A 54,358-nucleotide genomic window follows, 5' to 3' on the forward strand; every position below is an offset into this window, starting at 1 on the left:
TGGGCGCAGAGGCCGTCCAGGCGGTGGCCCTGCCGGACGGCCGCGCCCTCGCCTTCAAGGTCGAGGACGGCGCGACGCGTGCCCTGGGCCCGGTCCTGGCCCGCACGCTGACGCTGCTCGGCGTGGAGGGGGACGTGGTCGACCGCATCGGCCGCACGCCGCTGCTCGGCGGCGGGCGCGAGGTGGGGGAGATCCGGGCGGCCTTCTGAGGGCCCTCCCCGGCCCCGTCACCGTCTGCCCGCACCGGCCGCAAATCCGCGCGACGCCGGTGCGCCGGCCGACCTACGGTGAGCCCATGACCAGCCGCACCGACATAGACGTACGTCCCATCACCGAGGCCGACTTCCCCGACTGGAACCGCGCCCTGAACACCGGTTTCCTCATGCCGCCCGCGGTGGCGGCGGCGCAGTTGGAGGCCCGTCGCGAGCAGTTCGTGCCGGGCCGGTCGCTCGGCGCCTTCGACGGGGAGCGCTGTGTGGCGACCTACCGGTCCTTCGGCCAGGAGGTGACCGCCGTCGGGGGCGCCCTCGTCCGGGCCGACGCGGTCTCCAACGTCACGGTCACCGCGACCCACCGGCGTCGCGGCCTGCTGACCCGGATGATGGCGCAGGACCTGGCGGCGGCGAAGGAGCGCGGGGACGTCGTCGCCACGCTGATCGCGGCCGAGTACCCGATCTACGGCCGGTACGGCTTCGGACCCGCCACCACCATGACCGAGTGGGCGGTCGACGTGCCGCGGGCCGGTCTCGACCCGCGCTGGGCGGGCCCCGCGGACGGCGGGCGGATCGACCTGGTCGACGGCGAGGATGTGCGGGGGCTCGGTCCCGGGCTGCACGAGCGGGTGCGCCGGTCCCAGCCGGGCGCGGTCAGCCGCCCCGAGCTGTGGTGGCGGGCGCGGACCGGCGTCGTCAACACCAACGGCACTCCGTGGACCGAGCCCTTCTACGCCGTGTACCGCGCGGCGGACGGTGAGGTCGAGGGCATGGTCTCGTACCGGGCGGACGACCACTGGGGCGACGCCAAGCAGCCGATGGAGACGGCGACCGTGGACTGGCTGCTGGCCGCGACGCCCGCCGCCGAGCGCGCGCTGTGGCACTACCTGTGCTCGATCGACTGGATCACGACGGTGAAGAGCGGCTGGCGGTCCCCCGACGACCTGCTCCCGCACCTCCTGCCGGACCCGCGCGCGGCGAGGATCGTCACGCAGGCGGACTGGCTGTGGGTGCGGATCCTGGACGTCGTGCGGGCGCTGGAGGCGCGGACGTACGAGGGGCGCGGGGCGGTGGTGCTGGAGACCGTGGACCGGGGAGGACTGGCCGGCGGGCGGTGGCGGCTGGAGGCCGGGCCGGACGGGGCGTCCTGCGCGCCGACCACCGAGAGCGCCCATCTCGTGCTCGACGTGGGCGAGCTGGGGGCGCTGTGGCTGGGCGACGAGTCGGCGGTGCGGCTGGCGGCGCTCGGCCGGGTGCGGGAAGAACGAGCGGGCGCCGCCCGTGTGGTCGACGCCCTGCTGCGTACGTCCAGGCGGCCTTGGTGCCCGGACATGTTCTGAAGCCGCTCCCTTCTGCCGGTGACGGTGGACGTGCGCATCCGTAGCGCGTGCTCTTCGGTTGTGGTTGTCGTGCCGTTGTTCGGTTGTGGTTGTTGTGCCGTGGTGCCTTCCTGCGGTGGTGCTGACTGACTGTCCGGGCTCCCGGCTCCCCTCCGGAAGGGGGCCCGGACAGCAGTACGTCGGTATCAGCCGGACTGGGCGAGCAGCATCACGAGGATCACCGCGCCCACACCGCCGATCATGGTGTTCTTAGCCTTGATGCCGATGGACAGCGCGACGAACGCGATGATGCCCATCGGCCCGTACTTCCATTGCACGAGCTGCTCGAAGCCGATGGCCAGAGCGGCGACGACGATGGCGATGAGCGGCATGGTGGACCCCCTGTTCACCGTGGTGGCCAACCCCCGAAAGGTTCGACCACGTTGCTCAAGTTGGCTGCCAACTTCACTGTACTTATCTCCGCTTGGATGCGTCTCATAACCACCTTTCCGCGAACTGCCCAAAGATGGCGCGAAGTTGTAGTGTTTGGTCGTGGAGCGGGAACATGCCTCCGTCAATGGGCGGAAGAGACCGCAGCGGCCACCGGCGACACACCGCGAGGTGGCCGACGAACTGCGCGCCCGGATCAGGTCCGGTCGGCTGCGGCCGGGCCAGCGCATGCCCACCCAGGCCCAGTTGGCTCTCGAGTTCGGCGTGGAGCGCGGTGTCGTACGCCAGGCCCTGCGCGTCCTCCAGTCGGAACGTCTGCTCACCAATGTGTCCAAGGGGAGCCCCGCGACCGTCGCGCCCGACCTCCACGGTGCCCCGACCGGCCCTCCGCCGCCGCCGATGCCCACCACCGTCGCCCTCGCGCCCCGGATCGCGGAGGCCTTCGCCGCCCCGCACGTGGAGATCGACGCCCTGTGCCTGACCTCCGTCTCCCTGACCCTCGCCCTCGGTGAATCGCTGCGCCAGATCCACGCGGGGCGACTGAAACCGGCCAAGGTCGACGTCCGCGTCCTGCTGCCGAGCCGCGACATCGACCTGGCCTTCCCGGTGCCGGTGGGCGGCGGCAGGGCCGGCGACCCGGTGCACGAGCGGTGGCTGGCCATGCGCAACGCCCAGGGCCAGGTGCTCCGGCACAACCTGCTGAGCCTCAGGGCCACGCACGGCATCGACGTGCGGGTCTCCTTCCGTGCGCTGCCCTTCACCCCGCCGGTGAAGCTCTACCTGCTCAACGGCGAGGAGGCGCTCTTCGCGTACTACACGCTCAGCCGGCGCGAGCAGGAGATCGGTCACGAGCAGCTGGAGATGTACGACGCGGAGGGCGTCCGCTCGACGCTGTTCGCCTTCGGCCAGCGCGGTGGCCTGCGCGACGGCGTGTTCGTGAAGCAGTCCCGGCTGTGGTTCGACGCGCTGTGGGGGACGATCAGCTCGGAGCTGACGCTCACGGGCTGACCGCCCCCGGTCACAGCGCGGGGCCCGCGACCAGGAGGGCCAGCAGGACCGCGCCGGCGGAGCTGACGGACGGGCGCTTGGCCTTGATGCCTATGGTGAGCATGAGCAGTCCGATGATCCCGGTGGCGCCGTACTTCCACTGGACGAACTGCTCGAAGGCGATGACGAAGACCGTGGAGACCAGGGCGAGGACGGGCATGGTGTTTCTCCCCCCTTCGGGAAGTCCGGCACGTTCTGGAAGGTAAACTTCCGCCAACTGGACTAAGTTGGCAACCAACTCTGTCTATGTTGTCCCCACTTGGCGACTACCTATAAACAAGTTTCAAACAACTCCCCGTAGGTAGGTCGAAGTTGTAGCGTTTGGTCGTGACTCAGGAGAACGTGTCCGTGAACGGCAGCAGAAGACTCTCGGCCCAGGAGATCGCCGACGTCCTGCGGGAGCGGATCCGCGGCGGAGACCTCAAGGCCGGCGACCGCCTGCCCACCCAGGCCGAGCTGGCCGACGAGTTCGGTGTGGAGCGCGGCACGGTGCGCCAGGCCCTGCGTGCCCTCCAGGAGGACGGTCTCCTCACCAACGTCAGCAAGGGCAGCCCGCCGCGCATCGCCGAGCCCGCCACCTCCCGGGGTGAGCCGCAGCCGACGATGGTCTCGCTCGGGCCGCGGCTGGCGGCGGCGTTCGCGGCACCGCGCGTGCGGGTCGACGTCGTGTGCCACACCTCCGAGACCCTGATGCTGGCCCTCAGCGAGCCCCTCCGCCTGATCCACGAGGGCCGCATCCGCCCCGAGGCCATCGACTTCCGCGTCCTGATGCCCTCGCGCGACATCGAGCTGGCCTTCCCCGTCCTGGTGGAGGACGAGGAGGACGACCCCGTCCACCAGCGCTGGCTCCAGATGCGCAACGCCCAGGCCCGGGTGCTCCAGCACAACCTGCACGCCGTGCGCTCCACCCACCGCGTCGACGTGCGCATCGCCTTCCGCGCCCTGCCGTTCACCCCGCCGATGAAGCTCTACCTGCTCAACGGCGAGGAGGCGCTCCTCGGCTACTACATGCTGACCCGGCGCGAGGAGGAGTACGAGAGCCGGACGCTGGAGATGTACGACGCCCTCGGCTCCCAGTCGCTGCTCTTCTCCTTCCTGAAGCGGGCGGGTCATCGGGACGCCGTGTTCGTGGAGGAATCACAGAAGTGGTTCGACGCCCTCTGGGAAACCATCACCACTGACATGACACTCTCCTAGTGACTCCTGATGCGGATCAGACGGAACCGGTGACCGAGCGGGCCGGCGGCCTGGGGGACCTGGTCGGGGGTGCCCGCGTCGTCCTGTGGGACTTCGACGGCCCCATCTGCAGACTGTTCGCGGGCTACTCCGCCGACCGGGTGGCGGGCGAACTGGTGGACTGGCTGGAACGGCTGGGCCTCAAGGGGATGCTGACCGAGGAGGAGCAGGTCCACCCCGACCCGCACGTCCTGCTGGGCGCGGTCAACCGCCGGCGCCACGACAGCGACCTGGTCGCCGACTTCGAGGAGCGGCTGACCCGGGAGGAGCTGCGCGCCGTACCCACCGCGTGGCCGACCGCGTACGCGGACCCGCTGATCCGCACCTGGGCGGCGCTCGGGGTTGGGCTGGCGGTGACGACCAACAACTCGCCCCGCGTGGTGGGCGAGTACCTCACCACCCGCGGTCTGCTGGACTGCTTCGCGCCGCACATCTACGGCCGCACCCAGGACCTGCACCTGCTCAAACCCGACCCCTACTGCCTCAACCGCGCCCTCAGCGCCATGGGGGTGGCCCCCGCGCAGGCGCTGATGGTCGGCGACACCACGTCCGACCTCACCGCCGCCCGGCGGGCCGGCGTGCCGTTCCTGGGCTACGCGCGCAACGAGGAGAAGGCGAAGGCGCTCAGGGAAGCGGGCGCGGAGGCGGTCGTCGACTCCCTGCAGCCGGTCCTGCGGCTGCTGTGGGAGGACGCGACGGGGCGGGTGCACGTGTGAGCCGCGGGCGCTGCGATCGCCGGCCACGGACACCTCCTGCGTCAACTGGACTGCTTGCCTGCTGAATTGGACGGCTTCTCTTCCAGGGTTGTCCCCTTGTTGGCTGATCGACTAACGGGAACCGGCAATCAATCAGTCCAACTGGCCGGAGGTTGACTGCCTGTTGTCTCCATCGCGGGCTGATGTGACGGAAAGCGGTTTGCGTGTCGGTGCCCGGCGGTACGGTCGCTGCATGAGCGCGGAACGCGGTGAGGGAGGCGGCAAGGAGTTCGAGCGCGTCCTGGAGGCGCTGCGCGAGCAACTGGCCGACGGCACCTACGGACTGCACGCGACCCTCCCTGCCCAGCGCGAGCTGGCCGGCGAGTTCGGCGTCTCCCGCGACACCGTGCAGCGGGTGCTCGGCGAGCTGAAGTCGGAGGGCTGGGTCGAGTCCCGGCAGGGCAGCGGGACCCGGGTGATCAAGCTCCCCATCCACGCGGCGGTCCGCCCGAAGACGGAGCCGGCACCGGTACGGGTCTCGCTCGGCCCCTTCGTCGCACGCGCCTTCGACCGGCCGGACGTGCGGCTGGACGTCTTCACCCTGACCTCGGAGAGCCTGGACGCGCACATCCGGCTCCAGGCGGAACGGATCCGGGCGGGGGAGATCGAGCCCGCCGGCATCACCCTGCGCATGCTGCTGCCCTCGGAGGGACTGGAGCTGCCGTACCCGCGCCCGAAGGAGGCCGTGGACGCCGCGGACCGCCAGGAGGAGGCGGCGAGGCTGCGGGCGCGGTTGCAGCGCCGGCTCCGCAACATCACGGACCGGCACACCACCTCGCTGCGGGCCGCCCTGAACGATCTGCGGACCGAGGGGCTGGTGCCGTCCGTGGACGTGGAGGTCCGGCACGTGCCGTTGGTGCCCGCCTTCAAGCTCTACCTGCGGCCCGAGGCCGAGGCCCTCTACGGCCCCTACGAGGTGGTCGAGCGCACCCTCCTGCTGGACGACGGCACCGAGGTCGAGGCACTGGACGTCCTGGGCCTGGGCTCGGTGCTGACCCGGCACGTGCACGACGAGGGGGACGCGGGCTCGGCGGGCTCGCTGTTCGTGCAGAGCATGCAGGCCTGGTTCGACTCGTGCTGGAAGCTGCTGGCCGACCCGGTCCGACCGGCGAACGTCCATCGGGAGTAGTGGTTCGCCCGTTCCGGTCACCCGAGTTGCCCCTGGGCGTCCCGAATACTGGAGTACTCACAGCGGACCGTGGGACGTGGCTGTACTGTGTGGCCACTTTCTTCGTCGCGGCGAAGATCTGGCGCGTGGCACGTCCCTCCTGGAGCACTCTGTGAGTCGTCCCTCCCCGCTTGGCAATCCGGCGCTGGAGCGGGCGGCGGACGACGCGTTCGACCGGTTCCTCGCCTCGGCGACGGCGCTCGGGAAGTTCGGCCGGGGGCACCACAACCTGAACTACATGGTGCGGCCGCTGACCGAGGGGGACTCCAGGCTGGTCGCCGCCGAGCGCGGCGCGCGGGTCACCGTACGCAAGCGCATCCCCTCGGCGCTGCCGGTGGTGATCCGCACCTGGCAGGACGAGGCCGACCTGCTCAACCGGATCTGGGGGGTGCTGCACAACGTCCCGCGCTGCCTGGCCAAACACCGCGACGTCGTCGTCCTCAGCTATGTCGAGGGCGTGCCCCTGTCGAGCATCTGCCCCAACGACACGCCGGTCGACTACGACCTGATCGTCGCCCTGGCCGGGCTGCTGGCGGACATGACACAGGTACGCCGGCAGCACCTGCCGCCGCTGCCCGCGTACTGGCCGCGGTCGAGTCGGGACGGCGGGGCCTTCCTCAGGGCGCTGGCATTCGCGGCGGACGAGCAGATCAGGCGGCGCAACCGGGCCGACTTCGGGGGCCTGTTCGCCATGCTGGGCATTCCGGAGGACGCCCTGGTCCGGTTCGCCGAGCGGGTGCCCACGCTGGTCAGCCGTCCGTTCAGCCTGGTCCACACGGACCTGCACCGCGACAACGTGATCGTCTCCTACGCCGGGGACCCGCCGCTGATCTGCGTCGACTGGGAGCTGGCCAGCTACGGCGACCCCCTGCACGACCTCGCCACGCACCTGGTGCGGATGCGCTACCCCGACCACCAGTGGCCGGAGGTCGTCGAGGCCTGGCGCAAGGTGATGGGGGAGCGTCGCGGCAAGGCGGTCAACGGCCTGGACCGGGATCTGAGGCACTACGTGGCCTTCGAGCGGGCCCAGTCGGTCTATCCGGACGTCATGCGGGCGGCGAAGTCACTGGGGGACTCCTTCGACCAGCGCGACCTGGACGCCGCGACCCGGGCGGTGCGCAGGGCGCTGCTGGCGGCCGAAGAACCGTTGCGCCTCAAGAGCGTGCCGGACGAGCCGGCCATCGAGCGCATCCTCTTCCGGTGGCACGAGTCCCGGGGGGTGCGGTCCAGCCGCGAACGGAAGCTGTCCCAGATCGTGTGGCAGCGCGACTCCCGGCTCCCGGTCCGCAGCGACTTCCCGCTGTGGGCCGTCAACCGTGCGCTGCTGGAGGAGGGCGCCGCCTCCGCCGACCGGGTGTTCAAGGGCACGGCCCATCTGAACACCGCCGTGGACGTCGAGGGCATCGACTTCCCGGTCGTGGTGCGCCGCAAGGTGGGCGCCGCGGACTCCCGGGAGCGCAGGTTCCTCAGCGAACACGCCGTCCTGAGGGAGATCGAGAACTCCGGGGCCCGCGTCAAGGCTCCGCGCGTGCTGGCCCTGGGCAGGAGCGGCTTGCGCGAACCGTTCGCCATCCACTCCTACGAGGGGCCGGCGAACGGCTTCGCCCCGCCGGAACACCCCGCGCACGGGCTGCGGCCGTACGAGGCGGACGATCTCGTGGACCAGCTGGGCGAGCTGACCCGGGTGGGATGCGGGGGGCTGGACCCGCTGAAGGGGGCGGCCTTCTACCCGTGGCTGCGCAGCGAGCTGGTCCGCCTGGTGAGTGAGCTGCCCAAGGCCACGATGGAACTCGCCCGCGAACTGGGTCTGCCGGGCAACGTGCGACTCGCCGAGATCCTCGCCCGCCACACCCTGAGCCGACGGCGTCCCGTACTGCTGCACGGCGATCTCAACCCGTGGAACCTGGTGCGTCGCCCGGACGGCGGCGGACTGACGCTCATCGACTGGGAGATGGCGATGGTGGGCGACCCCCTGTACGACCTGGTCCGCCACATGCATCTCACGCCCACCCGGCCGGAGATCCGCGACCGGATGTTCCGCCGCTGGGAGCGCCTGCTCCCGCCCGACTGCACCCATCACTGGCGGGACGACTGGCGGGTGTACCGGTGGATCGAGACCGTCCGTTCGGCCTACGTCGACCTCGACCGTCTGGTGACCGGCGTGAGTCTGGGCGCCCCGAACGTCAAACGCGCCGTCCAGACCTACGCCATGACCCTCGCCGAGGCCACCGCGGCCCTGGGCCTGCCGGACAAGTCCATGGCCAATCCCTACCTTGCCCGCGCGTTGCCCCACGGCGACCATGGGGGGTCACGAGCGGCCAGGTTCCCGGCGGACGTCTGAGCCGCTCCCGACGCGACGGCGGGGGGCCGCGTATGTCCGGCAGGGCGGGCAGGACGGATTCCGAGGGAATGGCGCAGCGTTTCCGGCGGCTGCAGGCCCGTTACGAGCCGACGGTGACCCGGACCCTGCTCCTCGGCCTCTTCGTCGTCGGTGTCAGCGCACAGCTGGTCAAGCCGATCGGCGACGCCCTGGAGGACAAGGCCTTCCTGGGAGGCGCGCTGCTCAGCCTGGTGGGCTACGTGCTGTACGAGTCGGTGAAGGACCTGGCGTCGTCGCTGCGGCTGCCCGCGCGTGCGCAGGTCGAGTCCCGGGAGCTGGGCACGTTCGTGAGCGAGGCCTTCCGGGCCCGCACCGTGGAGATCGGCTTTCTCGGATACACCGGGGAGACCCTGTACAACGAGCTCTACCACCGCCTGGAAGGGCTGTTGGAGGACCCCGGACCGATCCGGCACGTGAACGTGCGGTTCCTCATCCCCGACTTCGGGCGGCCCATGACCGTTCCGTCGAGGGTCGGCGAGGGCGGCAGGCCGGTGGACGACCCGGACTTCCGCAAGCGGCTCGAGGAGAAGTGCCGGGAGTACGACGAGACGCTCTCGGTGCTGGCGGAGCGACTGTCCCGGCTCGGCAGGGTGACGGCTCACTGCGAGTACCGCCTGCACCCCGGCATACCCACGGACAAGGTCTGCGTCTTCAACCGGGAGCTGGTCCTGCACGGGCTCTACGACGTGACCGCGCGGACCGTCCTGCGCAGCACCGATCCGGAGTACTACGACCCCAAGGGCTACCGCACCGACCTCACGGTCTGGTCCCAGGAGGGCGGCGACGACGCCAAGGCCGTCCTGGCCACCTGGAACCGGCACTTCGACAGCTTGTGGGGCCTGGCGGCGACACCTCCCTGGCGTGCGGCGGCCGCCGCGTGAGCGGGTCGGCGGGACCCCCGGCGTAGGGTCGTCGCATGGTGGAGAGCGGGCTGCGGGAGCGGAAGAGGCAGCGGACGTTGCAGGTGCTGTCGGACGTCGCCGTCGGGCTCTTCCTGGAGAAGGGGTTCGACGCGGTGTCCGTCGCGGAGGTGGCCGCCGCGGCCGAGGTGTCCAAGCCGACGCTCTTCCGGTACTTCCCGGCGAAGGAGGACCTCGTCCTGCACCGCATCGCCGACCACGAGGACGAGGCGGCGCGGGTCGCGGGGCAGGGGCCGGATCCGCTCGACGCGCTGCGGCTCCACTTCCTGGCGGGTCTGGAGCAGGGCGACCCGGTGACCGGGCTCAACGACCATCCCGCCGTACTCGACTTCCACCGGCTGCTCTACGGCACGCCCGCCCTCGTCGCCCGGATGCACACGCAGCTCGAGCGGTCCGAGGCCGCCCTCGCGCGGGTGCTCGGCGGTGATCTGGAGGCCCGGCTGGCCGCCGGTCAGATCATCGCCGTACAGCGGATCCTGGCGCTGGAGAACTGGCGGCGGATCGCGGCCGGGGCACGGGTGGCGGACGTGCGGCCGGACGCGGTGGCGGCGGCGGAGCGGGCGTTCGGAGCGCTGGCGGCCGGGCTGCCGGGGCTTACTGTTACTCGGTAAGGAATGTAACTCGGTTACGTTATCCAGTACGGTTGCTGGAATGACGTCGACCGAACCCGCCCGCCAGCACGCCCTCGCCCTCGAACGCGCCCACCACGAGCACTGCCGGGACGTCCTCGCCGCCATGATCGACGGGGCCCGGGAGCACGTCGTCACCGGAGAGGACGTCTCCGCCTCCGGCGCCGACGCCGAGGTGCTGGGGTACCGGCTGCGCAGCCGGGCCAAGGAACTGCGCGAGCTGCCCGAGGGCCCGCTGTTCTTCGGGCGGCTGGACTTCGCGGAGGCGGAGGCGGACGCAGAGGCGTCGGAGGCCGAGGCGCGGGTGCTGCATCTCGGGCGGCTGCGGATCAGCGAGCATCCCGCCTCCCCGCCCCTTGTCGTCGACTGGCGCGCCCCCGTCTCCCGCGCCTTCTACCAGGCCACCGCCGGCGACCCCCGGGGCGTCGCCGTCCGCCGCCGTTTCGGGTGGGCGCCCGGCAGCCGCGGGGACTCGGCCGACCTCACCGGGCTGGAGGACGAGCACCTCGGGCGGGGCGAGTCCCGGGCCAGTGCCCTCGTCGCCCGGGAGATCGAGCGGCCCCGCGTCGGGCCCATGCGGGACATCGCCGCCACCATCCAGCCCGAGCAGGACGACCTCGTCCGGGCCGGCCTCACCACCACCGTCTGCGTCCAGGGCGCCCCGGGCACCGGCAAGACCGCCGTCGGCCTGCACCGGGCCGCGTACCTGCTCTACACCCACCCGCAGCGCATCCGGCGCGGCGGCATGCTGATCCTCGGCCCCAACCCCACCTTCCTCTCCTACATCGCCGAGGTGCTCCCCGCCCTCGGTGAGACCGGCGTACGGCAGTCCACCCTCCCGGCGGAGATCGCCCGGCACCCGGTCACCGGCACCGACGGCGAGCGGACCGCCGCCGTCAAGCACGACGCCCGGACGGCCGAGGTGCTGCGCCGCGCCCTGTACGCGCGCGTGGCGCCCGAGGCGGCCGGCGACCTCGTCGTGCCGGACGGGTCCTACCGCTGGCGCGTCCCGGCCGAGGCGCTGACCCGGATCGTCGCGGACGTGCGCGAGGAGGAGCCGCCGTACACCGTGGGGCGCGAGCGGGTGCGCGCCCGGATCGTGCGGTACGTCCAGGACCAGGCCGAACGGCGCGCCGGACCCCGCCCGCACGCCTGGGTGCGCCGCGTCGAACGGGCCCGGCCGGTCGGCGCCCACCTCGACGCGGTGTGGCCCCGGGTGCGTCCGGAGGAGGTCGTCGCGCGGCTGCTCGGCGACCCCGGCGCGCTGGCGCGGGCCGCCGACGGGCTGCTGGACGACGACGAGCAGCGGGCGCTGCTGTGGCCCACGGGGGCGCCGCGGTCGTGGAAGTCGGCGCGCTGGTCCGCAGCCGACCTGGTCCTGCTCGACGAGGTGGCCGGGCTCCTCGAGCACCCCGAGGGCTACGGCCACATCGTCGTCGACGAGGCGCAGGACCTCTCCCCGATGGAGTGCCGGGCGATTGCCCGCCGCTGCGCCTTCGGCTCGCTCACCGTCCTCGGCGACCTCGCCCAGGGCACCACGCCCTGGACCGCGCGGTCCTGGGCCGGGACCCTCGCCCACCTCGGCCGGCCGGACGCCGCCGTGGTGCCGCTGACCACCGGGTTCCGGGTGCCCCGTGAGGTCGTGGGCCTCGCCAACCGGCTGCTGGCCCGGCTGGACGTGGACGTACCGCCGGCCCGTTCACTGCGCGGGGACGGCGAGCTGACCCTGCGCGAGGTGGCGCCCGGCGCGGTGCCGGGGGCGGTCGTGGACGCCGTACGGCACGCGCTCACCCGGGAGGGCTCGGTGGGTGTCGTCGCCGCCGACGCGGACGTGCCCCGCCTGCGGGAGGCCCTCGACGCGGCCGGGATCGGAACGGCCGGCCCGGAGGTGCCCGGCGCCCGGGCGGCCCTGCTGCCCGCGAGCGTCGTCAAGGGCCTTGAGTACGACCACGTCGTCGCCGTCGAACCGGCGGCGATCGCGGAGGCGGAGGGCCCCTCGGGACGTGGCCTGCACCGCCTCTACGTGGTGCTCACCCGCGCGGTGTCCCGGCTTGACGTGGTGCACGGGCGGCCCCTCCCCTTCTGAACGCCGGTACGGGAGTCAGCGCCGGGTGATCACGTCCGCGACCCGGGTGTACCCGTCCGTGCCGTGCCCGAGCGCGATGACCCGCCGGGCCTGCCCCTCGATCACGCGCATCACGCTCGCGTCGATGCCGTGCGCCTCGGAGGCGTGCACGATGTGCGCCATCGTCGACACGGCCGAGGTGATCGGGTTCAGGTCGCCCGAGTACGTACCGGCGTCGGTGTCGGCGGCGAACTCGGTGAACAGCGGCGGCAGGATCGCGGCGATGCCCTGCGCGAAGGGGGCGAGCTCGGCGCCCGTGACACCCTCCGCCCGGGCCACCGCGAGCGCGTGCGCGTAGCCCGCCATCGCCGTCCAGAAGATGTCGAGCAGGGCGACGTCGTAGGCCGCGGCCCGCCCGGCGTCCTCGCCCAGGTGGGTGTGGCCGCCGCCGAGCGCCGCCAGCACGGGCAGGTGCTCCCGGTACAGCTCCTCGGCACCGCTGTACAGGAACACCGCGTCGTCCGTGCCGATGGTCGGCGTCGGGGTCATGATCGCGCCGTCCAGGTAGCGGACGCCGTGCCGACCGGCCCACCCGGCCGTGTCCCGGGCGCGCTCGGGGGTGTCGGCGCTCAGGTTCACCACCGTACGGCCCTTGAGCGCGGCGGCGACGGGCTCCTGGCGCAGTACGGCGTCCGAGGCGTCGTAGTTCACCACGCAGACGACGGTCAGCGGCGAGGCGGCGACCGCCTCCTCGGCCGACGCCGCCACGGCCGCGCCGCGGGCGGCGAGGTCGCCGTCCCGGCCCGGGGTGCGGTTCCAGACGGTGGTGTGCAGTCCGGCGTCCAGGAACGCGGCGGCCAGTGCCCGGCCCATGGGGCCGAGCCCGAGAACGGTGACGGCGGCGGCGGACTGGCCGGTGTGCGTGGTCATTGGCTGAACTCCCGTAATGTAATGAGAAATTGGTGTACGTGAAGGGTCGTGTCGCACGTGCCGCCGCGGCGGTTGACGGCCGAGGGCCGACGGAAGGGGTACGGCATGGCGCACCGACGTCAGGACGCGAACGTCTGCGGAGTGGCCGCCGCGATCGCCGTGATCGAGGGCAGGTGGAAGACCACGCTGCTGTGGCTGCTGGAGTCCGGCCCGCGCCGCCCGGCCGAACTGCGGCGGCTGGTGCCCGGCCTCAGCGAGAAGGTGCTGACCCAGGCGCTGCGCGAGATGGAGGCGGACGGGCTCGTGGACCGGCGGGTGTACGACGTGCTTCCGCTGAAGACCGAGTACTCCCTCACCGGGTTCGGCCGTGATCTCGCCGAGGCTCTCTCTCCTCTCTCCGACTGGGGCTACCGGCGCATGGCCAGGCAGGCCGGGCCGGACGCCGCCGCCCGCGCGACCTCCTGACGTCCCCCCGCCTCATCAGCTTCGGCGCGGTGGGCGCCGCTGCCAAGTACGCACAAAAAAGTGGGTGCGTGGGCCGGACGGCTCACTATTGCAAGCAGTGTGCTTGCAATAGTTAGCAGGGTCGTGCATGGTGGAGGCATGGCCTCGCTCAACGTCGGCAATCTCGGTGAGTACCTGCGCGAGCAGCGGCGCAACGCGCAGCTGTCGTTGCGGCAGCTCGCCGATGCCGCGGGCGTGTCCAACCCGTACCTGAGCCAGATCGAGCGCGGGCTGCGCAAGCCGAGCGCGGAGGTGCTCCAGCAGGTCGCCAAGGCGCTGCGCATCTCCGCCGAGACGCTGTACGTCCGCGCGGGGATCCTCGACGCCGAGCGGGACCGGGACGACGTGGAGACGCGCGCGGTCATCCTCGCCGACCCCTCGTTGAACGAGGGACAGAAGCAAGTCCTGCTCCAGGTCTACGAGTCGTTCCGCAGGGAGAACGGGTTCGGGACCGAGGCGGACGGCGAGGGCTCCGTCATACCGGGCCCGCCGACCGCCGAAGCACCAAAAAACCCTCAGTAATACGTCATTCCGGAGGACCAGCACCATGGCCATCACCGACGACCTGCGCAAGACCCTCAGCGACCCCACCCCGCTCTACTTCGCGGCGGGCACCGCCGACCTGGCCTTCCAGCAAGCCAAGAAGGTGCCGGTGCTGGTGGAGCAGCTGCGCACCGAGGCGCCGGCGCGTATCGACGCCGTGCGCAACACCGACCCGAAGGCCGTCCAGGAGAAGGCGACCGCCCGCGTCAAGGAGACCCAGGGCACCCTCCAGGCCAAGGCCAACGAGCTGTTCGGCAACCTCGACGCCGACTTCAAGAAGCTCGGCGAGAGCGCCCAGGACCTCGCGCTGCGCTCGGTCGGCGTGGCCGCCGAGTACGCCGTCAAGGCCCGCGAGACCTACGAGAAGGTCGCCGAGCGCGGCGAGCACGCGGTGCGCACCTGGCGCGGCCAGGCCGCCGACGGCATCGAGGACATCGCCGAGGAGGTGGAGGAGCTGGCCGTCGCCGTCGAGCCGGCGAAGCCCAAGCCCGCCCCGGCCGAGCCCGTCCGGGTCACGGACGACAAGGCCGCCGCCGCGAAGAAGACCCCGGCTCCGCGCAAGGCCCCGGCCAAGAAGGCCCCCGCCGCCAAGAAGACGACCCCGCCGGCCAAGTAGGCGGGGACGCGGTCATCCGGAGCGGGCCGGGCACCCTTGGGGTGTCCGGCCCGTTCTACGGGTACGGTGACCGCCTGCGGGTACGGTGACCGCGTAATGACGACCCGAGTCTGGTGGTGGACGTTGTGCTGATGCAGGGTTTCGCAGGCTTCATGTGGCTGCTGAGCATCGCCCTGATCCTTTTCAGCGGCTTCGCTTTGATCGACGCCGCCACGCGCCGCGAGGACGCCTACCGCGCGGCCGACAAGAAGACCAAGCCCTTCTGGCTGATCATCCTCGGGCTCGCCTTCGTGGTGAACCTGATCTTCAACATCCTGTCGTTCCTGCCGATCATCGGCCTCATCGCGACCATCGTGTACATGGTCGACGTGCGGCCGGCGCTGCGCGGACTGCCGGGCGGCGGCCGCAGCAGCCGCCGCGGCTCCAGCAGCGACGGCCCCTACGGCCCGTACAACGGCGGCCGCTGACGGGCCTGACCGGGCTCCACCCCCGCGCGGCGCGCGGTCACCGGGACCGGGCGGCTCAGGCCGTCCGGTCCAGCAGGACCACCGCCAGGTCGTCCGCCAGCTCGCCGCCGTTCAGCTCGCGCACCTCGTTGACGGTCGCCCGCAGCAACTGCTCGCCCTGCAGCCCCTCGGCGAACTGGCGGCGGACCATCTCCACCATGCCGTCCTGGCCCAGCCGCTCCCGGCCCTCGCCGATGTGGCCCTCGATCAGGCCGTCGGTGTAGAGCATCAGGCTCCACTCGGCACCCAGCTCCACCTGCATCCGCGGCCAGCGGGCACCCGGCAGCAGACCCAGCGCCGGGCCGTTGTTGTCGTACGGCAGCAGCCGTGCGGGCCTGCCCGGGGCGGCGACCAGCGGGGACGGGTGCCCGGCCAGGCACAGACCGGCCCGGCGGCCGTCCGGGGAGATGTCCACCGCGCACAGCGTCGCGAAGATCTCGTCGTCGGCGCGCTCGTGCTCCAGCACCTGCTGGAGGGTGCCGAGCAGCTCGTCGCCGCAGAGCCCCGCCAGCGTCAGCGCACGCCACGCGATCCGCAGCTCCACGCCGAGCGCCGCCTCGTCCGGGCCGTGCCCGCAGACGTCGCCGATCATGGCGTGCACGGTGCCGTCGGGAGTGCGCACGACGTCGTAGAAGTCACCGCCGAGCAGCGCCCGGGAACGGCCCGGGCGGTAGCGGGCGGCGAAACGCAGCGAGGAGCCCGCGAGCAGCGGGGTCGGCAGCAGGCCGCGCTCGAGACGGCGGTTCTCCTGCGCCCGCAGCCGTCCCTCGGCCAGACGCCGCTCCGCCGAGTCGGACCGCTTGCGCTCCACGGCGTACCGGATCGCCCGGCTCAGCAGACGGCCGTCCAGCTCGTCGCGGAACAGGTAGTCCTGGGCGCCGACCGCCACGGCCTCCGCGCCGCGCTCGGCGTCGCTGGAGGAGGTGAGCGCGAGCACGGCGTGCCGGGGCGCCAGCTCCAGTACGTGCCTGAGCACCGCCAGCTCGTCGTGGCCCTCCCCGCTCCCGTCGCCGTCGGTGTCCGCGCCGGCGCGGGCCGGGGCGGGAGCCGACAGGGCGAGGTCCAGCAGGATGCAGTGGACGTCGTCGGTCAGCAGCCGCTCGGCCTCGGTGAGGTTGCGGGCGGTGCGGACGCGGATCGGCTTGCCGGTCTGGTCGATCAGGTCGGGCACGAGCGGCGAGCCGGCCGGATCGTCCTCGATCAGCAGCAGCGTCAGGTTCGTGGGGATGGTGCTCCCACGGCGGCTGGTGGGGTTCTCGCTCTTCTCCGTCGTGTTCTCTCGCTGACTGGTGGGGTTGTCGGCCGGGTTCGTCCCGGGCGGGGCCTGTTCCTTGGAAGGGCCGCTGTCCGGGGACGCGGCGGGCGCCTGACCACACTCCACGGCCGGGATCGCCCTCTGCCGCGGTACGGGTACGGGCATTGTCTTGGTTTCCTTCCCTCCCCCCGAGGGCATGGCGGGGCGAGGGACCTCGACCCACCGACGGGGACCATAACGGGTGACGGCGCCGCTGCGGAATGGTCCAGCACACGCCGGTCCGCCATCGGCCACTGTCATATGCCGCGTTATCGGCCGCAGTTGGACAGGTCGCCCCCCGACCGGGGATGACGAACGTCACGCGGGGGGTGCGCCGGGCGTGCGGTGGGTCACGTGGCCCGCTTCACGTCCCCGGCGCGTGGCACGTGGCCCGCGTCACTGATCCGGTGTCGCCGGGTCCGGCCGGACCACCCCGAGGATCGGCATCGTGCCCGCTCCGGCGATCGTGATCGAGCGCCCCGGGCGCGGGGCGTGCACGACGGAGCCGTCGCCGACGTACATGCCGACGTGGCTGGCGTCGTCGAAGTAGATGATCAGGTCGCCGGGGCGCATGTCCTCGACGTCGACGCGCGTCAGCTGCTTCCACTGCTCCTGCGAGGTGCGCGGGATCGTCTGCCCGGCCGCGATCCAGGCCTGGGAGGTCAGACCGGAGCAGTCGTAGGACCTGGGGCCCTCGGCGCCCCACTGGTACGGCTTGCCGATCTGGGCGGTGGCGTATTCGACCGCCTTCCGGCCCCGCTCGGTCGCCTCGCGGTCGAGGTCCTTGAGGATGCCGGAGTCGAGCCACGCGGTCTGGGCCTTGGCCTGGGCCTCCCGCTCCAGCTTGGCGAGGCGCTCCTTCTCCTCCTTGGCCAGCTCGGACTCCAGCTTCTCGGCCGCCGCGATCTGCTTCTCGATCTTCTTCTGGGCGGTGGCCTTGGTCTTGCGGTTCGCCTCGAGCTTCTTGAAGCGGGCGGAGGCGTCCGCCGCGTAGGTCTTCAGGTCCTCCTGCGCGCGGGACAACTCGCCGAGCAGGCCCTTGGTCGCCCGCTGCCCCTGGAGCACGCGGCCGCTGCCGTCCAGGAAGTCGCCCGGGTCGTCGCTGAGCATCAGCTTGGCCTCGTCGGGCAGGCCGCCGGTGCGGTACTGGGCGCGGGCCGCGGCGCCGGCGCGGTCCTTGAGCCGGTCCAGCTTCTCCTGGCCCTTGACGATCTTCTTGGCCAGCTCGACGATCTCGGCGTTCTGCTTCTCGGCCTTCTCCTCGGCGGCGTTGTACTCGTCCGTGGCCAGGGCGGCCGCGCGGTAGAGCGAGTCGAGCTTCTTGCGCACGGCCTCCAGGTCCTTGGCGCGCCCGGGGTCCGGGGCGGGGGAGGCGCTGGGCGTGCCGCGTGACGGTGTGGGGCCGGGGTCCGCGAACGCGGTGCCCGGTGCCGCGAGCACGGTGACCGCGCAGACCACGGTCACGGCTGCGGTCATCAAGCCATGCTTCCCCGTACGCATACGTCGCCCCCAAACTGGTTAACCGTCAGTAACATAGCGCTCGGGGGATCGTGCCATGCCGGCGCGGAAAGCGACAGAGGCCGCGCTTCCCTCCTGCTTCCCCTCTTCTGCCGCGCCGTACGACGATTCCCCCCGGTGTGTGACGAACGCCGCACGGAGATCGTTCCCGCCGGGCCCGTGTCCCCGGCCCACCGGCCCTCGCCGCCCGGCGGGTTCAGCCGTGCGGCGCCAACGCCTCCCAGCGCACCGTCACTTCGCCCTGGCGCCAGCGCGCCGGTCCGTCCGTCACCGGCCAGTCGGCCGTCAGGTCCCGCACCGCGCGCATCCAGCGCTGGCGGGCGCCGTAGGAGGCGTAGGGCGCGGCGGCGGCCCAGGCGCGGTCGAAGTCGCGCAGGAAGGCGTGCACGGGCTCGCCGGGGACGTTGCGGTGGATGAGCGCCTTCGGCAGCCGCTCGGCCAGGTCGGAGGGGCGGTCCAGGGAGCCGAGGCGGGTCGCGAGGGTGACCGTGCGGGGCCCCTCGGGACCCAGTGCCACCCACACGTGCCGGCGCCCGATCTCGTCGCAGGTGCCCTCCACCAGGAGCCCTCCGCGCGAGTGCTCGGAGGCCGGCGCGAGCCGCGCGCACAGCCGCCGCCAGACGGCGGCGACCTCGTCCTCGTCGTACTGGCGGAGCACGTTCGCCGCGCGGATCAGCGTCGGGGCCGGGGAGACGGGCACCTCGAAGCCGCCGTGCCGGAAGACGAGCCCCGCGCGTGCGTACGGTTCGGCGGCCGCCACCCGGGCCGGGTCGATCTCGAGGCCCACCACGCGCGCGTGCGGGGCGACGGTGCGCAGGCGGTGCAGCAGCTCGACGGCCGTCCAGGGGGCGGCGCCGTAGCCGAGGTCGACGGCGACGGGGTCGGTGGCGCGGCGCAGTTCGGCGCCGTGCGTGGCCGTGATCCAACGGTCCATGCGGCGCAGGCGGTTCGGGTTCGTGGTCCCGCGCGTGACCGTGCCCAGGGGGCGGGGGGCGCGGGCAGATGGCATGCGTACGAGGGTATGCGGCGGGGTGGGGGCGTGGTTCCGGGCGGCCGGCGCCTTGACGGGCTAACGGCGTTAGCCTTACTGTTCAGGCAGGGCTAACGCCGTTAGCTCACTCGCTCCCCGGGAGGCACCCATGAGCACGGTCGCACCAGCACGCGCCGCCCGCGCGGTCACCGCTCGCACCGTCGTCGGCCGCACCGCGTGGCTGCTGAGCGCCCTCTTCTGGTCGGCCTTCGCCGTCCTGGAGGCCGTCGATCACGGCTGGGTCGCGGGCCTGCTCGCCTTCGCCTTCTTCCTGGCGCCCGACCTGACGTTCCTCGGCGGCCTGTCCGACGCGCCCCGCATGGAGAAGGGGCGGCTGACGCCCCGCGCGGTGCCGTACTACAACGCCGCCCACCGTGCCCTGGTCCCGCTCGCGCTCGTGGTGCTCCACACCGTGACGCCGGTGACCTGGGCGCCCGCGTTCGCGGCGCTGTGCGGGTGGCTCGCGCACATCTCGTACGATCGCGCCTTCGGTTACGGACTGCGCACCAAGGAGGGTTACCAGCGTGGCTGACCGCCTGTCCCCCCGGGCCCGGGAGATCGCCGCTGCCGCCCGCACGCTCCTGGAGGAGTCCGGGCCCGCCGCGCTCACCCTGCGGGCCGTCGCCGACCGCCTCGGCATCAAGGCCCCCTCCCTGTACAAGCACTTCCCCGACAAGGAGGCGGTCGAGGCCGAGCTGATCGTCCAGGCGCTCGGCGAGGCGGGCGATGCCATGGAGGCCGCGGAGGCGAAGGAGCCCGGCTCGCTGTCGGCGCTGGCGGAGGCGTACCGGGCCTACGCGCTGGCCCACCCCCACCTGTACTGCCTGATGACCGAACGCCCGCTGCCCCGCGCGTCCCTCCCGGCCGGCCTGGAAGACCGGGCCGCGGCGCCGCTGATGCGGGTCTGCGGTGGGGACCAGGACCTGGCCCGCTCGTTCTGGGCGTTCGCCCACGGGATGGTGGTGCTCGAGATCCACGGCAGGTTTCCCGCCGACGCGGACCTGGGGGCGGCCTGGGCGCGGGGGGTCGGGGCACTGCGCCGGTAGAGCGCCGGCGGTCCCACGGTGTGGGACGCGCCCGCTGCTCGAACGGTTGAGCGACAGCCGGTAATGATTCGGCAAAGGTCGGGAAACCGGAAATGGAGCACGGCCGTCCGGTGTTCCACCCCCTTGGAGGGCGGCGCGTGTCCTCCGACCGGCATGCCCGCAGCGAGGAGGAATGGCTCGTGAGCCAGTACGTCAGCATGCTCGGGCGTCGCTCACCGGCGGCCTCCCCACGGCTCCGGCTGCTGCGCAGGCCCCGCCGCGTCGCCATGCTCTCCGTGCACACCTCACCGCTCCACCAGCCCGGCACCGGCGACGCCGGCGGCATGAACGTGTACATCGTGGAGCTGGCGCAGCGCCTCGCCGCGATCAACATCGAGGTCGAGATCTTCACGCGCGCCACGGCCGGGGGACTCCCGCCGTCCGTCCAGCTCGCCCCCGGCGTCCTCGTCCGGCACGTCGACGCGGGCCCCTACGAGGGACTGGCCAAGGAGGAGCTGCCCGCCCAGCTCTGCGCCTTCACCCACGGCGTCATGCAGGCGTGGGCCGGACACCGCCCCGGCCACTACGACCTGGTCCACTCCCACTACTGGCTCTCCGGCCACGTCGGGTGGCTCGCCGCCCAGCGCTGGGGCGCCCCGCTCGTGCACGCCATGCACACCATGGCCAAGGTCAAGAACGCCAACCTGGCCGACGGCGACACCCCCGAGCCGGCCGCCCGCGTCATCGGCGAGACCCAGATCGTCTCCGCCTCCGACCGCCTCATCGCCAACACCGCGGAGGAGGCCGACGAACTCGTCCGCCACTACGCCGCGGACCCCTCCAAGGTCGCCGTCGTCCACCCCGGCGTGAACCTCGACCGCTTCCGCCCCTTCCCCAAGGGCGCCGTCCCCGGCCCGGACCGCAGCGGCAACGCCCGCGCCGCCGCCCGCGCCCGCCTCGGCCTGCCCCAGGACGCGCTGATCCCGCTCTTCGCGGGCCGCATACAGCCCCTCAAGGCACCGGACGTGCTGCTGCGCGCCGTCGCCGTACTCCTCGACGAACGCCCCGAGCTGCGCTCCCGCATCGTCGTCCCCGTCGTCGGCGGCCCCAGCGGCAGCGGCCTCGCCAAGCCGGAGGGCCTGCAGAAGCTCGCCGCGCGGCTCGGCATCGCCGACGTGGTGCGGTTCCGCCCGCCCGTCGGGCAGGAGCAGCTCGCCGACTGGTTCCGGGCCGCGTCCGTGCTGGTCATGCCGTCGTACAGCGAGTCCTTCGGCCTGGTCGCCATAGAGGCCCAGGCGGCCGGCACGCCGGTGCTCGCCGCAGCGGTCGGCGGCCTCCCGGTCGCCGTGCGGGACGGGCTCACCGGCCGCCTCGTCCAGGGCCACGACCCCGCCGCGTACGCGCGCGTGCTGCGCGACTTCGCCGACAACCCGGAGCTGACGCCGAGGATGGGCGACGCCGCCGCCCGGCACGCCCAGTCCTTCGGCTGGGGCAGTGCCGCCGCCGCCACGGCCGACGTCTACACGGCCGCGATCCAGGCCCACCGCCGTCGCGTACGCTCGCATCATGGCTGACGCGCGCGGGACGACGGCAGAGGTGCTCGAGGCGGCGCTCAAGGACGCCGACGTCGAATGGGAGAGCCCGGAACCCGGCAACTACGTCGTCAAACTCCCCGGCACCCGCAAGCTGTCGACGACCGTCTCCCTCCTCCTGGGCCGGCACTCGCTCTCCCTCAACGCGTTCGTCATCCGCCACCCCGACGAGAACGAACCGGCCGTCCACCGCTGGCTGCTGGAGCGCAACCTCAAGCTCTACGGCGTCGGTTACGCCGTCGACCGCCTCGGCGACGTCTACGTCACCGCGAAACTCCCCCTGGCCGCCGTCACCCCCGACGAGGTCGACCGGCTCCTCGGACAGGTCCTGGAGGCCGCCGACGGTGCCTTCAACACCCTGCTGGAACTGGGCTTCGCGTCCGCCATCCGCAAGGAGCACGAGTGGCGCACCGCGCGCGGGGAGTCGACGCGGAACCTGGAGGCGTTCCAGCACCTGATCGAGCGCGGCGGGAAGTGACGCCCGCTCAGCGTGCGCCGCTGCCGCGGTAGCGGCCCGGGGTGACCCCCACCAGACGCTTGAAGTGCCGGGTCAGATGGGCCTGGTCGCAGAAGCCGGTGACGCCGGCGACGTCCGCCGGGGCGTGTCCCGCGAGCAGCAGCCGCCGGGCCCGGTCGACCCGCCGGGACATCAGGTACTGGTGCGGCGCGATGCCGTAGGCGCCGCTGAACGCCCGTACCAGGTGCGCCGGATGGGCCGGCACCAGCGCCGCCGCCTCCGCCAGGCCGATGCCCTCCACGACCCGTTCGTCCAGCAGCTCCCGCAGCCGCCGGGCGAGGTCGGGGTCCCTGCGCTCCGCGCCCGCCTCGTGCCGGGGCACCAGGTGGGACCGCAGCCGCTCGCCGACGAACGTCAGCCGGCTCTCCGCCTCCAGCTCGTCGCCGGGCAGGGCGAGCGCGGTGTGCAACTGCCCGACCCTGCGGCGCAGCAGCGGATCACGCAGGTCCGGGGCGTCGACGGCCGGCCCGATGAGCTCGTCGCCCAGCCGGGACGCGTCCAGGTACAGGACCCGCTTGCGGAAGCCGTCCGGCGTCGCGGGGGAGCCGTTGTGCGGCACGTGCGGCGGCAGCAGCGACACCGTGTCGTGCGGGGTGCCGTGCTCGTGCCGGTCCAGGTCGTACCGTACGGCGCCGTCGTCGACGATCAGCAGCGTCCAGGCGTCGTGGACGTGCATCGGGTAGGCGTACTCGGTGTAGTGGGCGTGGAACACCTCCACGACGCCCGGGACGCGGGGTCGCCAGGCGGACACGCTCCGCTGGTCGTTCCGCCGGCCTTCCATGCAAAAAACGTACAAGACCGGGCGGGGTGCGGGTCGGCAGTCTCACCGTATGAGCACGCACGATGCAGCCCCTGGGGCTCCCAAGGCTCCTGAGGCCGAGACCCCCGTCCGCTTCGACACCAAGATCGCCGTCCTGCTCCGCGAGGACCTGGAGACGTGGCAGCGCCTGAACGTCACGGCCTTCCTGGTCAGCGGCCTGGGCAAGGAGTTCCCCGAGGTGATCGGGGAGCCGTACGAGGACGCGGACGCCGTCGGCCACCTGCCGATGTTCCGCCAGCCGGTGCTGGTCTTCGAGGGCACGAAGGAGACGCTGACGAACGCCCACGCGCGCGTGCTGTCGCGCGCCCTGCCCCGCGCCCTCTTCACGTCCGACCTCTTCGCCACGGGCAACGACCGCGACAACCGCGCGGCGGTGCGGGCCGTGCCCACGGCGGAGCTGGACCTGGTGGGACTCGCGGTGTACGGGCCGAAGAACGCGGTGGACAAGGTGCTGAGGGGGGCGCGGATGCACCCGTGAGGGCGGGGCGGGTGCCGGTGCCGGTCAGGCGGCGCTGACCTCGGGCTCGGGTTTCGCGGGCGAGGGCGTTCCGGGTGCGGCCGCGGCCACCTGCGCCCCATCCGCCCCGTCCGCATCCTCCGTCGGCAACCCTCGCATCAGCGCCCAGTACCCGCCCGCCGCCACCGTGCCGACGACGGCGCAGATGCCCCACAGCCACTCGGCGCCCCAGCGGTCGATGACGAAACCGGACATCAGCGGGGCGACGAGCGAGGCGACGGCCCAGGACATGGTGTACATACCCTGGTAGCGGCCGCGCCCGTGCACCGGGGAGAGGCGGACGACGAGCCCGGTCTGCGTCGGCGCGTTGACGATCTCGGCGAGCGTCCACACGCACACGGTGAGCGCGAAGACGCCGACCGACCCGGCGAAGGCGGTGAGCCCGAAGCCGTACCCGGCCAGCAGGGACGAGGCGACGAGCAGCAACCGCGGATCACGGTGCTCGATGAACCGGGTGACGGGAATCTGGAGTACGACGATCAGCACGCCGTTGACGGCGATCGCCATGCCGAAGTCCGCGGGCGTGAACCCGGCCTCGCCCATGGCGACCGGCAGCCCCAGATACCCCTGCTGGAAGATCACGGCGACGAGGAACGACAGCCCGACGACGCTCATGTACCGCCCGTCGCGCAGCACGGTCCCGAGCGAGACGGCGGTCTCCTTGCCGGCGGTGTCGGTGCCGTCCTGCGGCTGCGGCCGTGACTCGGGCAGCTTCACGAAGACGAGGACGGCGCAGACGAGGGTCATCCCCGCCTCGATCATGAAGCCGGCGAGATAGCTGACCTCGGCGATGAACCCGGCCGCCATCGAGGAGATCGCGAAGCCGAGGTTGATCGCCCAGTAGTTGAGCGAGAAGGCGCGGATACGGTCCTCGGGCCGCACGATGTCCGCCATCATCGCCTGCACCGCCGGCCGGGAGGCGTTGCTGGCCATGCCGACCACGAACGCGACGGCGGCGATGGCGACGGGGTGGTGCACGAAGCCGAGCGCGGCCACGGACAGGGCGGTCGAGGTCTGCGCGACCAGCAGCGTGGGCCGCCGCCCGAGCCGGTCGGTCATCACCCCGGCGCCCACCGAGGACACGACCCCGCCGAGCCCGTGCAGGGCGGCGACCAGACCGGCGTACGAGGCGGAGTAGCCGCGGTCGATGGTCAGGTACAGCGCCATGAAGGTGGCGACGAAGGCGCCGAGCCGGTTGACCAGGGTGCTGGTCCACAGCCACCAGAACTCGCGGGGGAGCCCGGAGACGGTCTCCCGTGCGGCACGTCTGAGACCGGCGACGGACATGGGACCCCCCCGTGGAATGGTGCAAGCGTGTAGGCATGTAAGCGGCTGAAGTGGCACGCACAACTTACGAATCCGGGGCCGCCGGAGGCCACCGGATTAACACTTCCCGTCAACCGTCCGCCCACCGGGCGCCCCGCGCGGGTGGCCGGAGGGTTCGATTACGCTCGGAGCCATGGCCGACGCACCGTACAAGCTGATCCTCCTCCGCCACGGCGAGAGCGAGTGGAACGAGAAGAACCTGTTCACCGGCTGGGTGGACGTCAACCTCACCCCCAAGGGCGAGAAGGAGGCGACGCGCGGCGGCGAGCTGCTCAAGGACGCCGGCCTGCTGCCCGACGTGCTGCACACGTCCGTCCAGAAGCGCGCGATCCGCACGGCCCAGCTCGCGCTGGAGGCCGCCGACCGCCACTGGATCCCGGTCCACCGCCACTGGCGCCTGAACGAGCGCCACTACGGCGCCCTCCAGGGCAAGGACAAGGCGCAGACCCTCGCGGAGTTCGGCGAGGAGCAGTTCATGCTGTGGCGCCGCTCCTACGACACCCCGCCGCCCCCGCTGGACCGCGACGCCGAGTACTCCCAGTTCGACGACGCCCGCTACGCGACCCTCCCGCCGGAGCTGCGGCCGCAGACGGAGTGCCTGAAGGACGTCGTCGTCCGCATGCTCCCGTACTGGTTCGACGCGATCGTCCCCGACCTCCTCACCGGCCGCACGGTCCTGGTCGCCGCCCACGGCAACTCGCTGCGCGCCCTCGTCAAGCACCTCGACGGCATCTCGGACGCCGACATCGCGGGCCTGAACATCCCGACCGGCATCCCGCTGTCCTACGAACTCGACGCCGAGTTCAAGCCGCTGAACCCGGGCGGGACGTACCTGGACCCGGACGCGGCGGCGGCTGCGATCGAGGCGGTCAAGAACCAGGGCAAGAAGAAGTAGACCGACGCCGGCAAACAAGCCTCCTCACCGCGAGTTCTCCTCTGGTAGGGGGCTTGTTGCTGTGTCTGGGCCCGTCGGCCGCCGGCGTCGAGATCGATCGTCAAGACCTGTGGATCGCGTGTTCTAGGATCCCGGGATGAGCGCCGAGCTTCTTCAGCTGACGGTTCTGGGCAGCGCGACGCCCTGTCCGAGCGTGGACAATCCGTGCTCCGGGTACCTGGTCTCGAGCGGGGACACCCGTATCTGGGTGGATGCGGGCAGCGGGACGCTCGGCCCGCTGCAGCGTCATGTGCGCCTGGATGAGCTCGATGCGATCTGGATCTCGCATCTGCACGCCGACCACAGTGCGGACCTGCTCACCGCGTACTACGGCGCCCTGTACGCGGACATCCACCTCGCAGCGCCGATCCCTCTCTACGGCCCGCCTGGAATCGCCGAGCGGCTGGCCGGATTTCTCACCAACACCCCGGCTCGCAGCCCGATCGAAGCGGCCTTCGCGGTAACCGAGTTGTACGACGGGCATCAGGCGGCCGTCGGTTCGCTCCGACTGACCAGCCGGGCGGTGTCGCATGGCATGTCGGCCTTTGCCGTGCGCATCGAGGCGGCGGGCAAGTCGCTGGTGTACTCCGGAGACACGGCACCGTGCCCGAGTCTCACGGAGCTGGCCGAGGGATGCGACGTACTGTTGTGCGAGGCCGACAGCGCGCAGGCACCAGTCGAGGGCGAACAGGTGCACCACACGCCCGAGGACACCGGCGACACGGCCCGCTCGGCCCGGGCGGGCCGACTGATCGTCACACACGTCGGCCGCTTCCTCACGCCGCAGCAAGCGGTGGCGCGTGCCTCGGCGCGGTTCGACGGCCCCGTCGACTACGCCGTCCCCGGTGCCACCTTCTCCATCGGCTAGACCGCGGCTGCCACACGGCGTCCGACAGGTCGGGCGCGTTCGTCCCAGTCGGCGATCTCCCCGGGTACTCCGGTCATCCTTGTTCTGCCGCACCGCGTTTGCCGTGGTGCTCTCTGGAAATTGCATGACTCGGTAATCGGCGGGACGCTGGAAACGTCAGCCTTACGGCGGCCGGATGGGCAATCGGCGGCCGGTGCTGCGACCGGAGAGGCGGAGGCCGGGTGGGACGGCGGGATGCCCTCGCCTCCTCCAAGGAGAACGTCATGCAGAGTGCAACCCTGGAAGCGATGCAGACCGAGCTGCGCGGCCCCGTCATCGGTCCGAAGGACGCCGAGTACTCCCAGGCCCGCAAGGTCTACAACGCGATGATCGACAGGCATCCCGCCGCCATCGTGCCGTGCAGCGATGCCGCTGATGTCATGTCCGCCCTCACCTTCGTCCGCGACGCCGGACTGGAAGTCGCCGTAAGGGGTGGCGGACACAGCGGCCCCGGCCTCTGTCTGGTGGACGGCGGCGTCACCATCGACCTCTCGCCGATGCGCGGAGTACGTGTCGACCCCGTCGCCAGGACCGCCCAGGTCGGCGGCGGAAGCCGGCTCAGCGACCTCGACCACGCCACCCACGCCTTCGGGCTCGCCACCCCCACCGGCATCATCTCGATGACCGGCGTCGGAGGGCTGACGCTCGGCGGCGGTCACGGCTACCTCACCCGCAAGTACGGCCTGACCGTGGACAACCTGCTGGCCGCCGACGTCGTGCTGGCCGACGGCAGCTTCGTCACCGCGAGCGAGACCGAACATCCGGACCTGTTCTGGGCCCTGCGCGGTGGCGGCGGCAACTTCGGCATCGTGACCTCCTTCACCTACCGGCTCCACCCGGTGGACACCGTCGGAGGCGCGATCACCGTGTGGCCGGTCGAGCGCACCCGCGAGGTGCTGGCCTGGTACCGCGACTTCCTCCCGCAGGCTTCCGAGGACGTGTACGGATTCTTCTCGCTCTTCGTCATCCCGCCCGGCCCACCGTTCCCCGAGGAGATCCACGGGCGGAAGATGTGCGGCGTCGTCTGGTGCTACACCGGTGATCCGAGCCGCTTCGAAGAGTCCCTCACGGCCGTTCGGGAGCCCGGGCCGCCGGCGTTCCACTTCACCGCACCGATGCCCTACCCCGCGTTGCAGGGCATGCTCGACGACGTGATCCCCTCCGGGTACCAGTGGTACTGGCGCGGCGATTTCTTCGACCGCATCCCGGACGCCGCCATGGACGTACACCTCAAGTACGGCGAGAACCTCCCCACCCCGCTCTCGCTGATGCACCTCTACCCGGTCGACGGGGCCGCCCACCGGGTGGGCCCGGACGACACCGCGTGGAGCTACCGTGACGCCGTCTGGTCCGGCGTCCTGGCCGGCGTCGACCCCGACCCGGCCAACGCCGAGGCCATCAGGCAATGGTGCGTCGACTTCTGGGAGGCGCTGCACCCGTACTCCATGGGCGGCTCGTACGTGAACTTCATGGGTACGGGCGAGGGCCAGGAGCGGGTACGGGCGACCTATCGTGACCATTACGACCGGCTCGCACAGGTCAAGCGGACCTACGACCCGGACAACGTCCTGCACGCCAACCAGAACATCAGGCCGGCCCAGCGGCAGTGACCACCGGGCCGTGCCGTACGCGCGCGGTGGTCGAAGCGATGCGCAGGAGGCATGACCATGCCCAAGTACCTCATCCAGGCCAGCTACACGCACGAGGGCACGAAGGGGCTGCTCAAGGAAGGCGCGCGCGGTCGTCGCGCCGCCGTCGAGCAGGTCGTCACCGGCCTCGGCGGGCAGGTCGAGGCCATGTACTTCGCCTTCGGGGAGAGCGACGTCGTGATCATCGTCGACTTTCCCGACCCGATCTCCATGGCCGCCGTCAGCCTCACCGTGAAGGCCAGCGGTGCCCTCCACACCCGGGCTACCCCCCTCCTCACCCTCGACGAGATCGACGAGGCCGCCCGCCGCCAGGTCGCCTTCCGCCCTCCCGGCGCCTGAACGCCGGCTTCCGCGCGGGTCTAGGCACCCACCCGCTCCACCAACCGCACCGTCACCACATCCCCCTCCCCCTTCCCGATCGCCTTCCGCACCTCCGCCTTCACCGGCAGTTTGTGGGTGCCGTCGCCCAGGGCCATGAAGGAGCTCTGGAAGGGGTGGCCGTCGATCGTGCCGCGGACCTTTACCAGGCCGTGGGTGCCGAAGAAGGCGGCGGACTCGGGCCAGACCACGTAGGTCCAGCCGCCTTTGGCCGGGCTCTTCTGCAGGGTCGCGGTGAATTGCGCGTCCATCGTCCGTACCGCCTGTTCGGGAGTTCTTCGAGGGTCCGTCGTCAGGGGTAGGACCGGTGCCGGCCGCCGAAGTCATCGGTGGCCGGGTGGATCGTGATTACGCCGGTTCCACCGGCAGCCACAGCTCGCACGTCGCCGACGTGAAGTCCTCCGCGCGGTCCAGGACCGCCACGATCGACGGGCCGGGACGCAGGCGCCACGGGTTGGAGGGGAACCACTCGGTCGCCGTCGCCGCCCAGGCGGTCTGGAGGGTTTCCGGGTGCGGGCCCGAGGTGCGGAAGACCGCCCACATGCCCGCCGGGACCTCGATGGCGTCGAGGTCGTCGGGGGCCGGGGTGTCCCCGGTGACCGCGACGCCGTGCAGGTAGGTCAGGTCGGTGCCCTCCGCGCTGTCGGGGGCGAGGTCGTCGCAGACCTGGAGGAGGCCGGCCGGGTCGGTGTCGCTCAGGGACTTCAGACGGGCGTGCTCCTGCGGGGGGAGGGCCGCGATGTGCTCCTGGATGTGCGGGTTGACGCCCTCGTGGATGAGGGGGACGCGCGCCGCGTGTCCGATCAGGCGGAACGCGGGGCGGTCGGCGAAACGGGTGTCCATGGGAGTGCTCCCTTCGACGGTCAGGCGGAACCTGAGCTGCGGTTGTGACTGAAGGGGGCCTCCGGCCCGGCGTACCTCGCGCGGCGCGGCGCGGTGCACGGCCCGGAACGCGCGTCCGAACGCCTCCGTCGAGCCGTATCCGTGGCGGACGGCGATGCTCAGCAGGTCGTCCTCGCCCCGTACGACATCGGCGGCGGCGACCGTCATGCGGCGCCGGCGGACGTACTCCGACAGCGGCATGCCCGCCAGCGACGAGAACATCCGGCGCAGGTGGTACTCGGTCGTGCCGAGCGTTCCGGCCAGCGCGGGTACGTCGAGCTCCTCGGTGAGGTGCTCCTCGACGAGGTCGATGAGCCTGTTCAGTGCCGAGATCACGGGGCCTCCCTTCCTGCGTCAACCGTGGCAGGGGGCGGCCCCGCGGCGCCCGATCGTTGTGGTCCGGTTCGATCGGGGGCTCCGGCTCACGCGGGTACGGCGGGCTGGTCGGGCCACGTGAAGGCGTAGCGCGGGTCGCCGCCGCGGGTCAGGCGTACGAAGCGCAGGAGTTCGCGGACGATGCCCGCGTTGCCCGCGGCCCAGCCGACGTGCGGTTCGAGCGCGCTCGGGGTGGCGCGGTGCTCGACGTTGGACCAGCGGGCGCCGTCCTCGTCCCGGGTCGCGCGTGCGGCCAGGTCCGTCGCCAGGAGGTGGGCGAAGCCGTCCGGGGCGTACAGGTCGAGCCGCTCGGCGATGCGGTCGCAGGCCAGGGCGAGGACGCCCGCGGTGCCGCAGCAGCGGCCGTTGTTGTCCCAGAAGCCGGGGCGCAGCCGCCGGGGCACGCCGGAGTGGGTGACCGTGTGCCAGCAGCGGTCGGCGAGGGCGGACCAGGCGGGGTCGGCGGTGACGTCCCGCAGCTGGCGGAAGGCCTGCGCGTCGCCGGCCGGGCCGTGGCACCAGCCGTAGCTGAAGGGCTCGATCACGTCGGGGCGGAACTGGGGGGTGGAGTGGCGGACCAGGAAGTCCGGACCCGGACCTGCCTCGCCGGCCTCCCCGCCGCCGGCCGGTTGCGGCTCGGCCCGCGCCACGAAGTCCGCCGCGCCCGCCAGCGCCAGCTCCGTCAGGTCCGCCCGGCCGGTGTCCGCGCCGACCCGGGCCAGCGCCAGGGCGATGCCGAGCGACCCGTGCGAGACGTGGTGCAGCCGGGCCTCGGTGTCCGGGCGGTGGGCCCACTGGACGCCGTCGGGCGTGGGCTCCGCGGTGCGCAGGTACGGCTCCATGGCCAGGACGGCCAGGTCGGCGTCACCGGCCAGCAGGGCGCCGAGGCCGATGCCCGCGTTGCCGCCCATCAGCTCGAAGAGCGTGCCCCAGCGGGTTCCGTCGAAGCGGTCCCGTACCAGTTCCAGCGCGCGGTCGGCCGCCGTGCCGGACGCCTCGTCGCCGAGTTGCTCCCGCACGGTCCGCAGGACGAGCGCCAGTCCGGTGCGGCCGAAGTAGAGGGAGTCGTCCTCGATGTCGTCCACGGAGCGGGCGAGGGACCGGGCCGCGCGCAGGGCGGTGTCGGCGTACGCGTCGTCGCCGAAGTGGCGCCATGCCTCCAGGAGTACGGGGATGTTGCCGGCCGTACCGCTGTAGAGCATCGGCTCGGATTCGGCGTCCGAGGGGCGTTCGGGCCAGGTGAGGCCGCCTCCGGGGGCCTCCCGTGCCGCACCGATCAGCCATCGCAGCGCGTCCACCGCGAGTTCCTCGAATTCGTCGACCGCCACGACGGTGGCCCCGGGTGCCGTCATGGCGCCAGTCTCGCACCCTCCGACCGCCGACCACCGTTCGTCGGAGGACGGCCTCGATAGTGCCCCCAGGCCTGCCCTCGCGGCCCTGGTGCCCGTCCTCGATCCGGCGCTGGAATTCAGGTTCGTAGCAGCTATCGCGGGAGTGACGTGCGGGCGCAGAAGGGGCCGGGCCAGGTCGACAAGGCGGGCCTTGGGCAGGAGGCCGAAGCCCGGCGGGTGCCTCCGGTGGGCCGGCGCGCCGAGGGGCTGCTTGCGTTGGGGCACGCTGCGGGCAACGACGCGGTGGCTCGCGCGGTCGGAGAGCAGCGGCACACCGGCGTCGCCCCGTCCCTCGCGGTGGTGCAGCGCGCACCTGCGGCGAGTGCGGCCGCGGACGCCGCGGATCCCGAGGTCCAGCACCTCCACGACTTCGCGAAAGAGGCACTCGCGTCGGCGGACAAGCTGATCGCTCAGGCCGAGTCGTTCCGTTGGTCGTTCAAGTCCCTCGCAGACAAGCAGAAGCTCTGTGACGAGCTGGGAACCGTCCTGGACACGGCCGAGCACATGATCTACGGCCAGTTCCGCGGCGATCCCGCCGGCAAGGCCGACAACGCCAGGAACCGCGGGCTGAAGGCGCTGCTGGACGAGATCCAGCAGCGGCACTTCTCGTACGTCAGGATCCTGCGGAAGACCTCCGGGCTGCGGCCCGTCGGGATGGACCTCGCCGCGGGAGACACCGAGGGCGCCCAGGGACTCTCCGACACCTGGTCGCGAGTGGCGAGCGGGCGGGGGATCGCGACGTCGACGAAGCCGCTTCCCGCCGGAGACGACCCCAACCCGGCGGCCTTGGAGGGGTTCGACACCGAGATGCTCTCCAGTCACGCCCGGTTGCTCTCCAGGCAGCACGGCCGCGGCCTGGTGTCCGATCTGGCCTCGGACTCCGCTTCCACGAAGCCCACGGTGAAGGTCGTGCCGTATCACCCCGAGGTCGTCAAGATGATCGGGAAGACCGATCTCGCGGCGCAGGCGGACGCGGACGACCGGCCGTCGGCTCTCGCGGAGAGCGCGGAGAAGCCCAACACCGGCTCCACCAGCACCGTTTCCGTGCCGCACAAGTTCATGGACAGCGAGGTCGCCAAGGACGGCGAGTCCCATACCCCCGTCTTCGCGGTCTACGGGCATGAGCTGATCCACGCCCAGCACAACAAGCACGGCATCAACGTCGCGGACCTCGGCACCAGGGAGGACCAGGAGGAGGAGAAGGCGACCGTGTCCGGCACCGAGTCGTCGGCCAGGCTGCACCGGACGAAGAACCTCGGCATGGTCACGGAGGAGATGCTCAGAGATGAGCACAATCTTCCCCGGCGGGGCGGGTACACGTAGCCGAGTCGCGCCGGCCCGGCCGTGTTTCAGTTCGCCGTGGTGAGGTGGCCGCGGTTGCCGCGGCGGCCGCGCAGGCCCTGCCAGACCGCGCCCAGTGCCAGCGACTGGACCAGTGCCGAGAGCACGATGCCGCCGATGAAGAACCAGGCCGGCGCTTCGCCGCCCCAGCTCCCCTCGCCGAGCCAGGCCACGAAGCCGAAGGCCGGGAAGGTGAACAGGGCGGGCCAGACCCAGATCAGGGACGCGTCCGGGTTGTCCGCGAACAGGGGCTGCACCGTGGCGAAGGCCATCGCGCCGCCGACCAGGGCGAGGTAGATCCCCGAGACGCGGTTGGCGACGGCGAGGCGGGCGACGGTGCGTACAGGGCTGGTCTTCACAGGATCTCGATCTCCCCGGGAGTCGTCTCGGTCCACGTCTTCTTCCTGTTTCCAGGGTCGGACGCAGGCAGCTCCGGAGCCTGAGTACCCGTACTCAAGTCGAACGACGCGACACCCATGGGGGGCCTGGGGCGGCCGGCCACAGCTCCGGCCGCCCCACGCACCACCGCTGTGCCGTCAGCCGCACTGGCAGGGATTGCCCGACTGGCAGCCGCAGCCGCACCCCGAGCCGCAGCCGCAGGCGGCGATCAGGGGCAGGGCGCGGATCTCGGCGGGCTGCTCGGTGCGGCGTTCCCGGGCGGGGCCGGGCTTCGTGCTGGGGGAATCGGCCATGGATCCTCCTGGAAGCGGGTGCCTGCCTCCCTCCGGAGGCCGGTGTCCGTCTCCATTGCACGCTCCGGGCGGCCGCCGTATCAACGGCGCATCGGGGCGTCGCCGCGCGCCCCGGCCCGCACGCTCCCGCGCGGGGTCAGGCGCCCTCGACCTGCGTGGTCGGCTGGATGTCCGCCTGGAGGTCGTCGGCGTGCTCGCCGGTGACCAGGTAGACGACGCGCTTGGCGACCGCGACGGCGTGGTCCGCGTAGCGCTCGTAGTAGCGGCCCAGCAGCGTCACGTCGACGGCCGTCTCGATGCCGTGCTTCCAGCGGTCGTCCATCAGGTGCTGGAAGAGCGTGCGGTGCAGGAGGTCCATCGCGTCGTCGTCCTGCTCCAGCTGGAGGGCCAGGTCGACGTCCTTGGTGATGATCACCTCGGCGGCCTTGGCCATCAGGCGCTGCGCGAGCTGCCCCATCTCGAGGATGGTCGCGTGCAGGTCGTGCGGGACGGCGCGCTCCGGGTAGCGCAGCCGGGCCAGCTTGGCCACGTGCTGGGCCAGGTCGCCCGAGCGCTCCAGGTCGGCGGACATCCGCAGCGAGGTGACGACGATCCGCAGGTCCGTCGCCACCGGCTGCTGCCGGGCCAGCAGGGTTATCGCCCGGGCCTCCAGCTCGTGCTGGAGTTCGTCGACCCGCTGATCGCCCTCGATGACGGCCTCGGCCAGCTTCAGGTCGGAGTCGAGGATCGCGGTCGTGGCGCGTCCGATGGCCGACCCGACCAGCCGGGCCATCTCCACCAGACCGTCGCCGATCGAATCAAGTTCCTCGTGGTACGCGTCCCGCATCAGGGTTCCCTCTCGTACGTCCGTTTAGGGGGCTCAAAGAACTGGCTCGCACAGGGCCAGCACCGGCTCGCACCCCTCGCCGTGCCCCCACGCTTACACGTTCCGGCCTGTACGCGTCCGTTTCCGGCACCACAAATGAACCATCACTGGCTCCAAGGTGAACTCTGGGCGACGAGTGTTCGAGGTCGCACCCCGATGGCTGGGGCGAGGACGTACGGCATGCCTAACCTGGAGACATGGACGTGAACGCGGCGGTCGCCGCAGTGGCAGCGATCGCCGGAGTACTCACCGGCGTCATCGCCGTGCTGGCGTTCCGCTGGAGCGAGCGCGACCAGAAGCGCCCCACCCGTACCTCCCTGCACACGGATCCCGTGCTTCCGCCCGGGGTGGACACCGTCCTGTCGGTGCTCCGCTCCTCCGCCGTCGTCCTCGACGAGGCCGACGGCGTGGTCAAGGCCAGCTCGGCGGCGTACGCCCTCGGCCTGGTCCGGGGCGGCAAGCTCGCCGTGGAGCCCATGCTCCAGATGGCCCGGGACACCAGGAGGGACGGGGAGATACGGCAGGTCGAGCTCGACCTGCCCAGGCGCGGGAACGGACGGGGCGAGGCCCTGGCCGTCTCCGCGCGCGTCGCGCCGCTCGGGTCCCGGCTGGTGCTCCTGCTGGTCGAGGACCTCACCGAGGCCCGCCGCATCGAGGCCGTACGGCGCGACTTCGTCGCCAACGTGAGTCATGAGCTGAAGACCCCGGTCGGGGCGCTCTCCCTGCTGTCCGAGGCCGTCATGGACGCCGCGGACGATCCGGAGGCCGTGGAGCGGTTCGCCGGACGGATGCAGATCGAGGCCACCCGGCTCACCAACCTGGTGCAGGAGCTCATCGACCTGTCCCGGGTGCAGAACGACGACCCCCTCGACGACGCCGAGCCCGTCCGGGTGGACGAGCTGGTCGCCGAGGCCATCGACCGCTGCCGGCAGGCGGCCGGCAGCAAGCAGATCACCATGGCCGCCGGAGGAACGGCGGATCTGCACGTACGCGGCAACCGCGGCCAGCTCGCCGCCGCGCTCGGCAACCTCGTCGAGAACGCCGTCAACTACTCACCCGCCCGCACCCGCGTCGGCATAGCCGCCCGCCGCGTCAACGCCCCCGGCGGCGACCTGATCGAGATCGCCGTGACCGACCAGGGCATCGGCATCTCGGAGCGGGACAAGGAGCGCGTCTTCGAGCGCTTCTACCGCGTCGACCCGGCCCGCTCCCGGGCCACCGGAGGCACCGGTCTGGGTCTCGCCATCGTCAAACACGTGGTCGCCTCGCACGGCGGGGAGGTCACGGTGTGGAGTGCCGAAGGCCAGGGCTCCACCTTCACCCTGCGACTGCCGGAATCGGGCCTGTCCCGCGACCGCGCGTCGCGGACGCCGGACCACGACGGGCTCGACGACGAGCCCGGCGGGTCCCCCTCTTCCCCCCAAACATCCCCGTACGAAACGCTTCCCGCCCCGGAGGTCCTTCCGTGACCCGTGTGCTCGTCGTCGAGGACGAGGAGTCCTTCTCCGACGCCCTGTCGTACATGCTCCGCAAGGAGGGCTTCGAGGTCGCCGTCGCGACCACCGGCCCCGACGGACTCGACGAGTTCGAGCGCAACGGCGCCGACCTCGTCCTCCTCGACCTGATGCTGCCCGGCCTGCCGGGCACCGAGGTCTGCCGCCAGCTGCGCGGCCGCTCGAACGTTCCCGTGATCATGGTGACCGCCAAGGACAGCGAGATCGACAAGGTTGTCGGGCTGGAGATAGGGGCCGACGACTACGTCACCAAGCCCTTCTCCTCCCGCGAGCTGGTCGCCCGCATCCGCGCGGTACTGCGCCGCCGCGGCGAGCCGGAGGAGGTCGCTCCCGCCGCGCTGGAGGCCGGCCCCGTCCGCATGGACGTCGACCGGCACGTGGTGACCGTGGGCGGCACCAAGATCGACCTGCCGCTCAAGGAGTTCGACCTGCTGGAGATGCTGCTGCGCAACGCCGGCCGCGTCCTCACCCGCATGCAGCTGATCGACCGGGTGTGGGGCGCCGACTACGTCGGCGACACCAAGACCCTCGACGTCCACGTCAAGCGGTTGCGCGCCAAGATCGAGCCCGACCCGGGCGCGCCGCGGTACCTGGTGACGGTGCGCGGGCTCGGCTACAAGTTCGAGCCGTAGACCGGACGCCGTCCCCCGGGACACGGCGAAGGGCGGGACCTCGCGGAGGTCCCGCCCTTCGTTCGTACGGTGCTCAGTGGCCGGCGTCGGTGCCCGTACCCGTGCCGGTGCCCTGCGAGGTGCCGGAGGTCGCCGTTCCGGCGGTGCCGGCCTCGCCGGAGGGCTCGCCCGTCCCGGGGGCCGAGGCGCCGTCGCCCGGGGTGCCCTGGCTCTCGCCGTCGGACGGCTCGCCGGAGCTCCCCTCGGAGGGCTGTGCGGACGCGCCGGGCGCCGCCGGGACGTCGCTGGGGCCCCAGCCGGAGAAGTAGCTCTCGGCGGGAACGACGAAGGCGCGCAGGCTCACCTCACCGGCCTTGCTGAAGGTGAAGGTGATCTTCTGCGCGTTGCCGTCCTGGACCGCCTCGCGGCTGCTGGGCAGGACCGCGGCGGCGTTGTCCTTGCCGCCGACGACCAGGGATCCGCCGGCCGGGACGGTCAGGCCGCCCTTCTGGCCCTCGGCGGGCTTCAGCTCGGCGGTCTTGTCGGTGCCGGCCACGGTGATGGACTCGAGCGTCTGGTCCGACCTGCCGTTGTTGAACAGCGTGGCGGAGACCACCGCCGGGCCCGTCGACTCCAGGTCCGGCTGCGTGATGACGACGGCGTTCTGGATCTGGATGTCACCGACCGTCGTCGCGGCGTTGTCCGGCTTGATCTCCAGCGACTGGGCGTTGTGACCGGCACCGCACGCGGCGAGCGAGGCGATCGAGAACGCGATGGCGGCGGCGGCGAGGGCACCGCGTCGAAGGCTGCTGCTCACGGCGGCGGCAACTCCTTGGACTCGAGCGGGGTGGCGGCAACGGATAAAGCCGCCCTAAGTGACTGTCAGCGGCCTTAGGCTACCGAGCCGTTCCCGGGCCGCCGCACCCGACCCTCCCCGAAGGGCCACGGGCTTCGCCCGGCAGGCGGCAGTCCCGGCCCTCTTCAGGGGCCGCTTTGCGGCTCGCATCCGTCCGCCATTCACATATGAACCCGTCCGCCATACGGGTTGTCGATCGGTGCGCGAAATTTCGGTGAAGGAATGCGCGGACCGCCACGAAATTGATCACCGAGGGCCCGCCGGCGTGGCTCGTGATCAATTCCGGAATCGGCCGGAACCCCGGCGCGGCCACCGAACGGAGTAGCGGAAGTCGCACGCCTGGAACCGGACATATCGGGATGTTCAGCCCGGTGGATGGCGCTCCGCTTGTGTGTGACGGGCCTGTTTCGCCCGGCCTGGAGAGCCGCTCCGACCTGCGAATTCTTTCTTCCGCTCACCTCGCGCAGCACGTTCCTGTTGCTGTTGTCAAGCCCCGAGATATGCCCTGACCTGCGAAAACGCCATTCAGAACCCGCCGTTTCCGTGTTACCCTGGATAGCCACGGAAGGGGTACCTGTCACATGACGTTCAAGGTTGGCGACACCGTGGTCTATCCCCATCACGGGGCCGCGCTGATCGAGGCTATCGAAACTCGTCAGATCAAAGGCGTGGACAAGACCTACTTGGTGCTGAAGGTCGCTCAGGGCGACCTGACGGTACGTGTGCCAGCGGACAATGCGGAGTTCGTCGGCGTGCGTGATGTGGTTGGTCAGGACGGGCTGGACCGGGTCTTCGAGGTGCTGCGCGCGCCGTACGCCGAGGAGCCCACGAACTGGTCGCGTCGTTACAAGGCAAACCTGGAGAAGCTCGCCTCCGGCGACGTCATCAAGGTCGCGGAAGTCGTACGCGATCTGTGGCGTCGTGAGCGCGAGCGCGGACTCTCCGCAGGTGAGAAGCGCATGCTCGCCAAGGCCCGCCAGATTCTGGTGAGCGAGCTGGCTCTCGCGGAGAACACCAACGAGGACAAGGCGGAGGCCCTGCTCGACGAGGTGCTCGCCTCCTGAGGCGAGGCGCGGACCGCCACCCGCTCGGTTCAGCGCAGTGAAATGCCGTGGTGCCCGATGACATCTTTGCTGTCGCCGGGCGCTGCGGCATGTTCGTACCCGGACGTGAATTCGCGCATCCGCAGGTCCGGATGCCGATGATCCTCGTACGCTCCTCCCGGGAGGCTTTCCCCGGGTCCTGGTGTGCCGGGCCCGGACTGCTGGCTCGACCAGGGTCACGGAAGGGTCCGGTCAAGGCGTCGCGCCCGGCACGGTGAGGCCATACCCAACTAGGTCGAGCACACAAACCTGACAGGAACCGATGTCTGACGATTCGCGTCCCTCGCCCGCCCCGTCGTCGGCCGACGGGGCCGCCCACGACCGTGCCAACGCCAGGACCGCGGCGGTCATTCCGGCCGCCGGCCGCGGCGTACGGCTCGGGCCGGGCGCCCCGAAAGCCCTCCGGGCGCTGGGCGGCACGCCCATGCTCATCCACGCGGTCCGGGCGATGGCCGCCTCCCGCGGGGTCTCCCTGGTGGTGGTCGTCGCCCCGCCCGACGGCGCGGCCGAGGTCAGGAGCCTGCTGGACGCGCACGCGCTGCCCGAGCGCACCGACTTCCTCGTCGTCCCCGGCGGCGCGACGCGCCAGGAGTCCGTCCGGCTCGGACTGGACGCGCTGCCGCCGGAGTACGGCATCGTCCTCGTGCACGACGCGGCCCGGCCGCTGGTCCCCGTGGACACGGTGGACGCCGTGATCGAGGCGGTACGGGACGGCGCGCCCGCCGTGGTGCCGGCCGTGCCGCTCGCCGACACCGTCAAGCAGGTCGAGCCCGCCGAGGTCCCCGGTGCGCCGGAGCCCGTGGTGGCGACGCTGCAGCGGGCGCTGCTGCGGGCGGTGCAGACGCCGCAGGGGTTCGACCGGGGGACGCTGGTGCGGGCCCACGAGACGGTGACCGACGACGTCACGGACGACGCGAGCATGGTCGAGCGGATGGGGCCGGCCGTGGTGGTCGTGCCGGGGCACGAGGAGGCGTTCAAGGTGACGCGGCCGCTGGATCTGGTGCTCGCGGAGGCGGTACTGGCGCGCAGGAGGCTCAACGATGGGTTCTGAGGCTGCTGAGGGTCCCGGGGCGGCCGCGTTGCCGGTGTTGCCGCAGGTGGGGATCGGTACGGACATCCACGCCTTCGAGTCCGGGCGGGAGCTGTGGTGCGCCGGGCTGAAGTGGGAGGGCGAGGGGGACGGGCTGGCCGGGCACTCCGACGCGGACGTCGTCGCGCACGCGGCGTGCAACGCGTTGTTCTCCGCGGCCGGGCTCGGGGATCTCGGGCAGCACTTCGGCACCGGGCGGCCGGAGTGGGCCGGGGCGTCCGGGGTGACGCTGCTGGCGGAGGCGGCGCGGATCGTGCGGGCCGAGGGCTTCCGGATCGGGAACGTCGCGGTGCAGGTGGTGGGGGCGCGGCCGAAGATCGGCAAGCGGCGGGACGAGGCGCAGAAGGTGCTGTCCGAGGTGGTGGGGGCGCCGGTGTCGGTGTCGGGGGCGACGACGGACGGGCTGGGGTTTCCCGGGCGGGGGGAGGGGCTGATGGCGGTGGCGACGGCGTTGGTCGTGCGGGTTCCCTAGCCGGGCGGGCGAGGTGGGGCGGTGCGGTGCGCGGCGGCGGGAGGGGTGCCGTCGGGTGACGCGCCGTGCGGGGCTCTGCCCCGCGCCCCGCCAGGGGCTCCGCCCCTGGACCCCGGCCTGTGCCCACCCACCACCCGAATCGGCCGGGCAAGGCGCTGGACTCGCCACGACCGCCCGGCTCAGCCGGGCAAGAGGTGGGGCACCAACGTCGGCGGTGTGCCCCTGGCACCCCTCGGGGCCTACTACCCTGGACTCGTGACTATTCGGCTGTACGACACCAGCGCCCGGCAGATCCGTGACTTCGCCCCCCTCACGCCGGGCTGCGTCTCGATCTACCTGTGTGGTGCCACCGTGCAGGCGGCCCCGCACATCGGGCACATCCGGTCGGGCCTGAACTTCGACATCATGCGCCGCTGGTTCGCGTACCGCGGCTACGACGTCACGTTCGTCCGCAACGTCACCGACATCGACGACAAGATCATCAAGAAGGCGGCCGAGCAGAGCCGCCCCTGGTGGTCCATCGGGTACGAGAACGAGCGGGCGTTCAACGACGCCTACGACGCCCTCGGCTGCCTGCCGCCCACCTACGAGCCCCGCGCCACCGGGCACATCACCGAGATGGTCGAGATGATGCGCGGGCTCATCGAGCGCGGACACGCCTACGAGGCCGAGGGCAACGTCTACTTCGACGTCCGCTCCCTGCCCGGCTACCTGTCGCTGTCCAACCAGGACCTCGACGACCTGCGCCAGCCCACCTCGGAGGGCGAGACCGGCAAGCGGGACCCGCGGGACTTCGCCATGTGGAAGGCGGCGAAGCCCGGGGAGCCCAGCTGGGAGACGCCGTGGGGCCGGGGGCGCCCGGGGTGGCACCTGGAGTGCTCCGCCATGGCGCACAAGTACCTGGGCAGCGAGTTCGACGTCCACGGCGGCGGGATCGACCTGATCTTCCCGCACCACGAGAACGAGATCGCCCAGGCCGTCGGTTTCGGCGACGCCTTCGCCCGATACTGGGTGCACAACGCCTGGGTCACCATGAGCGGCGAGAAGATGTCGAAGTCGCTCGGCAACAGCGTGCTCGTCTCCGAGATGGTCAAGCAGTGGCGGCCGGTCGTGCTGCGGTACTACCTCGGCACCCCGCACTACCGCTCCACCATCGAGTACAGCGAGGAGTCCCTGCGCGAGGCCGAGTCGGCGTACGCGCGCATCGAGGGTTTCGTGCAGCGCGTCACCGAGCTGGCCGGGCAGACCGTCGAGCCGGCCGCCGAGGTGCCGCCCGCCTTCGCCGAGGCGATGGACGACGACCTGGGCGTCCCGCAGGCGCTCGCCATCGTGCACACCACCGTCCGGCAGGGCAACAGCGCGCTGGCCGCCGACGACAAGGACGCCGCCGTGGCGCGGCTCGCCGAGGTGCGGGCCATGCTCGGTGTCCTCGGCCTCGACCCGCTGGCCCCGCACTGGGCGGGGGAGCAGGAGCAGGGCGAGGACCTGCGGCACGTCGTCGACAGCCTCGTACGCCTGGTGCTCGACCAGCGGGAGGCCGCGCGGGGGCGGAAGGACTGGTCCACGGCGGACGCCATCCGCGACCACCTCGGACAGTCCGGACTGGTCATCGAGGACAGCCCGCAGGGGCCCCGGTGGAGCCTCGGGTCGCGCTGACCCGGCCGGTCGGCGAGGTCCGTCCCGTAGATCGATTGTGCCGCCCGGCCCTCCGGGCGGCACACTGCATAGAACACACCGCGTAGAACACAGCTTCACGCACACTCCCGTAGAGAGCGGAGACAGGTAACTCATGGCCGCGAACAACCGCCGCATGTCCGGCAAGAAGGGCGCGCAGGTCGGCAGCGGCGGCAAGCGGCGCCGGGGCCTGGAGGGCAAGGGGCCGACGCCTCCCGCCGAGATGCGCAAGGGGCACGCCAAGCAGCGCGCCGCCAACGCGAAGGCGCGCCGCGCCACGGGACGTACGCAGCAGCAGCGGCGCGGGGGCGGGCGCTCGACGTCCGAACTCGTCGTCGGCCGCAACCCCGTCTACGAGGCCCTGCGCGAGGGCGTGCCCGCCTCGACGCTCTACGTCCAGCAGTTCATCGACAACGACGAGCGGGTGCGCGAGGCGCTCCAGCTCGCCGCCGAGCGCGGTGGCATCAACCTCATGGAGGCGCCGCGTCCCGAGCTGGACCGGATGACCAACGGGCTCAACCACCAGGGCCTCGTCCTCCAGGTGCCGCCGTACGAGTACGCGCACCCCGAGGACCTGGTCGCCGCCGCCCACGACGAGGGCGCGGACCCGCTGATCGTCGCCCTCGACGGGGTGACCGACCCGCGCAACCTCGGTGCCGTCGTCCGCTCCGTCTCCGCCTTCGGCGGCCACGGCGTCGTCGTGCCCGAGCGGCGCGCGGCCGGGATGACGGCCGGTGCGTGGAAGACGTCCGCCGGCACGGCGGCCCGTACGCCGGTCGCCCGCGCCACCAACCTCACGCGCGCGCTGGAGTCGTACCAGAAGGCCGGGATCACGGTCGTCGGCCTCGCCGCCGACGGCGAGGCCGAACTCGGCGACCTGGAGGCCCTGGACGGACCCGTGGTCATCGTGGTCGGCAGCGAGGGCAAGGGACTGTCCCGGCTGGTCGGCGAGACCTGCGACTTCCGCGTGCGGATCCCGATGCCGGGCGGCGCCGAGTCGCTCAACGCCGGTGTGGCGGCGGGGATCGTGCTGTACGAGGCGGCGCGGCGACGCCGCTGACCCGGGGTGATCGGTTCTTCGGGTGGGGGATGGGTGTTCGGGTCCGTCCCCCACACGGGGTGTTCCGGGTGGTCCGGGCTGGTTTGACGCGGTCCGGACAGATCCGGGCGGTCAAGGCAGTGTCCTAACGACACATCACTCGGTTAGATGAGCGTGGACACCAGAACACCCCGCACACCCACGGGGGACCGCTCGTCGGGATACGACGACGCTCCCGCGCTGAGCATGGTGAAGGTGCCGAGCGATCCGGCCGAGGTCATCGTGAACCACGCGAGTTTCCGCGTGCAGTTCGGTGCCTCCGCCCGGCGGACCCAGTCGCCGCGGATCGCACAGCACTTGAGCGCCACCCAGGCCACCCCCCGCATGCCCGCCGCCCCGGGCCGTCGCCGGGCCGTCGTGTGGAGCGGACGGTCCGCCCCGGACGACACCGGCGCGCACCGGCTGCTCCAGGCGGTGCGGGCGGGAGCCGGTCACCACGTCGAGGACCCGGCCGCCGACGCCGGAGCCACCCAGGTCATCCCCAGGGTCGATCTCGGCGGGGACCCCCTGGGCTACGACGACTACGACGGCTACGACGGAGGCCCCGCCACCGAGACCCTCGAAACACCCCTCGTCGGCGCCCAGCGCGGCCCCGTCCCCGAGGGCACCCGGCTGCTGCCGGCCATGCGCACCGTCGGCAGCGCCTACGACGAACCCGCCTACGCCGCCCAGGACTTCGGTCACGAAGACCACGAGGGCCACGACGGCTACGGCGACGACACGGACCCGGACGAGCCGCGCGGCAGGCGCCGTTCCGACGACCCGGCGCGGCATGCGTACTTCCCCGGCCGCCGCATGAACCTCGGGGTCGTGCTGCTGCCGCTGCGCGTCTTCCTCGGCTTCATCTCGATCTACGCCGGCATGGGCAAGCTCTGCGACCCCGTCTACTTCGACGGCGGCGAACGCGGCTCCATGGTGAAGTGGCTCAACACCCTGCACCCCTGGGACGTCGCCGAGCCGCTGCGCCAGTTCGCCCTCGCGCACCCGGTCGGCGCCGGGCTCGTCATCGCCTTCCTCCAGGTGCTGGTGGGCGTCCTGACCGTGCTGGGCTGCTGGCAGCGCGTGGCCGCCGTCATCGGCGCGGGCCTGTCGGCCGCGCTCCTGGTCACCGTCAGCTGGAAGAGCGTCCCCGTCTACGACGCGCCGGACATCATCTACCTCGCCGCCTGGTCGCCGCTGATCATCGCCGGGGCGCCCGTCTACTCCGTGGACGGCAGACTCGCCGGCAGCGCCTGGCGCCGGCTCGGCCCGCGCGCCGACATCTGGGACCTGCGCCGCTACGTCCTGCGCCGGGGCGCCCTCATCACCTTCCTGGTCGCCGGTGCGACCCTCCTGATCGGCTCGCTGCTCGGCGGTGCCGTCCGGGACGCCGACCGCGTGGTCGTCCCCGGCCCCGGCGAGTCCCCGCGCAACGAACTGCCCGGCGCCCCGCTCCCGCAGGAGCCCGGCACGCGCGAGCCGAAGAGCCCGGAGGCCTCCGCCTCGCCCACCCAGGGCGCGACCAGCGGGGCCACCACCCCCTCCACGGGAGCCGCGACCACACCGGGCGCGACCCGGGAGAGCGGTACCACCGGCGGCGGTACGCCCAGCCAGACCCAGGGCGCCGGCGGACAGGCCCCGCCGCGGCAGTCGTCCCCGGCCGGCCGGGACCAGGCGCCGACCACCACGGCCGGACCGACAGCCGGGGGCACCTCGACCGGCTCCGGGGGCTCCGGCGGCTCCACCGGGGGCTCCACCGGGGGCTCCGGAAGCGAGGAGGGCGGCGGCTCCTCCTCCACCGGCCAGCCGGGCAACGGACGCCTCGTGGGCGGCCTCCTGGGGTAGCTGGTTCGGTGCCGTCCTCGGCAAGTCGGGGCCACTCACGAGATGACGAGTGGCCCCGACTTGTGAAGGAGGCAGACGCGGGGAGCGTGCCGTCGCGGCGTCAGCGCTCCGAGGCGGACGCGACGAAGCGCGCCCACGCACCTGGCATGAGCGCGAGCTGAGGTCCTGCCGTGGTCTTGGATTCGCGCCGTCGCTGTAACTGCTTTTGAACCAGACCAGTTCTGGGGCATCCCCAGCAGGCCCGAGGAAGAGAGCCTGCGCCCGGATGGTCCCGTCGCGGTACCACCCACCGCCACGCTCTGTGATGTGAACCGGTGATTGGCCGAACGCCCGCCGCTCGCAGGCAACTTCCGCCGCCAGATTCACCTACCTGGGCTTCTGAGGCGGAGCCCCGCGAAGGGAACGCGCCGGCCTCGACTGGAGCGGCCGATGGCCATGGCGGGGGTGCCGACCCGCTGTCGCCCACGGTCAGTGGGTGCAGCCCGTGCGGCCGCGAAGACGTCGCCGAGCCCCTCAGCGGCCGCTCAGGGCCGCCAGCTCGCGGGCCGCTTCCGTCAGGTCCTTCGCGGTGTCGATCGCGCGCCAGTAGGAGCCCTGCGGGATCGGGAAGCCGGACAGCCGGCGCTCGCGGGCCAGCCTGGGGAACGTGGTCCGCTCGTGATCGCCGCGCTCCGGGAGCATCGCGGCGAAGGCGGACGAGAAGACGTACACCCCGGCGTTGATCTCGAAGGTCGACGGCGGGGCCTCGATGAAGTCGGTGATGTGGCCGAAGCCGTCCGTCTGCACGGCGCCCCACGGCAGCCGCGGGCGGGCCAGGGCGAGGGTCGCGACGGCGTCCCGCTCGGCGTGGAAGTCGGCCATGTCGCGCAGCGAGAAACGGGTCCAGATGTCGCCGTTGGTGGCGTACCAGGGCCGGTCCGGGTGGGGCAGGTGCGCGGCGGCGTACTTGAGGCCGCCGCCGCGGCCGAGGGGCTCGGTCTCGACGACCGTGGTGACGGAGAGCGGCAGATCGGCGCTGTCGAGCCACTTCTGGAGCACCTCGGCCAGATGGCCGCAGGAGACCACGACGTCCGTCACACCCTCGTCGGCGAGCCAGGCGAGCTGGTGGCCGATGATCGGGGTGCCGGTGCCCGGGATCTCGACCATCGGCTTGGGCCGGTCGTCGGTGTACGGGCGCAGCCGGGAACCCTGTCCGCCCGCCAGGACGACGGCTTGAACGGGGTGGCGGGACGCGGCGTTCGGATCGGTCATGCCCGAACTGTACGCGGCGCCCCGCCGGCCCCCGAAGCCCCGTCAGCCGTGCGCGGCCAGCACACCCGAGGCGAAGGCGGTGTCGCAGACGGGGCGGGAGTACGACTGGGCCCGTGTCGGCCCGTACACCTTGACGGCGGCGCGGCCGAGGGCGCGGGCGATGGACGCGCAGTGGCCGGCCAGCGACGGGCGTTCGTTCACCGCCTCCTGGAGGTGGGTGAGGGCGACGCCCGGGTCCTCCTCCTGGAGCTCGGTCAGCAGCCGGTCGCGCAGCACCTCGTGCGGCGCGCGGGCGACGGTCCGGGAGGAGGAGGCCTTGGCCGAGGAGGCCTCCGACGCGGCGAGCACCGAGTCCGAGGGGTCCCCGGACCAGTTGACCCTGGTGACCGCGAGGGTCCCGGAGAGCACCAGGACGACGGGCAGGACGAAGGCGAGAGAGCGGCCGATCCGGTGGGCGGGGCCCCGGCCGCGTCGCGTCTGTCGGGTGGTGGAGTGCTTCACGGAGTGCTTCACGCGAGTGAGGGTAGCGCCCGGTAATGATTTGGCGACATTTAGTCACCCTTTCGGGGGATGAAGAGAAGCCCCGAAGTGGGTAGGGGGTTGACGCGCGGGGAGTGAAAAGTCCGTTCTGCCCGGGTGTTTGTCGGCAACGAAAAGTGCCCCGCAGCAGGCCGCGGGGCACTTTTCGTCAACGCGGGTGAAAATCACCCGCGCGAGGACGTTCAGTCGGAGAGGCGCTCGCCCGTGGACGACGAGAACACGTGGGACTCGCCCGGCCGCGGCACCACGTGGACCGTCGCGCCCTTCTCCGGCACCGAGCGGCTGCTGACGCGGACCACGAGGTCCTTCGACTCGCCGCCGACGTCGACCGTGCCGTAGATGTAGCCGTCGGCGCCGGTCTCCTCCACGACGTTCACCGAGACGGCCATGCCGGCCGGGGCGTCCTCGGTGTCCTTCGTCAGGGTCTTGGCCGCGCCGCCGTTCAGTTCGACGACGTCGAAGTGCTCGGGGCGGACGCCGACGGTGACCGTGCGATCGCCCTTGTCGGAGGCGGCCTTCAGGGCGTCGCGGTTGACCGGGACGACGCTGTTGCCGAACTTCACGCCGCCGTCGGTGATCGGGACCTCGACCAGGTTCATGGCCGGGGAGCCGATGAAGCCGGCGACGAAGAGGTTCGCGGGCTTGTCGTACATGTTCCGCGGGGTGTCGACCTGCTGGAGCAGACCGTCCTTGAGGACCGCCACGCGGTCGCCCATCGTCATGGCCTCGACCTGGTCGTGGGTGACGTAGACGGTGGTGATGCCGAGACGGCGCTGGAGCGAGGCGATCTGGGTGCGGGTGGAGACGCGGAGCTTGGCGTCCAGGTTGGACAGCGGCTCGTCCATGAGGAACACCTGCGGCTCACGCACGATCGCGCGGCCCATCGCCACACGCTGGCGCTGACCGCCGGAGAGCGCCTTCGGCTTGCGGTCCAGGTACTCGGTGAGGTCGAGGATCTTCGCGGCCTCCTCGACCTTCTGCCGGATCTCCGCCTTGTTGACGCCGGCGATCTTGAGCGCGAAGCCCATGTTGTCGGCGACGGACATGTGCGGGTAGAGCGCGTAGTTCTGGAACACCATGGCGATGTCCCGGTCCTTCGGCGGCAGGTGCGTCACGTCGCGGTCGCCGATGCGGATGGCGCCGCCGTTGACGTCCTCGAGCCCCGCGAGCATGCGGAGCGAGGTGGACTTGCCACAACCGGAGGGGCCGACCAGGACGAGGAACTCGCCGTCCTCGATGTCGATGTCGAGACCGTCGACGGCGGGCTTGGTGGAACCCGGGTAGATGCGGGTCGCCTTGTCGAACGTAACTGTGGCCATGGTGAATGGGCCCCCTTCTACCGGCAGGAACGTGCCGGACGATCCGTTGTAGGAAGGTGGTGGTGTAGTCCACACGGGTGTAGCTGGCTCAGGACGGTACCCGGCGTTCACCTGATCTGTCAGTACCTGTGGACCTGTGAACTTCGCCGAAATTTTCGAATCCCACCGTTCACCGGGCTCTGTGTAGAGTGGAGCGACCCGCGCGCGCGTGCCGCCGCGCGAGTGCCTCCTTAGCTCAGCTGGTCAGAGCGCCGCTCTTGTAAAGCGAAGGTCGTCGGTTCGAATCCGACAGGGGGCTCGGAGAAGCAGCAGGCCGAAGGCCCGACACCGTGCGGTGTCGGGCCTTCGGCCTGCTGAGGGCTGCCCCGAGGGTCTGCCGCGGGTCAGGAGCGGTTGGCGCTGGACCGGCCGAAGAACTCGATCTCCGCGATGGCGACCTGCTTGTCCGCGGAGGCCGCGTGGGCCGACTCGATGGTGAAGCGGACCTTGGTGACCTCCCCGACGCGGAACGGGCGTCGCTGGCCGCCGGCGCCCTGGTCCAGGGTGAGGTCGCGGGTCGTGGTCGACCCGTCCTTCAGGGTGATCGTCGCCTTCACGCGGTGCGGGAGGGCGCTCTCCTTGTTCTTCTCGGCGCGGGTGGAGACGCCGGGCGTGATGATGACGTCCAGCAGGCGGGTGGGCTCGGTGAAGGTGGCCTCGAGCCATTCGCCCTTGCCGGACTGCGAGATGCCGGGACCCCACCAGGTGTTGCTGAGCTGGTCGATGACCAGCTCGGGCTTGTGGCCGGCGTAGGAGTGCGAGGCGGTGATCCGGTCCGGGGAGACCGGGGCGCGCTTGGCGAAGTGGTCGCGGGTGGCCTGGTAGCCGTCCGGGATGTACATGAAGCCGAGGACGGTCAGGGTCACGACCACGACGATGGTGATCCAGGTGCCGATGCGGTCGAAGACCCGGCGCAGGCGCGGCCGGTCGCCGGCCCAGGGGGTCTCGCGGCGCGTGCCGCCGAAGAGCCTGCGCCACCAGGGGGCGCGTACGGCGGCCTGGTCGCCGCCGGCGACGAGGGGCATGGCGCAGCGCGCGCAGTAGTGGCGGTCGGGGCGGTTGGGCGTGGAGCACCACGGGCACGGCGGGCCGTTGGCGATGTCCACGTGGCCGGGGGCGCGGACCTGGGGCCGGTCCGCGTCGGGGCGGCCGGGCAGGACGGGGGCGATGCCGGGGGGCGGTGCCGGAGCCTGCGCCTCCGGGTCGGCCACGGGGACGAGGAGGGAGCGGGCGCGGTCGGACATGGTGTCGGTGAGCGCGTTCGGTGCGGGCACCGGTGCCACCGGGGTGGTGGGGGCGGTCTCGTCCGTGTCGGGGGCGCGGGAGGGCGCCGGGGCCGAAGGCGAGGACGCGGTGGAGGCGGCCGGGGAGGCATCCGCGTCGGCGGCCCTGCCGGCTCCCGCGGCACCGGCTGCCGCCGCACCCGCTCCTGCCGCTCCCGCTGCCGCCGCACCGGTGTCCGGCGTGCCGGGGGCGGGCGCGCTCGCCGCGCGGCGCGGCTGCGGCACGGTCGGGCCGTCCTCCGCCTCGCCGGACGGCGCGTCGGCGCCGCCGGGGGCGGTCGCCGTGGCCTGGTGGCCGCCTCCGGCGGGGGCCGCGGGCGGTGCGGCGGAGTCCCGGCCGGCGGCCGATGCGGTCGCGGGCTGCGCGGTGCGGGCGCCGGCCTGGTCCCAGCGGAGTACGGCGCCGCACGCGTCGCAGAAGGACTGGCCCGGTTCCGCGGGCGTCCCGCACTCGGCGCAGTTCTGCGTGGTCATCTCTCCGGGGTCCTTTCGGAGGCGGTCACTTCGACCGTGTAGGGCATGTGGGCGGGGCGGGCGGCGGCGACCAGGGTGTCCAGGCGATGGGTGTCGCCGGGTCTCGGTTCGGGCAGCCGGAGGGTGACGTGCAGGTGGGGGCGGGGAGCCCCGGGGAACGGTCCGAGGGGACGGGCGTTCCAGTCGGCGCCGCCGCTCTCGCTGATCTCCGGCTCCACGCCGAACGCGAGCCGTACGGCCTCGGACAGGCCCTGCCGGGTCCCCCGTACGCGGTGCAGCCGGGCGGCGGCGGCGACGGCCGCGCGCAGCATGGGCTCGGGTTCGGTGCCGTCGGTCTCGGCGCCGATCCAGCTGCCGAGCCACTGCGCGAAGTCGGCCGGCGTGAGGGCGGGGTCGAAGTAGGTGTCCAGGCAGTCCAGGACGTTGAGGATGGGCGCGAGGACGTCGTCGAGCCCGCCGACGAAGCGCAGCGCGAGGTCGTCGTCGGCGAAGACGGCCGGCAGCATCGTGGCGATGGGCAGCGAGGAGCCGAGTCCGTCGACGGAACCCCGGTGCGACACGGCGGCCGTCACGCGCCGTCCCCGATCACGCGGACCCGGTGGTCGAAGGAGAAGACCAGCGCGGGCGGTTGCAGGTCGATGCGGTCGGTGGGGTCGCCGCGCTTGCCGGTGAGCGGGTCGGCGGGGTGCAGGACGACCTCGTCGACGAGTTCGACGCCGGGCACGCGCTGGAGCACGGCGAAGACCTCGCCGGTCTGCACGGGGCGTCCGAAGGGCCAGCCCTTGCCGTCGGCGCCGCCGGTGAGCGGGTCGAGGTGGCGGTAGAGGGCGTCGTGGGCCTGGCGGCGCACCCGGTCGGTGTCGACGCCGCGGAAGGCGTGCACCGTGGCGACGACGGTGACGCCCTGGTAGTAGGGCGGGCCGACGGCCAGGCGGGTGCCGATGAGGCGGCGTTCGTCGAGGTGGCGGGTGATGCGGCCGAGGAGGGCGTCGCCGGGGACGAGCTGCTCGAAGCGGAGCCGGCCGCCCGGGTCCGGCACGGCCTGCGGGACCACGAGGACCCGGACCGCGTAGGCGCCGTGGTCGCCCTCCTCGCCCTCCAGGCAGGTGATGCGGGCGGTCTCGGGGGCGGCGCGGCGGGCGAGTTCCTCGTAGTCGCGCAGGGTCACCGCGCGCTCCTGGGCGCGCAGGGTGATCGGCGCCCGGAGCTTGGCCTCCTCGACGGTCTCGCCGTCGACGCCGCCGCGGGCGGCCTCACGGTTGACGACCTCGGAGACGTACGGGATGGAGGTGCGCAGCACCTGTACGGCGCCGCGGGCCACGTTGCCGGCCCTGCCGCCGCCGGTGCGGTAGCGCAGGGCGCGGATGACGGCGCCCTTGGGGGCGACGCTGCCGTACTGGCGCAGCGTGCCGTCGGCCTCGCGCACGGCGGGGCCGAAGGCGATCTCGCCGGTGGCGGAGTCCAGGGTGATGTGGTGGTCGTCGGGGCGGGAGCCCGCGAAGTGCGGGACGACCTGCCAGTCCTGCCAGCCGTCGTCGTCGGCGGTCTGGAGGAGGACGGGCGGGTCGCCGGCGACGACGGGGAAGTGCTCGAGCCGCAGCCGCTGGCCGGGCAGGCCGGTGGACTCGCCGAGCGCCTCGTCGAGGACGGACTCGGCGTGCACGACGCCGGTGGTGCCGCCGATGGTGTACGCCTCGGCGGCGTGGATGGTCGGCGAGGTGGTGTAGAAGGGCTGGCCGGGCAGCGGGTCGGTGACCCGGCAGCGTATCCAGCCCGCCTCGTGGCCGCCGTTGCGGGACAGGACGTGCCCGCCGGGGATGTGCAGCACGATGTCACCGGGGCGGTTGAGACCGCCGGTGCCGTCCCGGTCGACCTCGCAGGGCTGCCAGCCGTCCTCCGTCCAGGCCTCCCAGACCAGCGGAGGCTGCCGGGGGTCGACGCCGACACCGTCGACGCGGCTGTCGAGTTCCAGGGCGAGCGCGCAGTGCGGGGTGGCGGCGGTGAGGCCGATGAGCATGCAGTCGCCGGGGCGGGGGGCCTCGGCGAAGCACATCAAATCCTTGCCCTCGGCGAGGTCCGTGGTCCGGTCGGTGACGGCCTCGCCCTGGTGCTGGACGGCGAGACGGCTGAGCGAGCAGGGCACGACGGCCAGGTCGCCCTCGGTGGCGAACACGACCGCCTCGTCCCGCTCGGTGCGCAGGGTGGCGACCTCGGAGCCGACCGGCACGAGGATGGTGTCCTCCTGCGGCGCGGAGAGCCAGAAGGTGACCTCCGTGCGGGCGGCGGACGGCGGGAAGAGCGTGATGCCGACCAGGTCGAGGAAGGCGAGGTGGTTCTTCTCCGGCACCCGGTTGAGGCGGTAGACGATCTGGTCGGCCATGTGGGCGACCGTCTCGACGAGGGTGACGCCGGGGTCGGAGACGTTGTGGTCGGTCCACTCCGGGGCGCGCTGCTGGATGTAGCGCTTGGCGTCGTCGACGAACTGCTGGAAGCGGCGGTCGTCGAGGTTCGGGGAGGGCAGGGACATCAGAGGCCGCTTTCGGGAGAGCCGGGTAGGCCGGCGGGGCCGGCCGGACTGTCGGGGAGATCCGGCTCGTCGTGGGAGGGGATGACGTAGAACGGGAAGACCAGGCTGCGCGGGTTGTTGGTGCCGCGGATCGAATAGCGCACGTCGATGTAGAGGACGCTCTGGTCGGTGCCGGTGGTGACCTCGACCTCGTGCACCTCGATGCGCGGCTCCCAGCGGTCCAGGCTGGTGTACACCTCGTGCTGGATGCGGCCGGCGGTCTGCTCGTTGACCGGCGCGAAGACGAGGTCGTGGATGGCGCAGCCGAACTCGGGGCGCATCGGCCGCTCGCCGGGGGCGGTGGCCAGGACCAGTTGCATGGCCTCCTCGATCTCCCGCTCCCCGCTGACCAGGGCGATGCCGCCGGTGGGCCCGATGCGCAGCGGGAACGACCAGCCGGAGCCGACGAACTGTTCGGCCATCAGGGGGCCTCCTGCCTTCCTCTTGCGGTGCGTCCGGTCATGCCGGGAGCGGGTACTTGATGGTGTTGACGAAGACGGCACCCATGAGGTCGACCTTGATCGCCTTGATGTTCACGTTGGCCACGGAGGTGACCGACACGAGTCCCGTGGCGGTGAGCGTCATGGCGCCGGTCGCGTTCATGAGCAGGGCCCCCATCGCGCTCACGTTGACCGTGCCGGCCATCGACTTGAGGTTGACCAGGCCCCGTCCCTGGAGGAGGAGCGGTCCGCCGCTCTTCACCGTCACCGACCGGCGTCCCTCCAGGGTGAGGTCCATGCCCGCCTCCACCGACACCGAGCGGCTGCCGGTGATGCTGACCGAGCCCTTGCTGTCGACGGTGATCTCGGTCTTGGTGCGGTCCAGGTTGATGGTCAGCTTGTCGTTGCCGCTGGCGATCCGGACGCCCTGTTTGCGCATGCCGGTCCGCTGGCTGAGCAGGTCGACGCGGTTGCCCTGGCGGTCGGACAGGGTGTGCCGGGTGGCCTGCTTCTTCAGACCGTCGTGCAGCGGTACGTCGTTGACCTTGGTCGGCAGGTCGCGGCCGTTGTAGAGCCCGCCGATCACGAAGGGGTGGTCCAGCGCCCCGCGGTCGAAGGCGACCAGCACCTCGTCGCCGACGTCCATCGGGAAGACACCGCCGCCGCCCTTGCCGCCCAGCTGCACGCTGCGCGCCCAGTCGCTGACGTAGGTGTCGTCCAGCCACGGGAACTGGAGCTTGACCCTGCCCTGCTTGAGGGGGTCCTGCACATCGGTGACGAGGGCGTTGGCGACGCTGGGCAGCCGCAGCGCGCTCGCGGGGTCCGCGGCACCGCCGCCGCCGCCCGAGGCCAGCCCGTACAGGGAACGCCACTGGCGTCCGCTGACCGTGACCCAGGACTGGTAGGGCTCGCTGTCGCCGAAGTGGTGGCGCACGGAGGTGACGGTGTACTTGCCCTCGAAGGGCTTGCCGACGTCGCTGAGCGCCACGGGCACGCCGGGCCGCAGGTCGGGGCTGCCCGTCACCGCGATCTCCAGCTCGGCGAAGGAGGACGTGACGTCGGCGGCGAGGGCCTGCGCCGCGTGCCGGACCTCGTCCTGCTTGTCGTAGGGGTTGGCCGTCTCGACGAGTTTGGCGGTCTTGAACTTGCCGGCCGCCTCGCCCGGCGTGGAGCCGATGCTGATGCCCGGGTCGGTCGTGGCGGGCGCGACCTCGGTGATCTTCTTCTTGGTGGTGACGTTCCAGCCCCGCGACTCGACCTTGCCGACCTGGTCGGCGGCGGTCACCGCGGCCCGCAGCCGTTTGATGTCGTGGCGGGCCTGGAGGACGAAGGCGCTCTTGTCGCCGTCCGTCTGCGGGGAGGGCGCACCGGCCGACGGGTTCGGCTTGACGAACCGGAACTTCCCCTTGGCGTCCACGGACATGACCATGTTGTTCTCGTCCGCGAGCCGGGCCAGGAAGTCCCAGTCGGTGACGTTGGACTGGCTGATGAACCCGTAGGTGCCCTTCGTCGGCTGGATCCGGCCGATGGAGACGCCGTCCATGGCGGCGAGCTTGCGGGCGATGTCGGAGGCCTTCTGGTTGCGGTACGCGGCCACGCGGCGCTGGCGGACCATGCGGTGCCCGAAGTCGTAGCCGCGGATCACGGTGTAGCTGCCGGTGCCGTCGTAGTCGGCCTCCATGGCGGTGACCTCGCCGGTCAGCAGGGGCTTGCCGACGCCCTGGCCGTCGGCGACCGGGGTGATGACCACCCTGGTGCCGAACTTGACGCCCAGCTTGCCGAGGACCAGGTGGTCGGGGTCGCGGAAGGTGAGGCGGAAGGCGGCGGGCACGTTCATGCCCTGGTCGACCCAGCCGTCGACGAGCATGAG

55 protein-coding genes and 1 tRNA gene (2 of these 56 running past the window's edge) are annotated in these 54,358 nt (G+C 72.1%); 33 read left to right on the forward strand and 23 right to left on the reverse strand.

Going from position 1 to position 54,358, the window contains the following annotated elements:
* Both ACGF3J_RS12015 and ACGF3J_RS12020 read left to right on the forward strand, forming a co-directional pair.
* Positions 1 to 209 carry the final stretch of an asparaginase gene (locus ACGF3J_RS12015; RefSeq protein WP_202558020.1) on the forward strand. Its footprint begins 811 nt before the window's first position, so the window shows 209 of its 1,020 coding nt (coding positions 812-1,020); the start codon falls outside the window, past its left edge; it ends in the stop codon at positions 207 to 209.
* 86 nt (positions 210 to 295) lie between these two features.
* Positions 296 to 1,552: a GNAT family N-acetyltransferase gene (locus ACGF3J_RS12020; protein WP_161328488.1), complete on the forward strand. Its 1,257-nt coding sequence runs from the start codon at positions 296 to 298 to the stop codon at positions 1,550 to 1,552.
* A 185-nt stretch (positions 1,553 to 1,737) separates the two neighbouring features.
* Here ACGF3J_RS12020 and ACGF3J_RS12025 read toward each other — a convergent pair whose 3' ends face one another.
* Positions 1,738 to 1,923 carry a hypothetical protein gene (locus ACGF3J_RS12025; RefSeq protein ID WP_003974784.1) on the reverse strand — a complete coding sequence of 62 codons (186 nt, stop codon included), beginning with the start codon at positions 1,921 to 1,923 and terminating at the stop codon, positions 1,738 to 1,740.
* A gap of 154 nt (positions 1,924 to 2,077) precedes the next feature.
* On the opposite strand from ACGF3J_RS12025, the gene ACGF3J_RS12030 reads away from it, so the two are divergent.
* Entirely contained in the window at positions 2,078 to 2,989 is a 912-nt protein-coding gene (locus ACGF3J_RS12030) for a GntR family transcriptional regulator (protein WP_161328487.1), read from the forward strand.
* A gap of 10 nt (positions 2,990 to 2,999) precedes the next feature.
* On the opposite strand, the gene ACGF3J_RS12035 is transcribed toward ACGF3J_RS12030, so the two are convergent.
* Positions 3,000 to 3,188, reverse strand: a complete 189-nt coding sequence (locus ACGF3J_RS12035) for a hypothetical protein (RefSeq protein WP_161328486.1) — start codon at positions 3,186 to 3,188, stop codon at positions 3,000 to 3,002.
* A gap of 161 nt (positions 3,189 to 3,349) precedes the next feature.
* On the opposite strand from ACGF3J_RS12035, the gene ACGF3J_RS12040 reads away from it, so the two are divergent.
* The 7 genes from ACGF3J_RS12040 to ACGF3J_RS12070 all read left to right on the forward strand — a co-directional run bounded on the left by ACGF3J_RS12040 (position 3,350) and on the right by ACGF3J_RS12070 (position 12,202).
* On the forward strand, positions 3,350 to 4,225 hold the full coding sequence (locus ACGF3J_RS12040) for a winged helix-turn-helix domain-containing protein (RefSeq protein WP_393854064.1): 876 nt from the start codon (positions 3,350 to 3,352) through the stop codon (positions 4,223 to 4,225).
* A complete protein-coding gene (locus ACGF3J_RS12045) occupies positions 4,225 to 4,980 on the forward strand; it encodes an HAD family hydrolase (protein WP_161329830.1) in 756 nt (251 codons plus the stop codon). The genes ACGF3J_RS12040 and ACGF3J_RS12045 overlap by 1 nt, the downstream gene beginning before the upstream one ends.
* Positions 4,981 to 5,212: 232 nt before the next feature.
* Complete coding sequence (locus ACGF3J_RS12050; RefSeq protein ID WP_161329829.1) at positions 5,213 to 6,148, forward strand: GntR family transcriptional regulator; 936 nt, start codon at positions 5,213 to 5,215, stop codon at positions 6,146 to 6,148.
* Positions 6,149 to 6,425: 277 nt separating this feature from the next.
* Positions 6,426 to 8,528: a phosphotransferase family protein gene (locus ACGF3J_RS12055; RefSeq protein WP_393854178.1), complete on the forward strand. Its 2,103-nt coding sequence runs from the start codon at positions 6,426 to 6,428 to the stop codon at positions 8,526 to 8,528.
* 68 nt (positions 8,529 to 8,596) lie between these two features.
* Positions 8,597 to 9,448, forward strand: a complete 852-nt coding sequence (locus ACGF3J_RS12060) for a hypothetical protein (protein ID WP_237552615.1) — start codon at positions 8,597 to 8,599, stop codon at positions 9,446 to 9,448.
* Between the two features lie 35 nt (positions 9,449 to 9,483).
* Positions 9,484 to 10,098, forward strand: coding sequence for a TetR family transcriptional regulator (locus ACGF3J_RS12065; RefSeq protein WP_393854065.1), 615 nt, complete (start codon positions 9,484 to 9,486; stop codon positions 10,096 to 10,098).
* A 40-nt stretch (positions 10,099 to 10,138) separates the two neighbouring features.
* Positions 10,139 to 12,202 (forward strand): HelD family protein, encoded by a 2,064-nt coding sequence (locus ACGF3J_RS12070; protein WP_393854066.1) that lies wholly within the window; start codon positions 10,139 to 10,141, stop codon positions 12,200 to 12,202.
* 15 nt (positions 12,203 to 12,217) lie between these two features.
* On the opposite strand, the gene ACGF3J_RS12075 is transcribed toward ACGF3J_RS12070, so the two are convergent.
* A complete protein-coding gene (locus ACGF3J_RS12075) occupies positions 12,218 to 13,111 on the reverse strand; it encodes an NAD(P)-dependent oxidoreductase (RefSeq protein ID WP_393854067.1) in 894 nt (297 codons plus the stop codon).
* Positions 13,112 to 13,216: 105 nt separating this feature from the next.
* Here ACGF3J_RS12075 and ACGF3J_RS12080 point away from each other — a divergent pair, with 105 nt between their 5' ends.
* From ACGF3J_RS12080 to ACGF3J_RS12095, 4 genes are all read left to right on the forward strand, one after another.
* Positions 13,217 to 13,576: a helix-turn-helix domain-containing protein gene (locus ACGF3J_RS12080; RefSeq protein ID WP_161329824.1), complete on the forward strand. Its 360-nt coding sequence runs from the start codon at positions 13,217 to 13,219 to the stop codon at positions 13,574 to 13,576.
* Between the two features lie 138 nt (positions 13,577 to 13,714).
* Positions 13,715 to 14,137, forward strand: coding sequence for a helix-turn-helix domain-containing protein (locus ACGF3J_RS12085; protein ID WP_393854068.1), 423 nt, complete (start codon positions 13,715 to 13,717; stop codon positions 14,135 to 14,137).
* Between the two features lie 25 nt (positions 14,138 to 14,162).
* Positions 14,163 to 14,774, forward strand: coding sequence for a hypothetical protein (locus ACGF3J_RS12090; protein WP_161329822.1), 612 nt, complete (start codon positions 14,163 to 14,165; stop codon positions 14,772 to 14,774).
* Between the two features lie 131 nt (positions 14,775 to 14,905).
* Positions 14,906 to 15,241 (forward strand): DUF2516 family protein, encoded by a 336-nt coding sequence (locus ACGF3J_RS12095; RefSeq protein ID WP_161329821.1) that lies wholly within the window; start codon positions 14,906 to 14,908, stop codon positions 15,239 to 15,241.
* A 55-nt stretch (positions 15,242 to 15,296) separates the two neighbouring features.
* Here the strand turns inward: ACGF3J_RS12095 and ACGF3J_RS12100 are convergent, their stop codons facing one another.
* The 3 genes from ACGF3J_RS12100 to ACGF3J_RS12110 all read right to left on the reverse strand — a co-directional run bounded on the left by ACGF3J_RS12100 (position 15,297) and on the right by ACGF3J_RS12110 (position 19,101).
* Positions 15,297 to 16,700, reverse strand: a complete 1,404-nt coding sequence (locus tag ACGF3J_RS12100) for a PP2C family protein-serine/threonine phosphatase (protein WP_161329820.1) — start codon at positions 16,698 to 16,700, stop codon at positions 15,297 to 15,299.
* A 270-nt stretch (positions 16,701 to 16,970) separates the two neighbouring features.
* The gene (locus ACGF3J_RS12105; protein WP_393854069.1) at positions 16,971 to 18,074 is read right to left on the reverse strand and encodes an NlpC/P60 family protein; all 1,104 of its coding nucleotides are present in this window, start codon (positions 18,072 to 18,074) and stop codon (positions 16,971 to 16,973) included.
* A gap of 214 nt (positions 18,075 to 18,288) precedes the next feature.
* Positions 18,289 to 19,101: a class I SAM-dependent methyltransferase gene (locus tag ACGF3J_RS12110; RefSeq protein WP_393854070.1), complete on the reverse strand. Its 813-nt coding sequence runs from the start codon at positions 19,099 to 19,101 to the stop codon at positions 18,289 to 18,291.
* 130 nt (positions 19,102 to 19,231) lie between these two features.
* Here ACGF3J_RS12110 and ACGF3J_RS12115 point away from each other — a divergent pair, with 130 nt between their 5' ends.
* From ACGF3J_RS12115 to ACGF3J_RS12130, 4 genes are all read left to right on the forward strand, one after another.
* Positions 19,232 to 19,654, forward strand: coding sequence for a DUF4260 family protein (locus ACGF3J_RS12115; protein ID WP_393854071.1), 423 nt, complete (start codon positions 19,232 to 19,234; stop codon positions 19,652 to 19,654).
* The gene (locus tag ACGF3J_RS12120) at positions 19,647 to 20,168 is read left to right on the forward strand and encodes a TetR/AcrR family transcriptional regulator (protein WP_393854072.1); all 522 of its coding nucleotides are present in this window, start codon (positions 19,647 to 19,649) and stop codon (positions 20,166 to 20,168) included. Before ACGF3J_RS12115 ends, ACGF3J_RS12120 begins: the two co-directional genes overlap by 8 nt.
* 179 nt (positions 20,169 to 20,347) lie before the next feature.
* A complete protein-coding gene (mshA, locus tag ACGF3J_RS12125; RefSeq protein WP_161326583.1) occupies positions 20,348 to 21,721 on the forward strand; it encodes a D-inositol-3-phosphate glycosyltransferase in 1,374 nt (457 codons plus the stop codon).
* A complete protein-coding gene (locus ACGF3J_RS12130; protein ID WP_393854073.1) occupies positions 21,714 to 22,217 on the forward strand; it encodes a YbjN domain-containing protein in 504 nt (167 codons plus the stop codon). Before mshA ends, ACGF3J_RS12130 begins: the two co-directional genes overlap by 8 nt.
* A 7-nt stretch (positions 22,218 to 22,224) precedes the next feature.
* On the opposite strand, the gene ACGF3J_RS12135 is transcribed toward ACGF3J_RS12130, so the two are convergent.
* Positions 22,225 to 23,037: an AraC family transcriptional regulator gene (locus ACGF3J_RS12135; protein ID WP_393854074.1), complete on the reverse strand. Its 813-nt coding sequence runs from the start codon at positions 23,035 to 23,037 to the stop codon at positions 22,225 to 22,227.
* Positions 23,038 to 23,086: 49 nt separating this feature from the next.
* Between ACGF3J_RS12135 and ACGF3J_RS12140 the strand changes: the two genes are divergently transcribed.
* Positions 23,087 to 23,554: a DUF2000 family protein gene (locus tag ACGF3J_RS12140; protein WP_393854075.1), complete on the forward strand. Its 468-nt coding sequence runs from the start codon at positions 23,087 to 23,089 to the stop codon at positions 23,552 to 23,554.
* A 24-nt stretch (positions 23,555 to 23,578) separates the two neighbouring features.
* Here ACGF3J_RS12140 and ACGF3J_RS12145 read toward each other — a convergent pair whose 3' ends face one another.
* Positions 23,579 to 24,880, reverse strand: coding sequence for an MDR family MFS transporter (locus ACGF3J_RS12145; RefSeq protein WP_393854076.1), 1,302 nt, complete (start codon positions 24,878 to 24,880; stop codon positions 23,579 to 23,581).
* A 172-nt stretch (positions 24,881 to 25,052) separates the two neighbouring features.
* Between ACGF3J_RS12145 and ACGF3J_RS12150 the strand changes: the two genes are divergently transcribed.
* The 4 genes from ACGF3J_RS12150 to ACGF3J_RS12165 all read left to right on the forward strand — a co-directional run bounded on the left by ACGF3J_RS12150 (position 25,053) and on the right by ACGF3J_RS12165 (position 28,748).
* Positions 25,053 to 25,814 (forward strand): phosphoglyceromutase, encoded by a 762-nt coding sequence (locus tag ACGF3J_RS12150; protein WP_122621099.1) that lies wholly within the window; start codon positions 25,053 to 25,055, stop codon positions 25,812 to 25,814.
* Positions 25,815 to 25,950: 136 nt separating this feature from the next.
* Positions 25,951 to 26,721, forward strand: coding sequence for an MBL fold metallo-hydrolase (locus tag ACGF3J_RS12155; protein WP_393854077.1), 771 nt, complete (start codon positions 25,951 to 25,953; stop codon positions 26,719 to 26,721).
* Between the two features lie 263 nt (positions 26,722 to 26,984).
* Positions 26,985 to 28,370 (forward strand): FAD-binding oxidoreductase, encoded by a 1,386-nt coding sequence (locus tag ACGF3J_RS12160; protein ID WP_393854078.1) that lies wholly within the window; start codon positions 26,985 to 26,987, stop codon positions 28,368 to 28,370.
* A 51-nt stretch (positions 28,371 to 28,421) separates the two neighbouring features.
* Positions 28,422 to 28,748 (forward strand): GYD domain-containing protein, encoded by a 327-nt coding sequence (locus tag ACGF3J_RS12165; protein WP_393854079.1) that lies wholly within the window; start codon positions 28,422 to 28,424, stop codon positions 28,746 to 28,748.
* A 20-nt stretch (positions 28,749 to 28,768) separates the two neighbouring features.
* On the opposite strand, the gene ACGF3J_RS12170 is transcribed toward ACGF3J_RS12165, so the two are convergent.
* The 3 genes from ACGF3J_RS12170 to ACGF3J_RS12180 form a co-directional block, all read right to left on the reverse strand.
* A complete protein-coding gene (locus ACGF3J_RS12170) occupies positions 28,769 to 29,038 on the reverse strand; it encodes a DUF1905 domain-containing protein (RefSeq protein WP_161326576.1) in 270 nt (89 codons plus the stop codon).
* A 97-nt stretch (positions 29,039 to 29,135) separates the two neighbouring features.
* Positions 29,136 to 30,005 (reverse strand): GyrI-like domain-containing protein, encoded by an 870-nt coding sequence (locus ACGF3J_RS12175; RefSeq protein WP_393854080.1) that lies wholly within the window; start codon positions 30,003 to 30,005, stop codon positions 29,136 to 29,138.
* 86 nt (positions 30,006 to 30,091) lie between these two features.
* A complete protein-coding gene (locus ACGF3J_RS12180; protein ID WP_393854081.1) occupies positions 30,092 to 31,396 on the reverse strand; it encodes a lanthionine synthetase LanC family protein in 1,305 nt (434 codons plus the stop codon).
* Positions 31,397 to 31,543: 147 nt separating this feature from the next.
* On the opposite strand from ACGF3J_RS12180, the gene ACGF3J_RS12185 reads away from it, so the two are divergent.
* Positions 31,544 to 32,758, forward strand: a complete 1,215-nt coding sequence (locus ACGF3J_RS12185; protein ID WP_393854082.1) for a M91 family zinc metallopeptidase — start codon at positions 31,544 to 31,546, stop codon at positions 32,756 to 32,758.
* A 26-nt stretch (positions 32,759 to 32,784) separates the two neighbouring features.
* Here the strand turns inward: ACGF3J_RS12185 and ACGF3J_RS12190 are convergent, their stop codons facing one another.
* The 3 genes from ACGF3J_RS12190 to phoU form a co-directional block, all read right to left on the reverse strand.
* Positions 32,785 to 33,135, reverse strand: a complete 351-nt coding sequence (locus ACGF3J_RS12190; RefSeq protein WP_393854083.1) for an SCO4225 family membrane protein — start codon at positions 33,133 to 33,135, stop codon at positions 32,785 to 32,787.
* A gap of 177 nt (positions 33,136 to 33,312) precedes the next feature.
* Positions 33,313 to 33,468, reverse strand: a complete 156-nt coding sequence (locus ACGF3J_RS12195; protein ID WP_202557545.1) for a hypothetical protein — start codon at positions 33,466 to 33,468, stop codon at positions 33,313 to 33,315.
* Between the two features lie 136 nt (positions 33,469 to 33,604).
* The gene (gene phoU / locus ACGF3J_RS12200; protein WP_161326571.1) at positions 33,605 to 34,294 is read right to left on the reverse strand and encodes a phosphate signaling complex protein PhoU; all 690 of its coding nucleotides are present in this window, start codon (positions 34,292 to 34,294) and stop codon (positions 33,605 to 33,607) included.
* 236 nt (positions 34,295 to 34,530) lie between these two features.
* Between phoU and ACGF3J_RS12205 the strand changes: the two genes are divergently transcribed.
* Together ACGF3J_RS12205 and ACGF3J_RS12210 are read left to right on the forward strand one after the other, a co-directional pair.
* Positions 34,531 to 35,802 carry a cell wall metabolism sensor histidine kinase WalK gene (locus ACGF3J_RS12205; RefSeq protein ID WP_161326570.1) on the forward strand — a complete coding sequence of 424 codons (1,272 nt, stop codon included), beginning with the start codon at positions 34,531 to 34,533 and terminating at the stop codon, positions 35,800 to 35,802.
* Positions 35,799 to 36,479 carry a response regulator transcription factor gene (locus ACGF3J_RS12210; protein WP_019326704.1) on the forward strand — a complete coding sequence of 227 codons (681 nt, stop codon included), beginning with the start codon at positions 35,799 to 35,801 and terminating at the stop codon, positions 36,477 to 36,479. Before ACGF3J_RS12205 ends, ACGF3J_RS12210 begins: the two co-directional genes overlap by 4 nt.
* Positions 36,480 to 36,552: 73 nt before the next feature.
* On the opposite strand, the gene ACGF3J_RS12215 is transcribed toward ACGF3J_RS12210, so the two are convergent.
* Positions 36,553 to 37,275: a DUF461 domain-containing protein gene (locus ACGF3J_RS12215; RefSeq protein WP_393854084.1), complete on the reverse strand. Its 723-nt coding sequence runs from the start codon at positions 37,273 to 37,275 to the stop codon at positions 36,553 to 36,555.
* A gap of 620 nt (positions 37,276 to 37,895) precedes the next feature.
* Here ACGF3J_RS12215 and ACGF3J_RS12220 point away from each other — a divergent pair.
* The 6 genes from ACGF3J_RS12220 (at position 37,896) to ACGF3J_RS12245 (ending at position 44,576) form a co-directional block, all read left to right on the forward strand.
* Positions 37,896 to 38,378, forward strand: a complete 483-nt coding sequence (locus ACGF3J_RS12220) for a CarD family transcriptional regulator (RefSeq protein WP_003953493.1) — start codon at positions 37,896 to 37,898, stop codon at positions 38,376 to 38,378.
* Positions 38,379 to 38,679: 301 nt separating this feature from the next.
* The gene (gene ispD / locus ACGF3J_RS12225; RefSeq protein WP_393854085.1) at positions 38,680 to 39,468 is read left to right on the forward strand and encodes a 2-C-methyl-D-erythritol 4-phosphate cytidylyltransferase; all 789 of its coding nucleotides are present in this window, start codon (positions 38,680 to 38,682) and stop codon (positions 39,466 to 39,468) included.
* Positions 39,458 to 39,979, forward strand: coding sequence for a 2-C-methyl-D-erythritol 2,4-cyclodiphosphate synthase (gene ispF / locus ACGF3J_RS12230; RefSeq protein ID WP_393854086.1), 522 nt, complete (start codon positions 39,458 to 39,460; stop codon positions 39,977 to 39,979). Before ispD ends, ispF begins: the two co-directional genes overlap by 11 nt.
* Positions 39,980 to 40,234: 255 nt before the next feature.
* Complete coding sequence (gene cysS, locus ACGF3J_RS12235; RefSeq protein ID WP_161326220.1) at positions 40,235 to 41,635, forward strand: cysteine--tRNA ligase; 1,401 nt, start codon at positions 40,235 to 40,237, stop codon at positions 41,633 to 41,635.
* Between the two features lie 133 nt (positions 41,636 to 41,768).
* The gene (gene rlmB, locus ACGF3J_RS12240; RefSeq protein ID WP_114531982.1) at positions 41,769 to 42,713 is read left to right on the forward strand and encodes a 23S rRNA (guanosine(2251)-2'-O)-methyltransferase RlmB; all 945 of its coding nucleotides are present in this window, start codon (positions 41,769 to 41,771) and stop codon (positions 42,711 to 42,713) included.
* A 147-nt stretch (positions 42,714 to 42,860) separates the two neighbouring features.
* Positions 42,861 to 44,576, forward strand: coding sequence for a DoxX family protein (locus ACGF3J_RS12245; protein ID WP_161326219.1), 1,716 nt, complete (start codon positions 42,861 to 42,863; stop codon positions 44,574 to 44,576).
* Between the two features lie 513 nt (positions 44,577 to 45,089).
* Here the strand turns inward: ACGF3J_RS12245 and ACGF3J_RS12250 are convergent.
* The 3 genes from ACGF3J_RS12250 to msiK all read right to left on the reverse strand — a co-directional run bounded on the left by ACGF3J_RS12250 (position 45,090) and on the right by msiK (position 47,686).
* Entirely contained in the window at positions 45,090 to 45,827 is a 738-nt protein-coding gene (locus ACGF3J_RS12250; protein ID WP_161326218.1) for a nucleotidyltransferase family protein, read from the reverse strand.
* A gap of 42 nt (positions 45,828 to 45,869) precedes the next feature.
* On the reverse strand, positions 45,870 to 46,328 hold the full coding sequence (locus ACGF3J_RS12255) for a hypothetical protein (RefSeq protein ID WP_161326221.1): 459 nt from the start codon (positions 46,326 to 46,328) through the stop codon (positions 45,870 to 45,872).
* A 221-nt stretch (positions 46,329 to 46,549) separates the two neighbouring features.
* Positions 46,550 to 47,686 (reverse strand): diacetylchitobiose ABC transporter ATP-binding protein MsiK, encoded by a 1,137-nt coding sequence (gene msiK, locus ACGF3J_RS12260; protein ID WP_161326217.1) that lies wholly within the window; start codon positions 47,684 to 47,686, stop codon positions 46,550 to 46,552.
* 224 nt (positions 47,687 to 47,910) lie between these two features.
* Here msiK and ACGF3J_RS12265 point away from each other — a divergent pair.
* Positions 47,911 to 47,984, forward strand: a tRNA-Thr gene (locus tag ACGF3J_RS12265).
* An 85-nt stretch (positions 47,985 to 48,069) separates the two neighbouring features.
* Here the strand turns inward: ACGF3J_RS12265 and ACGF3J_RS12270 are convergent.
* The 5 genes in view from ACGF3J_RS12270 to ACGF3J_RS12290 are tightly spaced (at most 37 nt apart) and all read right to left on the reverse strand, a layout consistent with a single transcriptional unit that may run on beyond the window.
* Positions 48,070 to 49,482 carry a zinc ribbon domain-containing protein gene (locus ACGF3J_RS12270; protein ID WP_393854087.1) on the reverse strand — a complete coding sequence of 471 codons (1,413 nt, stop codon included), beginning with the start codon at positions 49,480 to 49,482 and terminating at the stop codon, positions 48,070 to 48,072.
* The gene (locus ACGF3J_RS12275) at positions 49,479 to 50,042 is read right to left on the reverse strand and encodes a phage tail protein (protein ID WP_125495523.1); all 564 of its coding nucleotides are present in this window, start codon (positions 50,040 to 50,042) and stop codon (positions 49,479 to 49,481) included. Before ACGF3J_RS12275 ends, ACGF3J_RS12270 begins: the two co-directional genes overlap by 4 nt.
* Positions 50,043 to 50,050: 8 nt before the next feature.
* Positions 50,051 to 52,009, reverse strand: coding sequence for a putative baseplate assembly protein (locus ACGF3J_RS12280; protein WP_161328096.1), 1,959 nt, complete (start codon positions 52,007 to 52,009; stop codon positions 50,051 to 50,053).
* On the reverse strand, positions 52,009 to 52,470 hold the full coding sequence (locus tag ACGF3J_RS12285; RefSeq protein WP_125495519.1) for a GPW/gp25 family protein: 462 nt from the start codon (positions 52,468 to 52,470) through the stop codon (positions 52,009 to 52,011). Before ACGF3J_RS12285 ends, ACGF3J_RS12280 begins: the two co-directional genes overlap by 1 nt.
* Positions 52,471 to 52,507: 37 nt before the next feature.
* Positions 52,508 to 54,358, reverse strand: partial view of a VgrG-related protein gene (locus tag ACGF3J_RS12290; RefSeq protein WP_161328097.1) — the 3' portion only. It continues 72 nt past the right edge of the window; the window shows 1,851 of its 1,923 coding nt (coding positions 73-1,923); its start codon lies off the right edge, out of view — the gene reads right to left on this strand; it ends in the stop codon at positions 52,508 to 52,510.

The sequence above is a fragment of the Streptomyces sp. NPDC048171 genome (genome assembly GCF_043202655.1).
Classification (GTDB): domain Bacteria; phylum Actinomycetota; class Actinomycetes; order Streptomycetales; family Streptomycetaceae; genus Streptomyces.

Excerpts from the sequence above, each read along its gene's own strand:
- ACGF3J_RS12115 (WP_393854071.1), top strand. The coding sequence starts at position 19,232 with ATGAGCACGGTCGCACCAGCACGCGCCGCCCGCGCGGTCACCGCTCGC.
- ACGF3J_RS12195 (WP_202557545.1), bottom strand. The coding sequence starts at position 33,468 with ATGGCCGATTCCCCCAGCACGAAGCCCGGCCCCGCCCGGGAACGCCGC.
- ACGF3J_RS12250 (WP_161326218.1), bottom strand. The coding sequence starts at position 45,827 with ATGACCGATCCGAACGCCGCGTCCCGCCACCCCGTTCAAGCCGTCGTC.
- ACGF3J_RS12110 (WP_393854070.1), bottom strand. The coding sequence starts at position 19,101 with ATGCCATCTGCCCGCGCCCCCCGCCCCCTGGGCACGGTCACGCGCGGG.
- ACGF3J_RS12145 (WP_393854076.1), bottom strand. The coding sequence starts at position 24,880 with ATGTCCGTCGCCGGTCTCAGACGTGCCGCACGGGAGACCGTCTCCGGG.
- ACGF3J_RS12020 (WP_161328488.1), top strand. The coding sequence starts at position 296 with ATGACCAGCCGCACCGACATAGACGTACGTCCCATCACCGAGGCCGAC.
- ACGF3J_RS12130 (WP_393854073.1), top strand. The coding sequence starts at position 21,714 with ATGGCTGACGCGCGCGGGACGACGGCAGAGGTGCTCGAGGCGGCGCTC.
- ACGF3J_RS12105 (WP_393854069.1), bottom strand. The coding sequence starts at position 18,074 with ATGCGTACGGGGAAGCATGGCTTGATGACCGCAGCCGTGACCGTGGTC.
- ACGF3J_RS12245 (WP_161326219.1), top strand. The coding sequence starts at position 42,861 with ATGAGCGTGGACACCAGAACACCCCGCACACCCACGGGGGACCGCTCG.
- ACGF3J_RS12055 (WP_393854178.1), top strand. The coding sequence starts at position 6,426 with ATGGTGCGGCCGCTGACCGAGGGGGACTCCAGGCTGGTCGCCGCCGAG.
- ACGF3J_RS12050 (WP_161329829.1), top strand. The coding sequence starts at position 5,213 with ATGAGCGCGGAACGCGGTGAGGGAGGCGGCAAGGAGTTCGAGCGCGTC.
- phoU (WP_161326571.1), bottom strand. The coding sequence starts at position 34,294 with ATGCGGGACGCGTACCACGAGGAACTTGATTCGATCGGCGACGGTCTG.
- ACGF3J_RS12160 (WP_393854078.1), top strand. The coding sequence starts at position 26,985 with ATGCAGAGTGCAACCCTGGAAGCGATGCAGACCGAGCTGCGCGGCCCC.
- ispD (WP_393854085.1), top strand. The coding sequence starts at position 38,680 with ATGTCTGACGATTCGCGTCCCTCGCCCGCCCCGTCGTCGGCCGACGGG.
- ACGF3J_RS12180 (WP_393854081.1), bottom strand. The coding sequence starts at position 31,396 with ATGACGGCACCCGGGGCCACCGTCGTGGCGGTCGACGAATTCGAGGAA.
- ACGF3J_RS12205 (WP_161326570.1), top strand. The coding sequence starts at position 34,531 with ATGGACGTGAACGCGGCGGTCGCCGCAGTGGCAGCGATCGCCGGAGTA.
- ACGF3J_RS12100 (WP_161329820.1), bottom strand. The coding sequence starts at position 16,700 with ATGCCCGTACCCGTACCGCGGCAGAGGGCGATCCCGGCCGTGGAGTGT.
- ACGF3J_RS12135 (WP_393854074.1), bottom strand. The coding sequence starts at position 23,037 with ATGGAAGGCCGGCGGAACGACCAGCGGAGCGTGTCCGCCTGGCGACCC.
- ACGF3J_RS12155 (WP_393854077.1), top strand. The coding sequence starts at position 25,951 with ATGAGCGCCGAGCTTCTTCAGCTGACGGTTCTGGGCAGCGCGACGCCC.
- ACGF3J_RS12095 (WP_161329821.1), top strand. The coding sequence starts at position 14,906 with ATGCAGGGTTTCGCAGGCTTCATGTGGCTGCTGAGCATCGCCCTGATC.
- ACGF3J_RS12285 (WP_125495519.1), bottom strand. The coding sequence starts at position 52,470 with ATGGCCGAACAGTTCGTCGGCTCCGGCTGGTCGTTCCCGCTGCGCATC.
- ACGF3J_RS12140 (WP_393854075.1), top strand. The coding sequence starts at position 23,087 with ATGAGCACGCACGATGCAGCCCCTGGGGCTCCCAAGGCTCCTGAGGCC.
- msiK (WP_161326217.1), bottom strand. The coding sequence starts at position 47,686 with ATGGCCACAGTTACGTTCGACAAGGCGACCCGCATCTACCCGGGTTCC.
- ACGF3J_RS12075 (WP_393854067.1), bottom strand. The coding sequence starts at position 13,111 with ATGACCACGCACACCGGCCAGTCCGCCGCCGCCGTCACCGTTCTCGGG.
- ACGF3J_RS12270 (WP_393854087.1), bottom strand. The coding sequence starts at position 49,482 with ATGACCACGCAGAACTGCGCCGAGTGCGGGACGCCCGCGGAACCGGGC.
- ACGF3J_RS12070 (WP_393854066.1), top strand. The coding sequence starts at position 10,139 with ATGACGTCGACCGAACCCGCCCGCCAGCACGCCCTCGCCCTCGAACGC.
- ACGF3J_RS12090 (WP_161329822.1), top strand. The coding sequence starts at position 14,163 with ATGGCCATCACCGACGACCTGCGCAAGACCCTCAGCGACCCCACCCCG.
- rlmB (WP_114531982.1), top strand. The coding sequence starts at position 41,769 with ATGGCCGCGAACAACCGCCGCATGTCCGGCAAGAAGGGCGCGCAGGTC.
- ACGF3J_RS12280 (WP_161328096.1), bottom strand. The coding sequence starts at position 52,009 with ATGTCCCTGCCCTCCCCGAACCTCGACGACCGCCGCTTCCAGCAGTTC.
- ACGF3J_RS12220 (WP_003953493.1), top strand. The coding sequence starts at position 37,896 with ATGACGTTCAAGGTTGGCGACACCGTGGTCTATCCCCATCACGGGGCC.
- ACGF3J_RS12035 (WP_161328486.1), bottom strand. The coding sequence starts at position 3,188 with ATGCCCGTCCTCGCCCTGGTCTCCACGGTCTTCGTCATCGCCTTCGAG.
- ACGF3J_RS12165 (WP_393854079.1), top strand. The coding sequence starts at position 28,422 with ATGACCATGCCCAAGTACCTCATCCAGGCCAGCTACACGCACGAGGGC.
- ACGF3J_RS12150 (WP_122621099.1), top strand. The coding sequence starts at position 25,053 with ATGGCCGACGCACCGTACAAGCTGATCCTCCTCCGCCACGGCGAGAGC.
- ACGF3J_RS12170 (WP_161326576.1), bottom strand. The coding sequence starts at position 29,038 with ATGGACGCGCAATTCACCGCGACCCTGCAGAAGAGCCCGGCCAAAGGC.
- ACGF3J_RS12085 (WP_393854068.1), top strand. The coding sequence starts at position 13,715 with ATGGCCTCGCTCAACGTCGGCAATCTCGGTGAGTACCTGCGCGAGCAG.
- ACGF3J_RS12060 (WP_237552615.1), top strand. The coding sequence starts at position 8,597 with ATGGCGCAGCGTTTCCGGCGGCTGCAGGCCCGTTACGAGCCGACGGTG.
- ACGF3J_RS12080 (WP_161329824.1), top strand. The coding sequence starts at position 13,217 with ATGGCGCACCGACGTCAGGACGCGAACGTCTGCGGAGTGGCCGCCGCG.
- ACGF3J_RS12025 (WP_003974784.1), bottom strand. The coding sequence starts at position 1,923 with ATGCCGCTCATCGCCATCGTCGTCGCCGCTCTGGCCATCGGCTTCGAG.
- ispF (WP_393854086.1), top strand. The coding sequence starts at position 39,458 with ATGGGTTCTGAGGCTGCTGAGGGTCCCGGGGCGGCCGCGTTGCCGGTG.
- ACGF3J_RS12065 (WP_393854065.1), top strand. The coding sequence starts at position 9,484 with ATGGTGGAGAGCGGGCTGCGGGAGCGGAAGAGGCAGCGGACGTTGCAG.